This window comes from Aliiroseovarius sp. F20344, from assembly GCF_023016155.1.
Classification (GTDB): Bacteria; Pseudomonadota; Alphaproteobacteria; order Rhodobacterales; family Rhodobacteraceae; genus Aliiroseovarius.
The window spans coordinates 970,651-1,026,646 of record NZ_JALKBG010000008.1 but is presented as its reverse complement, the minus strand read 5'-3'; the positions used below and the strand labels follow the sequence as shown (position 1 = coordinate 1,026,646).

Below are 55,996 nucleotides of genomic sequence, written 5' to 3'. Positions count from 1 at the left end.
AGTTTGGGACAAGCGCGAATTTCGCAATCTGGACGATTCAGTTGAGCTGGGCACCCGCAACATCAAGGTCGCTTTGAAACGCCTGCGCAACTGGGCGCGCGACGGCGCTCATGATGAGCTGGATCTGGACGGCACCATCCGCGCCACGGCTGAACATGGCTATCTGGATGTAAAGACCAGGCCAGAACGAAGAAACGCCGTCAAGGTATTGTTATTCCTTGATGTTGGCGGATCCATGGACCCGTATATCAAACTGGTGGAAGAGCTTTTCTCAGCCGCCCGGGCCGAATTCAAACATCTAGAATACTACTATTTCCATAATTGCCTTTACGAAGGTGTTTGGCGCGACAATGCCCGCCGCTGGAATGACCAAACCCCCACATGGGAGGTTCTGCGCACCTATGGATCAGACTATAAGTGCATCTTCGTCGGTGATGCCTCGATGAGCCCGTATGAAATCGCCTATCGCGGTGGGGCCAACGAACACTGGAATGACGAAACCGGACAGGTTTGGTTGGAACGCGCCCGCGAACAATGGCCGGACAATATGTGGATCAATCCCCTGCCCGAGACACATTGGCGCTACACTCAATCAGTTCAGATGATCAACCAGATCTTCGAAAACCGCATGGTGCCAATGACCATCGACGGGATTGAACGCGGCATGAAAGAACTTGGGCGTTAAGGCGTCACATCAGCCAAACGCACAGCGTCTTCTTCCCGCTTTAGATAGGGATCATGTACGAAGGTCCCGAAGGGAAGCAGGCTTGCTAGGATCGCCCAGTTTGTGCGCACCAATGACAAACCGCCATAGGCTGATGCGTAGATCAAACTGCCGATATATGCAATGAACAGCCAGCCATGCGCCATGCCGACGATAGGAACAAGATCTGGCATATTGCCCCAATATTTCAGGGGCATCGCGATGAACAAGAGCAGCAGATAGCTCCAGCCCTCGACCGAAGCGATCTTGCGAAACAACCAGATTGAGCGGGCTTTTGACATGGAGCGTTTCCTTTTGCGATCTTGTCGGCATATCCGCAAAATACCGCGCGCGCGTCACCCGGCGAAATGTCGCAGAGATTGGCGACGGAAAAATCAGCGCCCTTCGTTTAATATGGCATAAGGAGCGTGACGATGATCTCTAATATCCGCCGCATGTGGGCCGCAGCGCCTGTTGCGACAGTGGTTCTGGCCCTAGCCCTGTCCGCTGGCGTTTTCTTTGGTGCGCGCTCGATCACTAGCTGGATTTATTGGAACGATCCTGCCCATATCGATCAACCTATCGCAGGATGGATGACACCGCGCTACGTTGCCTATTCTTGGCAGGTGCCCCGCGATGTGATGCTCGAAGCACTGGCGCTTGGTGACAATGACCCTAAAGGCCGCAATCTGAAACGCTTGGCTGAGATCAAAGGGATGTCCGTCGAATATCTGATCAAAGAGATCGAACTGGCCATTGCAAATCACCGGACAAACTCGCCCGACAGGGACCAATCACAATGATCTCGACCGAGTTGGTATTCACGCTGCTATCCGACTATGGCCCGTGGGTTGTGTTTGCCTCGGCCTTTCTATCCTGTCTCGCCCTGCCCATCCCAACATCGCTCATGATGTTGGCAGGCGGGGCATTTGCCGCCGCGGGTGACCTTGCCCTTCTCAACGTCGTATCCGCTGCGTTTGCAGGGGCTGTGATCGGGGATCAAACGGGCTTTGCGATCGGGCGGATCGGCGGCGCGCCTGCACTAGAAAAAATCACCCAAACGCCCGCCCGAAAGGCTGTTTTAAGTAAGGCCCACTCCCTTGTCGAACGCCGGGGCGGCATAGGTGTTTTTCTGTCCACATGGGCCGTAGCGCCTTTGGGGCCATGGGTGAACTTCGCGGCAGGTGCAACCGGCCTGGGCTGGGTTCGCTTCGCCATCTGGGATGTCTTGGGCGAGGTTGTCTGGGTCACGCTTTACGTCGGGCTTGGGTTCATGTTCGCCTCGCGGATTGAAAGCCTTGCCAGCCTCATGGGCAATTTAGCGGGGCTTTTGGCCGCCCTCGCAGTCGCGGCGGGCGCAGTCCTGTGGATCCGCGCGATGATAAGGGCCAAGGAAAAACATGGGACCGATGCGGCGGCATAATCACGGCTGAGCATCTAACCCTTTTCCAGCCAGCGTTTTGTGCCCATATAGGCGACATGACAAAGCTTCTGCCCATCCTCCTGCCCTTAATCTATGGATTGATCCTCTATCGTTTCTCAGTTTGGCGCACCCATCGCGAACTGGATTCGAAATCCACCCGGTTGGCAGATCCGGTGCTGAAAGCCAAAACCGACCAGATGGCAAAGACCTTGGATCTGGCGGACATCCCCGTTCACATCTATGAAATTCAGCCCGTAAACGGCTTGGCCGCCCCTGATGGGCGGATTTTCATCACGCGTGGGTTTTATGATGAATACCGGCAAGGCCGCGTCACAGCGGATGAGATAGCGAGCGTGATTGCGCATGAGCTAGGGCATGTCGCACTGGGCCACGCGCGAAAGCGTATGATCGACTTTTCAGGTCAGAATGCGTTGCGGACCGTCCTAACCATGATGATCTCGCGCTTTCTGCCCGGCGCGGGTGTGTATGTCGCGCGGATCCTCACCAAGATGGTGGCGGCAGGTCTAAGTCGGGGCGACGAATACGAAGCGGACGCCTATGCAACCGCCCTGCTGATCAAGTCAGGTATCGGGTCGGATGGACAGAAAAGCCTGTTTGATAAGCTTGATACTCTGACCCAATCGCGGGCGGGCGTCATGCCTGCATGGCTGATGAGCCACCCGAAATCTGCGGACCGGATTGCTGCGATCGAGAAAAACGAGGCGAAGTGGGGCTAACTAGCGCTCCAACGCTTTTCCAAGTCGCGGCAAGCGCGCCTTTTTCATCAAACGGCGCATGGTCCAATCTTCCCCGGAAAGCGTAATTGCTTGTGACAGAACCTTGTCGGCAACCTCTTGGATTTGCTCTGGGTGCGTGTCCAAGAGGTTGCGCAAAAACAAGTCAGGCCCGTCGCGGCGCAGGTCTTCTTCGGCCAGTGTATGGCGCGGGAAATCGGCGTTGTTCATCGTCAAAAGCACGTCCGCCCCACCCGTGATCGCTGCCGCAAGTACGTGAATGTCATTGGGGTCGGGCAACCAAAGTCGTGCGGTCACACCTTCGTTCGGGGTGATGCTGGATTTGGGCCAGTTCGCGTTTAAAAGCGCAATTTCACCGCGTGCAAAGGCTTCTTGCTCTGGGCCAAGCTTGGCTGCGGCACGGGCCCATTCCTCTAGAATACGTGGGGACCAAAGCGGGGTGAACATCCCCTGCCCGGCGGCCCCCATCACCATCTCGCGCATGACGGTTGGGTAGAGAACGCAGGCGTCGATCAGGACTTTCACGGAAGGATCCGGAAGAAGATCGATTTCAGATATCCACTTTCGGCCAATTGCGGATGCATCGGGTGATCCGCCCCAGCAAAGCCCGTATGGATCAGCTGAGAACTGCAACCCGCACGCCCAATCCCCCGGATCGAGGCATTTCGAAACTTCTCGATCGTGGCGGCATGTGAACAGGAACACAGGCCAAGATAGCCTCCGGGGGCGACCAGCGTCGCAGCCAACCGCGCCACGCGCTCATAGGCGCGAAGACCGGTCTCCAACGACCTTTTGGACGGCGCAAATGCGGGCGGATCGCAGATGACCACGTCGAATTGCGCGCCCTCTTCATTCAGAGCAGCCAGCTCATCAAACGCATCGCCCTGACGGGTTGCGAAACGATCCGAGGCACCCATAGCTTTTGCGCCGCCTTCTGCCAGCGCCAAGGCGGGCGCTGAGCCATCCACAGCCAAAGCCGATGACGCACCACTTGCAAGCGCCGCCAAAGAGAACCCACCAACATGAGAGAACACGTCCAGCACACGGGCATCCTTTGACAGATTTGCGGCGAATGCATGGTTGGGGCGTTGATCATAGAAAAGGCCGGTTTTCTGGCCCCCGGTCAGGTCCGCCAGATACGTGGCCCCGTTCATGGACACATGTATCGGAGCCTCCGGCACATCCCCAAGAAGCACCGTATTCTCAGCGTCCAGCCCTTCCAATTGCCGCGCGCGGCCTGAGGCATTCTTCAAAATGGTTGTGACGCCGGTGATCTTCGCCAAAGCATTGGTCAAAAGATCAAGATGGGTTTCGGCCCATGCAGCATTGGGCTGAATGACCGCCGCATCCCCAAACCGATCAATGATCACCCCTGGCAGCCCGTCAGCTTCGGCATGGACAAGACGGTAGAAAGGTTTGTCATACAATCGGGTCCGGTGATCCAGCGCCGCTTGGAGCTTTTGCTCAAACCACGCGCTGTCGATCTGAACATCGGGCGCACGATCCAGAATACGCGCGAAAATGCGAGACCCCGGCGTGACCGCGACAGTTCCAATCACTTCGCGGCCTGCATCCTCAAGCGTTGCGATGCTACCCGCGGCGATTTTCTTGGTTCGGCGATCTGTGACCAACTCGTTGTCATACACCCACGGGGCACCATGACGAATGGCACGCGCATTGGCTTTGGGTTTCAGCCGAATGACCGGGCGGTCTGTGTGGTCTTCAGGTGTCTCGGACATCAGAGGGTCTGCCATGTTTGATTGGACGTTGGCCCCTCCCTACCTTGTGGCGACGGTAACGGAAAGCGGATTTGCGACCGGACACCGGTCCGTCACCCTTTGTTTCGATAGTCACGGCGAAACTCGACCAATTTCCGATTGCGGCAATTCTGACTATTGTTAGCGCTACCATTTGCTGTTATCAGAGGCGCAAAGACGATAACCTGATCGCATCGCGCAATCGTATGCACTTGGAAAGGCACCACATGGCCACCCATCCGACCCTTACTGCCATCACCGATCGCATCGCCGAACGTTCACACGACAGTCGCGCCACGTATCTTAAAAAGATCTCGCGCGCGATCGACGAAGGCCCGCGCCGCGCACATCTAAGCTGTTCGGGACAAGCCCATGCTTATGCAGGTGCTGGTGTGGACCAAGCGACACTGGCGAAAGGGCGTGCCCCAAATCTGGGCATCGTCACCGCGTATAATGACATGCTGTCTGCCCACGCGCCTTTTGCGACCTACCCGGACCTGATCAAACGCATCGCCCGCGAAGAAGGGGCCACCGCACAAGTAGCGGGCGGCGTGCCCGCCATGTGTGACGGCGTCACCCAAGGCGAAACCGGGATGGAGCTGAGCCTGTTTTCACGCGACGTGATTGCCATGGCTGCTGCGGTCGCGATGAGCCACAACACCTTTGACGCCGCCCTTTATCTGGGCGTGTGCGACAAGATCGTCCCGGGACTTGTGATCGCTGCGGCCAGCTTTGGCCATATCCCGACGGTGTTTTTGCCTGCCGGTCCGATGGTGTCGGGTATCTCGAACGATGAAAAGGCTGAAACGCGAAAGAAGTTCGCAACCGGCGACGCCACGCGGGAAGAGCTTATGGCGTCTGAAATGGCTGCCTATCACGGCCCCGGCACCTGCACATTTTACGGCACCGCGAACACCAATCAGATGCTGATGGAATTCATGGGGCTTCACCTGCCAGGATCGTCCTTTGTCACGCCGCATACGCCGTTGCGCGACGCGCTTACGGCCGAAGGCACACGGCGCGCCCTCGCGATTGCGCCCGGTACCGATCAATTCACACCAGTAGGTCATGTTCTGGATGAAAAAGCCTTTGTGAACGGGCTGGTCGGGTTGATGGCGACGGGGGGGTCGACAAATCTTGTGCTGCACCTGCCAGCAATGGCGCGTGCCGCAGGGGTCATCCTGACGCTTGAAGATTTTGCAGACATCTCTGCTCTGGTGCCGCTGATGGCGCGCGTCTATCCAAACGGATTGGCGGATGTGAACCATTTCCATGCCGCAGGCGGTCTGGGTTACATGATCGGCAACCTTCTGGAAGAGGGCTTGCTGCATCCCGATGCGACCACCAATGCAGGCGATCTGACAGCTTATGCTCAAGAAGCCAAGCTGGATGGTGACCGTGTGCGCTGGGAACCTGCGCCCCGCGAAAGCCTGAACGACAAAATCCTGCGCCCAACCAGTGACCCCTTCCAGAAAACCGGAGGCTTGGTGCAGCTGTCAGGCAATCTTGGTCAAGGCGTGATCAAGATATCCGCAGTGGACCCCGATCGGCATATCATCGAAGCCCCCGCGCGGATCTTTCACGATCAGGAAAGCGTCAAAACAGCCTTCAAAGCAGGCGAACTGACCGGCGACATCATTTTTGTTCTGCGCTTCCAAGGCCCCCGCGCCAATGGAATGCCAGAGCTGCATGGCCTGACACCGACCCTGTCCGTTCTGCAATCACGCGGCCAGCGCGTCGCGCTTGTCACTGATGGGCGCATGTCCGGCGCGTCCGGAAAGGTGCCTGCTGCCATTCACGTGGCCCCGGAAGCAGCTGATGGCGGACCCATCGCACGCATTCAAGATGGCGACATAATTCGCCTTGATGCCTCCAATGGCACGCTGGAAGTCCTGTCCGAGGGCGCAACTGATCGACCAGCCGTTCAGGTTGATCTCAGCGACAATAACGATGGTTGCGGCCGCGAATTGTTTGAAACCTTCCGCCGTGCCGCGCGCCCGGCCACCGAAGGCGCTTCGTCGATCTCATAAGGAACTGATTGATATGACACCCGAAATGGCAAGTGACGCCGCCGAAAAAATCTGCCGTCTGGCCCCCGTTGTGCCTGTGCTGGTGGTCAAGCAAGTGGCCCACGCAGCGCCTCTGGCAGACGCTTTGGTTGCAGGTGGCCTACCCGCGCTGGAAGTGACTTTGCGCACACCAGCCGCGCTTGATGTGATTGCTGAAATGGCGCAGATCGACGGGGGCGTGGTTGGGGCTGGCACGTTGCTGACATCCGATGACGTCGAGCGCGCCAAGAAAGCTGGCGCAACCTTTGGCGTCTCCCCCGGCGCAACAGACCGGTTGCTGGATGCCTGCGAAGCCAACGATCTGCCACTTCTGCCCGGCGCGACCTCGGCCAGCGAAAGCATGAGGCTGTTGGAGCGTGGATATACCGTTCAAAAGTTCTTTCCAGCAGAAGCCGCGGGCGGCGTGCCCTTCCTGAAGTCCTTATCCTCGCCCCTGCCCCAAATCCGTTTTTGCCCAACTGGCGGCGTGAGCTTGAAGAATGCAATGGACTATCTGTCTTTGCCCAACACGCTCTGTGTCGGAGGATCATGGGTTGCACCAGGAAATCTGGTCGAAGCCGGAGATTGGGACGGAATCCGCAAATTGGCAGCTGAGGCCGCAACCCTAACCGCGTAGTCAATTCCCGAAAGGCAAGAACACATGATTTTGCACTGCGGTTTTTGCCGATTTCGCCCTGACGCAGATCCAGCCGAAACAGTAAAGGTCCTTCAGGGCCTCGCTGATCTATGTGCCGATTTTCCGGGCGTGATAAGCTTCCAACACGGTCCCAACCGCGATTTCGAACAGAAATCTCAGGCGTTCAAGGCAGGATTCGTCATTCGTTTCACAGATCAGTCCGCGCTTCAGCACTATGCAGATCATCCGAAACATCAGGCACTGGGTCAGCGCCTATGTGAGCTGTGCGTCGGAGGTGCGGACGGCATCATCGTGTTTGACCTTGAGTGTTGATCCAGCCGCAACGTGCAACCACCGAAACTACCCAAGATCATATGTATGGACGGTTCCTGGGTCGTGCCAAGGAACTTTGTTGGTGCTGTTGGTTGGGACGAGATCTGCACAATGGCGGCTGAGGCAGCAGTGCTGGCTTAATCACATACTTCTAACATAGAAGGCTCAAACCTCTTCCTGTTACCAATAGGGGCGCAGGAAAAGATATGAACGAACTGACCATGGGAACACGATCCAGAACAGCAAAATGGTTACCGCAGGCGGAATGGTGAGCGTGGCGATGATGAAAAACGCATTTGCCTGAATCAATCCAAACCACGCGCCACTTAGGATGATGAACAGATAGAAGATAGTAGTACATGAAACTGCTAGCGCGAGAGTATATGACCTCACCTCTCTGGTCGTCGCCACGCGATCTTTCATTCGATAAAACGCATAACCCGCTCCCACAGCCCCAAAAACAGAAGGAAGCAAACCGAGGATAACCCAAAGAAATATTCCATGAACCCCAAGTTTGGCGAGGCTATGCCCCATACCAAGATCAAACCATCCGTGCAGAACTCCTGAAAGAAAACGCGACGAAAAAACACCTATCACTGTCCCGATCACATAACCGAAAACGACCCACATCTATCTTTGCCCTTAGTCTAATTCATATCGCAGACTATAGGATAAGAGGCAAAGGCATCCACCCTCTACCTGTGGTGGATTTCCTGACCACCCTGCGAAACAAAGAAAATACAAAACCTCATCCGAAAGAACGATACGATTGGCACAACAATACCAAACTGTGCCTTGTTGACTCGTTTCAATCGCCAGCATGTAATTGCACATACAGACTGGCCTCGGCTTGCTAATTCGCAACCTCAGCCCCTTTGCGCCGCAGCCATTTTCGAAAGATCTCGGCGTTCTCGGTTAAGCCGCCCGGTCTTGTGACAATGTAGTAGCCCAACTCGCATTGTGTGAACCGGTGAAGCGATACGACATTTCCCGCTGCGATCTGCGCTTCCACCAAGGATTTCGGCTGTACGGAAACGCCAAGCCCTGCGGTCACAGCTGACATGACCAATCCGCTGGTCTGCATGGTTGTCAAAGCGACTTCGCTTAGATCTATGCCTTCCTTCTCCACAATACGGCGGCGTTCCATCATATGGGTTTCCATGACCCATGGCAGATCAACCAAATCCGACAGCTTACCGACTTGCCGCCCTTGCACTAGATCGGGATGCGCCACGACGACAAACTCTCCATCCGTCAAAAGCTCGGCCTCAAGCCCCGGCCAGTTTCCATCGCCATAGCGCACCGCAAGGTCGACCCCATCCCGGCGCAGATCAATCAATTCCATACTGGGATTTATGTTGATCTTGACCTCAGGAAATTCAGCCCAAAACGCGCCGATCCGTGGCATCAGCCAATGGGATGCAAATGCAGGCGTCACCGAGATCTGGACCGCCCTGTCCAAACCACGTTGCCTGACTTGATCGACCCCATCTTGGATTGTTGCAAACCCGGTGCTGAGGGTTTCAGCCAATAAACGCCCTGCATCTGTCAACGCCATGCCGCGCCCTTGTCGCGTTAAAAGTGCTTCGCCAAGCTCCTCCTCTAACCGACGCACGTGCTGGCTGATCGCGGCATGGGTGACGTTTAGCTCGCGCGCCGCCCCACTTAGGTTTTGATGACGGGCTGCGGCTTCGAAAGCGCGCAACGTGGCCAAGGATGGCAGAGACCTCCAATCCATTATGTAACCTCTACTTACAATATGAAAATCATACTGCTTTGCCTGAACGAGAATTTCAACCTTATTTTACGAACATCAACACCTTGAGAAGGAGACCGCAAATGCTTTCAATACTATCATCTTCCTTCCGAACGGCGACTCGGATGGACCATCACACCGAAGGTCAGAAACCTACGATCCGCACTGGCAAACAACGGGAATGCGACCGGATTCGGGACGCCAAGACTGAGCTGCGTCGGTGGAACCAACGGTGGCATGTCGGGTGACCACAAGCGGGCTTACCAACGACGGGTTAGACCCAACCACAGCATATGGCCGCGCCGGGTGAACTCGGCGCTGCCAAGCGCGCCTTCTGCCACCAAGGATGGCTGCTTGGCCGCTTGCGCCAAAATCGCCCGCGCCCGCCAAGCGCTGCGCAGCGCGGGGTTTCCTTGCCGCCCAAGGGCTTTGCGCGCGGATTTGAACTGCTTCAACCCAGCATCACACAGCTGGCGGATCGTATCATCACTCGGTGGCATATGGCCCCGACCGGACTTGTTCAATGCAGGTTGCGCCAAAAGCCAATTGGCCGCCCCCGTGGCTTCGCCCAAATTTTCCAAGGCGGTATCAATTTCATAATCCCCGGCAAATTCGGTCATCCCGCAAAGCTGACCACCTGCCAGCATCAATGCCCCAGATGTTGCGCGAAGATATGCGCGGATATCATCCAAATTTTGCGGGCGATCCCCCTGTACTTCCCCCTCGCGCGCTTCGATGATCCGCAGCAAAGGCGCGGCCCGCATATCCCCCCAGATGATCAACTGCGACAGAGGCGTTGCCACATCGTGGCGCGGTGCCTCTGTGCCATCCACGGCTGCGGTCACGACATCGCGCCAAAACTGCAAACGGATCATCGAAACCATCGGCTCTTGCGACATGTAGGGCGCGCGCGCGACTTCAAGGTTGAACGCGTAGAGCGGAAACAGGCGTTTACGCTCTTCCACCGTGCCGCTCATCGTCGCCAGAAACCGATCCGGGTCGCCTTTGTAGACTTGTTCAGCACAGGAAGCGATGGGATCATAGGCGTCGCTCATACCGGGGTGGCCCCGTCGCGCAAAAGTTTCCAGTGGATCGCATCCAGAAGTGCCTCAAACGACGCATCGACGATGTTTGGGCTGACGCCGACCGTGGACCAGCGGTGGCCCGCTGCATCTTCGCTGTCGATGATGACGCGGGTCTGTGCTTCGGTCCCGCCTTGGGTGATACGCACTTTAAAATCAACCAGTTGCATGTCTTCGATGATCGCTTGATAGGGGCCGAGATCCTTGGCCAGCGCCTTGGCCAGCGCGTTCACCGGGCCACGATCGGTGCCGGATGCGTCCATGCTTTCCGAGACCGACAGCTTCTTGTCATCGCCGATTTTCACGACAACGATGGCCTCGGACAGGCTTATCATTTGGTTGCGCTTATTCTTGCGGCGCTCAACGGTGACCTTGTAGCGTTTCACTTCAAAGAACTGCGGCAGTTGACCCAGAACGTCACGTGCAACCAACTCGAACGAGGCTTGTGCCCCGTCATAGGCATAACCCTGGTCTTCCAGCTCTTTCACGCGATTCAGGATGTCACCAAGGCGCGGATCGCCCTTTTCGACCTCGATCCCAGCCTCGGCCAAACGCGCGCGTAGATTTGACTGCCCTGCTTGGTTTGACATGGGCACGATACGCGTGTTGCCCACAGTTTCGGGTGGGATGTGTTCGTAGGTGGTCGGGTCCTTCAAGATCGCGGACGCGTGCAACCCGGCCTTATGTGCAAAGGCCGACGCGCCGACAAAAGGCGCGGATTTGTTCGGGACACGGTTCAGGATGTCGTCCAACTGGCGCGAGATTATGGTGATCCGTTCAAGAGCGTCCTTTGAAACACCGGTTTCAAATTGGCTCGCATAGGGTTCTTTCAACAAAAGCGTCGGGATCAACGTCACCAGATTGGCGTTGCCGCAGCGTTCCCCCAGCCCGTTCAGCGTGCCTTGGATCTGGCGCGCTCCCGCATCGACAGCCGCCAGAGAACACGCCACGGCATTGCCAGTGTCGTCATGGGTGTGGATGCCCAGATGGTCACCCGGGATACCTGCCGCGATCACCGCCTTGGTGATCTCGTGCACTTCATGGGGAAGCGTTCCGCCATTGGTGTCGCACAGCACAACCCAGCGCGCGCCTGCGTCATAGGCGGCTTTCACACAGGTCAGTGCATAGTCAGGGTTGGCCTTGTAGCCATCAAAGAAATGCTCGGCATCATAGAGTGCCTCGCGACCCTCCTTGACCATGTAAGCCATTGTTGCGCGGATGTTTTCCACGTTCTCATCCAACGTGATGCCAAGCGCGGTTGTGACGTGGAAATCGTGACTTTTGCCCACCAGACAGACCGCAGAGGTGCCCGCATTCATCACGCCTGCCAGCACGTCGTCGTTTTCTGCCGAGTACCCTGCCCGCTTGGTCATACCAAAGGCAGTGAAGGTCGCGCGCGTCTTGGGCGCGGCGTCGAAAAAGTCGCTGTCCGTGGGGTTCGCGCCGGGCCAGCCGCCCTCGATATAGTCCACGCCAAGCACGTCCAGCGCCTCGGCAATCTGCTGTTTTTCTGTGAGCGAGAACTGCACGCCCTGCGTTTGCTGCCCGTCGCGCAGGGTTGTGTCGTAGAGATAGAGGCGTTCGGTCATTGCAGCCCCTCCAATTTGGACCTCAGAAGTTCCAACTTCTCCAAGATGAATTCCGCATCAGGTTTCCCTCTCCATGCCGGTGCGACACTTGGGTCTTGGGTTTCTGAAAAAATTACGCCCGCGCGTTTTGCGATCTGAAGCTGCTCTTCGTAGGCAACTTTATCACCGCTTGAATATGCAGACCTGACAGCGTGAAAGTACGGCTGCGAATCCAACTCATCGCGCTCGATGGACCACTTTGGTCCATCAGGTGTATCAACAATACGGATTCCCGCATTCTTGAAACCATCACGCAGGATATCAGCTCGCGACCAATCTTTAGCTGCACGTGCAGCTGTTCGTATTACTAAAAGGTTTTCGAGGATGTCCTCATAACCTGCATCTCTTGAGCTCGAACCAACCCAATCGCCCATTTCATCCGTCAGCAAGCCCATCACCTGAGCTGAAGCCAAGAAGTTTGCAAGCACACCTTTGTGCAAATCTATTGGTTCATTTGGCACTGCTTGTTGCCGGTTAACGATCCTCTCTAACTTATAGAGTTCTGAGATTGCGCCAGCCGTATTCAGATCGTCCCCTAGAGCGGCAAGCACATCTGGATTTACAAGACCGGGTTCAATTCCGGCAGTGAGCTTGCGCCAACGTTTTAGGGTCGCTTCCGCCTCGGCCCGTTTCTTCTCGGTCCAATCCATCGGCTTGCGATAATGGGTGCCAAGGAAGACAAAGCGGATCACTTCGCCAGGCACACCTTGCTCCAGCAGATCATGTACGGTGAAGAAATTCCCCAGAGACTTGGACATCTTCTTGCCCTCGACCTGTAGCATCTCGTTGTGAAGCCAGTAATTCGCGAAGCCTGCATCGGGATGGCTGCATTTCGACTGGGCAATCTCGTTTTCATGGTGCGGGAACTGAAGGTCATTGCCGCCACCGTGTATGTCAAAAGACGCGCCCAGCAGGTCGTGGCTCATCGCCGAGCATTCGATATGCCAACCGGGGCGGCCTCGGCCCCACGGGCTGTCCCAGCCGGGCAGATCATCGGTGGACGGCTTCCACAGCACGAAGTCCATCGGGTCGCGCTTGTTATCCGCGACCTCGACACGTGCGCCGGCGATCATGTCATCGACCGAGCGACCGGACAGTTGGCCGTAATCCTCGTAGCTTTTGACCGAGAACAGCACATGCCCTGCCCCATCTGGGTAGGCGTGGCCCTTAGCGATCAGATCCTCGATCATGTCGATCATCGGCCCGATAAACTCGGTCGCGCGGGGCATTTGATCCGGGTCCATCGCCCCAAGCGCGCGCATGTCGTTCAGATACCAGTCGATCGTCTCGTTCGAGCGTTCGTGAACCAGTTCCTCAAGCGTGCCCGCCGCGCCCGCTTCCTTACGCGCCAACGCGGTTGCGTTGATCTTGTCATCCACGTCGGTGAAGTTGCGCACATAGGTCACGTGATCCGGCCCATAGACATGGCGCAGCAGGCGATAAAGCACATCAAACACCACAACCGGGCGCGCGTTACCCAGATGGGCGCGGTCATAGACCGTCGGCCCACAGACATACATGCGCACGTTATTGGGGTCGATCGGGATGAAGTCCTGCTTCGCCCGCGCCATCGTGTTGTAAAGCTTGATGTCCGTCATGTTATCCTCGTGCGTCCGCGCATAGGTGTTCCCGCGGCGGGCTTAGCAAGTTCCTGACATGTATGGAATAGAAGAACGGCCCGCCTGAGTATCTCAGCAGGTAATGCAGCAAATAATGATGATGCTTTTCCGTTTCATGTCGCGCACGCTAGCACCCTTCCCTGCCTCTGCCAAGCCTGTTAGCGTGATCCCATGACACGTGACCAAGTGAAAACGATTTGTAACGCGCTTCCGGGCGCAGAATGGTCCGAGCCTTTTGGCCCCGGTCATGATGTGTGGAAGATTGGCGGTAAGATTTTTGCGGCCATTGGCGCAAAGACACCCGGGATTTCTGTGAAAACCCCGGATATCGAGACTGCCACGATGTTAATCGAAGCGGGCGTCGGCGTAAAAGCCCCCTATTTCCACCGCTCATGGGTGAACCTACCCTTTGATGCGGATGAAGCGGAGCTAACCCACCGCATTCATCGCTCCTACGCGTTGATCCGGGGCAGCCTGACCAAAAAGGCGCAAGCCGCCCTGCCCCCTTTTGAGGATCAGGCCAACGGCTAGGCCTGAGCGGCGTTGGTTTTCACCGCCAACACGCCCTTGGACCACATCATGAGCACCTTGTAGGCAATGGGTGGGATGATCAGCGTGGCGGCCACAAGCACAAGGCCTGATAGGATGCGCAAAAGGTCCGACGCCACCACAAGGTTCAGCATCTGAAGCAGTGTCGCAAAGGCAGCGAGCGGGAAGGTAAACGCCCCCCAGAGTGGGCTGAAGCCAGCTTCTGCTAGCCAGCGCGCGCGCAGGATCAGAACCGAGGCAATCAACACAGCCAGAAGCCCCAGGATAATCCCCATCAGCGGCTGTCCAATAAGAAAGGCGACCGTTCCCAGAACGCTTGCCGGGGCCAGATGGATGGCAAGAAGCGGACGCAAGGGCGCGGGTACACTTGCCCGCACGAACTGCGCAAGGCTGGCGCCCCAGATCGCGACCGCGATGGCAAGGCTGACCCAAAACACGGTGGTCGAATAGGCGTAAAGCCCCAAAGACAGTGCCGCCAGCGGGCTAATGATGAAACCTACAAAGAGCAGATGCCAGACCGGGGTGACCGATCGTGCCTCAATCGGGCCGGTGATCAAAGTGTAGGCGACGCGCAGGGCGACAACCACATGCACGGCCAGCGCCAAGCCGAAAATCACGCCTGCCAAAGTCGTTGAAAAGGGAACCACCGTGGTCGCCATAAGGTATCCTGAAAGCGCCAGGGCGACGATGCCTGCACGTCCCGGCAGGATTTTCAGATCCTCAAAGAATGTGGCGGGTCTTTGCATAAACTTTGCCACGTAAGCTACGAGGCAAAATAGATAAAGAAGCGTGACAGCCCCAAGGATCATATCCCCAAAGGCCGCTGGAACGCCAAAGCCTTCAGCGGCGCGGCGCCATGCCAGACCCAGCCCGAACAGCCCCATGATCGGCGGGAAGATTGCCGGAGGGGTTCGTTGGAACAGGCGGGTCTTCTCGGGGATTGGAGGCGGAGGCGGAAAATGCGGCGTTTTGCTCATATCATATCCTTTCGGCTTGCCCCGATGTAGCGCGCGCGCTGGCAAAACGAAAGCCTCCCCCTCAGCGCAGAATTGTCGCACGCGGTCACATAGGTGTCAGTCCGAGACTGCCCGCCTCGCATCTTTCAGCGTTTCTTGAACGGCTGCCCGCAACAATGAGGCCTCGGAGCCCACTCCAAGGAAGGTCACACCCAGATCACGATAGTAGGCAAAGTTTGCACTGTCGTAGTGCAAGATGCCCGCAGCCTTCCCAGCAGCCAGAATACGCGCGATGCCGTCGGCAATGGCCTCTTTCACCTCTGGGTGGCCGGGATTGCCGCGATGGCCCATATCGGCAGAAAGATCAGCCGGCCCAATAAAGACGCAATCTACACCTTCGACTGCTGCAATCTGGTCGATATTTTGCATCGCCAAACGGGTTTCGGCCTGCACGATCAGGCAGATCTCATCATTGATGTTGGTGCCGTAATCCGCAACGCGGCCCCAGCCAGACGCCCGCGCCACAGCCGCCCCCATACCGCGCCGTCCTTCAGGAGCATATCGGGTCGCCGCAACCATTTGCTTTGCGTGCTCCGGTGTATCCACCATCGGCACCAGCAGGCTTTGCGCCCCGATATCAAGCACTTGTTTGATGATCCAATCTTCACCAATGGGAACACGGACAACAGGTACGCTGTCAAACGCCGCCATTGCGCGCAACTGGTTTTGGATTGTGACGGGATCATAAGGGGCGTGCTCGCCATCAATCAGGCACCAGTCGAACCCGGCAGAGGCCGCAATTTCAGTTGCGGACACATCGCCCAGGTTCAGCCAAAGACCAATCTGAAGGTTCTTCCCAGCCAAATGCCGTTTAAGCTTGTTCGGTGATGCTGGCATTCCGCCCTCCATTGCTTAACATCGCAATGATTAGCGTAAACGATCCAGCATCCCTCTTCAAGTCGGGCCGCATCTGCGCCTTAGCTTAGATAGTCAGAGCGCTGCAGTCCGTATTTGGCCATCTTCTCGTTCAGCGTACGGCGTGGCAGGCAAAGCTCCTCCATCACACCAACGATCGATCCCTTGTGGCGACGCATCGTGTTGTCGATCAACATCCGCTCAAACGCCTCCACATATTCCTTCAAGGGCTTGCCTTCGGTTGTCATCACTGGTTGAACCTCGTCGTGATCCGACATCAACAAGGATGAGATCGTGCCAGACCCGCGGCGTGACTGGAGCACCGCGCGTTCGGCGATGTTTTCAAGCTGACGAATATTGCCCGGCCACGGAGCCTGCAAAAGCTGTGCGGCTTCTTGCGCGCTGACCCCGGGCGCAGCACAGCCATATTCATCGGCGAACTGATCCGCGAAAACCGTGAACAGCATCAGGATATCTTCGCCTCGCTGACGCAACGGTGGCAGAGTGATTTTCATTGCAGCAAGGCGATAGAACAGATCCGGGCGCAGGCAATCCTCGCATGTCTTGCCTTGCTCTTGCAGGTTACAGATCGCAACAACGCGGGTTTCAGCGGGTGAACCTTGATCATTCATCCAAGTTAGAAGCCGTGCTTGAAGATCCATTGGCATGCCTTCGATGTCTTCCAACACCAAGGTGCCGCCGCGGGCTTCTTCGACCAGCGGGATCGCCCCGCCTTCGTCAATTGGACCGAAAAGACGGCGCGTAAGCTCGTCTTCTTCCATACCGGCACAAGATGTCACGACAAAGCGCTTACCTGCCTTGGCCCCTACCGCGTGAAGTGCATGGGCCACCAAGGTCTTACCCGTGCCCGTTTCGCCTTCTATCAGCACGTGGCCATCCGATTGGCCAATATCCAGAATATCCTCGCGCAGGCGGGACATGACTGGCGAAGCGCCGATCAGTTTTTTCATGATCGTATTGCCATCCCCCAGCTCGCGCCGCAAGGCACGCGCATCCATCGCCATGCGTCGCTTGTGTGACGCTGTTTTCACCAGTTTGGTCAGCTGATCGGGGTTGAAGGGCTTTTCAAGGAAATCATAGGCCCCAACGCGCATGGCTTCGACCGCCATCGGCACGTCGCCGTGGCCCGTGATCATGATCACTGGCAAGCTGCTGTCCTGGCTCATAAGCTTTTTCAGGAAGCCCATCCCGTCCATACCGGGCATACGAATGTCCGAGATTACAATGCCGGAATAGTCGGGTCCAATGGCTTTCAGCGCGTCTTCTGCCGACGGGAACGTGTCGGTCTCAAACCCTGACAGGGACAACCACTGAGAAATGGATTGCCGCATATCCTGTTCGTCATCGACGATCGCGATTTTAATTGCCTGTGCCATGTCGCTCTCCTGTGCGATTCTTGTTTTGGCCGCTACTCGGCGGCTTCAATATTGGCGTCTTCCTCTTTCAAGATAGGAAGCTCAACTTCAAATACAGCCCCTCCGTCCTGACCATTTCGTGCGGTCAGACGACCACCAAGGTCGGACACGATACCGGACGAGATCGCCAGCCCCAGCCCAACCCCATCACCCGGAGCCTTGGTTGTGTAGAAGGGTTCAAATAGACTGTCCAAATCGTTCACGCCGTCTCCGTTATCACGCACCGTGATCAGCGCGTAGTCGCCCAGACTGACGATGATATCGACCTGAGGCAGATCGACAGATTTGGTCGCGTCCAGTGCATTGCGAAGCAAATTGATCAGGACTTGTTCCAAACGCAACCGATCGCCCATCACCATCACCGGATCGCGCGGAATATTGCGCGTTATGCGGATTTCGCGCCGTTTTAGCTGCGGCTCCATCATGGATAAAGCCGAGGAAACACAATCACGTACGTCCATGGGTTCAAATGTATCACCGCCCTTGCGCGCGTAGGATTTTAATTGGCGGGTAATCGCCCCCATTCGTCCGATCAGGTCATCAATCCGCTGAAAACTGGACAGCGCTTCGTTCGGACGGTCGCGTTGAAGTAGCAGCCGCGCACCCGCCAGATAGGTCTTCATCGCAGCAAGCGGTTGGTTCAGCTCATGACTGACAGCCGCCGACATTTCGCCCAAGGCGGCCAGTTTTGAGCTTTGCGCCAAGGTCTGCTCTGCAACCTGCAAGTTTTCTTCGGCGCGCTTACGTTCCGAAATCTCGCGCTGAAGGGCAACGTTCAGCTGACGAAGCTCCGCTGATTCCTGTGCAAACTCAGCGCTGCGCCATTGGGCACGGCGGCTGATCAGATAGAACAGGAAGGACAGGATCATGGCGAAGGCCATGATTTCCAAGGACAAAACCGTATTCACCTTCTCACGCACCGACGCGTACGAGGTGAACGACGTCATGCGCCACCCCTGAAACGGCACGCGTGTTTCGTGACGCATAACTGCTTCGCCAAGATAGAGCACTTCGGCGGGAAGCCCGGACCAGTCGATGGCCTGCCGGGCAGATCGGCGGATGGCTTCGGTGGCGGAAATGGTGGCCAAAGCCTCACCTTCCGGTTTGCCCCGCCAGCGCGGTTCGGTGGACAGGATGACATTGCCTTCGCTGTCCGTGACCAGCACTGCGTCCGAGATCCCCGCCCAGCTTGTTTCAAACTTGCGCAGATCCACGCCCACCACGATCACGCCAAGCGTATTCCCGGCCTGTTCGATCTTGCGTGAATAAGTGAAAACATATTGCCCGGCTTCGGTCTGAACCGTTGTGAACACAGTGTCGTTGCTTCGAAGCGCTTCGATGAAATACGGGTCTGAACGGTGTTGCGATCCAAGAATTTCACGGTTTGTCGTCGCAACCGCGCGCCCATCGCGGTCCAATAGCAACAGGGACGCTGCCTCGATCTCATCCAGATAGGAGATCAATCGCGCGGTACTTTGCGAGAAGTCCGAGCTGTTGAGCGCAGAAATAAAGGCCGGATCGCGCGACAAAAGCAGCGGAACAACCGAATTTCGCTGCAATTCGCTGATCAGGTTACCGGAATAGAGCGCCACACGCAGTTCGGCGCGATTTCGGGTCGTCTCGGTATACCGCTCGGTCAGAAGCTTGTTGGAGAAAAAGACAACCGCCACGGCCAGCGTGATCAGCGCGATCAGCACCAGCCGCGCTCTCATGCTCACCCCCGGCCGCGGAGGCCGCGGGCTGGGTGGTCTGTGTGTGGTTTCGTCCCCCATAGGGGAAAGATAGGGCGCTTCAGGCCCCATCACAATCAGGCCGCAACGACGCTATCCACCAACGAGCGGAACATTGCCACCCCGTCAGTCCCGCCATGCATTTCATCCACACAGCGTTCCGGGTGCGGCATCATGCCAAGAACGCGTCGGTTCTTCGAGATCACGCCTGCAATATCACCGGTCGAACCGTTAGGATTGTCGGTATAGGTAAACGCAATCCGGCCTTCCGCGCGCAGCTGGGCAAGCTTTTCATCCGTCACGTTGTAATTACCGTCATGGTGCGCCACGGGAACGGTGATTTCTTGCCCCTGCTCATAGCCGGAAAGGAAAGCACAGTCGGTGGTTTCCACTTTCAAACCAACGGGTTTGCAGATGAACTTCAGGTTCGCATTGCGCATCAAGGCACCGGGCAGGATGCCGGTTTCGGTCAGCACCTGAAAGCCGTTGCAGATACCAATGGCATAGCCACCACGTTCAGTGTGTTTGATCAACGAACGGGTGATCGGCGATTGGGCCGCGATGGCCCCGCAGCGCAGATAGTCCCCGAACGAGAACCCACCCGGTACACCCACGATGTCCAGATCGGTGGGCAGCTCGGTTTCTTTGTGCCAGATCATCTGGACCTGGGCACCCGCGCGTTCGAACGCTACCGCCAGATCGCGGTCACAGTTTGAGCCGGGAAAGACAATGACACCTGCCTTCATCACAGCACCTGAATGGCGTAGTTTTCGATCACGGTGTTGGCCAGAAGCTTCTCACACATCTCTTTGATCTTCTCTTCCGAGGTGCCTTCGGCCACGTCCAGCTCGATCACTTTGCCCTGACGGACCTTCTCGACACCGTCAAAGCCAAGGTTGCCAAGCGCGTGGCGCACGGCCTCGCCCTGAGGGTCCAGAACGCCGGTTTTCAGCATCACATCAACACGTACTTTCATGCGCACAATTCCTTAGTTGATCAGGGTCGGTTTGGTGGCTGCGTGCGTCACGTTCGAGGGCAAAACCCCCAACCGGCGCGCAACCTCGGTATAAGCATCATTCAGGCTGCCAAGGTCTTGGCGGAACACATCTTTATCCAGCTTCTGGCCAGTTTCGATGTCCCACAACCGGCAGCTGTCGGGGCTGATTTCGTCAGCGACGATCAAGCGTTGGAAATCCCCTTCGTATACACGGCCAAACTCGATCTTAAAGTCAATCAGCTTGATGCCAACGCCATACATGGTGCCAGACATGAAGTCGTTCACACGAAGCGCCATGGCAACGATGTCGTCCATGTCCTGCTGAGACGCCCAACCAAAGGCGACGATGTATTCTTCAGGCACCAGAGGATCACCCAAACTGTCGTCTTTATACGAAAATTCGACAATCGGACGCGGCAGTTGCATGCCTTCTTCAAGACCAAGACGCTTGGCCATCGACCCAGCCGCATAGTTGCGCACGATGACTTCCAGCGGCACAATCTCGGCGGCGCGGACAAGTTGTTCACGCATGTTCAAGCGTTTCAGGAAGTGGTTCGGCACGCCGATCTGAGTGAGGCCCTTCATGAAGAACTCGCTCAGGCGGTTGTTCAGAACACCTTTACCTTCAATGACGTCCTTCTTTTCCGCATTAAACGCGGTCGCATCATCCTTGAAATATTGAACAATCGTTCCGGGCTCGGGGCCCTCGTAAAGAACCTTTGCCTTGCCTTCGTAAAGCTTCTTGCGCCGTGCCATGGGGTCCCCCGCGTCAGGTTTGGCGGCCACCTTCGCCACGGGCCCCCTGCCCGGGTGAGTCTTCGCCGTTGCCCGCCCTATACGGGAAAGGCAGAAAAGGGGCAAGAATATCGCCCACTGAATCAAGAAATACAGGAAATCACCGCTGTGAGAGCGCTAGCGGGGTTGCGATACGCGCTTGTGATTGGCATATCAGACAGGAACGCGGCTGCGGGCCCCTAGCCTTGCCAGCTGCAAGACCAAGACAAGGGAATACCATGACCACCTTTGACGACCGCGAAAGCGCCTTTGAAGCCAAATTTGCCCATGACGAAGAAATGATCTTCAAGGCCGAGGCCCGTGCAAACAAGAAGCTTGGGCTTTGGGCCGCTGAGAAGATGGGCAAAACCGGTGATGATGCCGAAGCCTATGCCCGCGAAGTCATCGTTTCGGATTTTGAAGAAGCCGGCCACGAAGACGTCGTGCGCAAAGTAACCGGTGATCTGGGCAACGTCAGCGCTGACGAAGTTCGCGCCAAACGCGCCGAGCTTCTGGCCCAAACAAAACAAGAGATCATGAACGAAGGCTAATAAGCCCTTCTTTCTGTGATGTGAAAGGCGTGCCTGCTGGGTGCGCCTTTTTTCGATTATTGCGATCGACATCCACGCGTTCACTTCCAGCCAAAAATTTCCTTAAAATTGAAACTGTTAAGACTTCTTTCGTCGCATCACAGAATACTGTGCGAGGCCATAAGCCGTGATGCGTGAGATACGGGGAAGTGAAATAGTTGGATGACAGTTCGTTAAACGGTCGCAAGCGTGGCTTTGCCACAGCTTTGGCGCGCAGTGCTGAAAGCGGGCTGGATCTGCGGCGCATGGCTTTACGCCAGCTTCTTCCCTTCGGGCTGACCCTTGGACTTGTGATTTTGCTGTGGCAGCGCATCGAAGGGCTGGATGTGGCGTATATCTACGCCTCTCTCAAAACCGTTTCTCTGTCTCAGTGGTTTGGGGCCGCTGTCTTTTCTACGATCTCGTTTTGGGCACTTGGCCGCTATGATGGGGTTGTCCACCGCCTGATCGGAACGGGTGTGTCCATAAAAGCGGCAGAGCGCTCGGGAATCACTTCAATCGCCTTGTCCCAAACCGTTGGCCTTGGCGTTGTTTCTTCCGCCTTTGTGCGCTGGCGCATGCTGCCTGACCTGTCTTTGATTCAAGCGGTGCGCATTTCAGCCATTGTTGCAGTGTCTTTCCTGTCTGCATGGGCTGTGGTCGCAGCCCTCATTGTGTTGACGGTTCCTATGACAACGCCGTGGGCCGACTGGATTGCTTGGCTGGTCTTAGCTGTCGCTGGTATGTTTTCAGCGCTCTCGGTGCTGCGCCCTTCGTTCATGATGGCGCTGCATATCCCACCCCTAAAGGCGATGGGCGCATTCCTTGCTTTGGCACTAATTGACACGGCGGCGGCAGGGATCGCCTTGTGGATGGTCATGCCGGAAGGCTGCGACGTCGCCCTGTTGCCCTTGATCGCAGCGTATCTATTGGCCTTGGGCGCGGGCCTGATCAGCAGCGCCCCCGGTGGCATGGGGGCATTTGAACTGACCCTTCTGGCACTTCTTCCTACGCTCGAAGCAGAGCCTCTTTTGGCCGCCATTCTCGCGTTCCGTACCATCTATTATGCCGTTCCAGCCGTTCTCGCCGCGCTGGTTGTGATCCGCGGACCGAATAAGAGGCGCTTGGCAGCTGGCCCACATGAAGGAGCTAAGCTTCGGCCGATCAAATCAGCCCCAACCCTGCCACCGCATATTGCGAAAACCATCACGGACGCCCCACGGGCCGAGGCTGGGCTTCTACGCCAAGGTCGCTTGTCCTTGATCACCTCTGACCAGGGCGTGGCCGCTGCAATGGGCGCATCTTCGGGGCAAAGCCTATTGGTCCTGTCCGATCCACTAGCCCAAAAACTCGATCATACATCCCTGCTCAGATCGCTGAAGGCGCTGGCAAATCAAAGCTTCCTGTCCCCTTTCCTTTATAAGGCCGGGGGGCGATGGGCGGTGGCTGCGCGCCACGCGGGATGGCAGGTCTTGCCCATCGCGCGCGAGGGCTGGATTGATCCAACAGGTTTCACATTGTCGGGGTCCGACAAACGACAGCTACGCCGAAAACTGCGGCAGGCCGAAACGGCCGGTATCGAGATCCGCGAGGCGGGTGCCGACCTGCCATTGCCCCAAATGCAGAGGATTGCGGACAATTGGTGCAGCCTTCGAGGCGGAGAACGCGGGTTTTCCATGGGCCAATGGCACCCAGACCACCTGCCCCATGCCCGTGTGTATCTGGCCAGACAAAATCACGACGTGATTGGGTTTCTGACACTCCATGAAAACGCGTCAGAGCAAGCTTTGGACCTGATGCGCATGTGCGCCGATGCGCCCGACGGCACCATGCATGCCCTGCTGGTATTCGCGATTGCTCAGGCCGGGCGGGAAGGTTGTACCCGTCTGTCGCTGGCCGCCGTTCCCCTTGAAGGTCAAATGGACGAACCGTGGCTCTTTCACCGCGCACGCCTTAAACTGGATCAGATCACCGGCGCTGCGGGGCTACGCCAGTTCAAAACCTCATTCGCGCCGCGCTGGGAAACGCTTTATGCGGCAGCGCCCTCGCGGATCGCCCTTGCTCTTGGCGCATTGGACGTAACACGGGAGATCTGTCGCAAAGCAGAAGCAGGGGTACTTTCAAAACACCGCTAACGCCGCCACCAAGCTGCTCTATCAGCAAACCCCTCAAGTTTGTGTCGCTCGCATTGTGAATTCGGCTCAAAGCCAACATGAATGCATTGCATTTGCACCTGCGGGCGTTCCATGGCAGGTAGCGCGCAAACAAGCGGTGAACGGAGACACCCATGACAGATGCCCTAACAAAACTGATGAACGAACGCGATTGGCTGATGGCGGATGGTGCCACGGGCACGACCCTGTTCAACATGGGCCTGACATCGGGCGATGCGCCGGAATTGTGGAACGTCGACAAGCCGGAAAACATCCGCGAGCTCTATCGTGGACCGGTTGAAGCGGGATCAGACATCTTCCTGACCAACACGTTTGGCGGCAATGCCTCGCGCCTGAAACTGCACGACGCACAGGATCGCGTCCGCGAATTGAACCGTGTCGGCGCTGAACTCGGGCGTGAAGTCGCCGATGCATCGGGTCGGACTGTGATCGTTGCGGGCTCGGTCGGGCCGACCGGCGAAATCATGGAACCAATGGGATCGCTGACCTTTGATGGCGCGGTCGAGATGTTCCACGAACAAGCCGAGGGCCTGAAAGAAGGTGGTGCAGATGTGCTGTGGGTCGAAACCATTTCAGCGCCTGACGAATACAAAGCCGCCGCCCGCGCGGCCGAGTTGACCGGCATGCCCTGGTGCGGCACGATGAGCTTCGACACCGCCGGACGCACTATGATGGGGCTGACCTCAGCCGAACTGGCTAAATTGGTCGAAACCTTACCCAATCCACCCCTGGCCTTTGGGGCCAACTGTGGCGTTGGGGCGGCAGATTTGCTGCGGACCGTTCTTGGTTTCGCGGCACAAGGAACCGAGCGCCCGATCATCGCCAAAGGCAATGCTGGCATTCCGCAATATGTTGACGGCCATATCCACTATGACGGAACGCCAGAGCTGATGGCGGACTATGCCGTTCTGGCCCGTGATTGTGGCGCGAAGATCATCGGCGGCTGCTGCGGCACGACACCCGAACACCTGAAGGCCATGCGCGAGGCGCTTGAAACCCGCCCCGCACGCGGCTCGCGCCCGACGCTGGACGAAATCTCGGAAGCGATTGGTGGGTTTTCATCAGCATCGGATGGCACCGGGGATGATGCTGCGCAACCTGCGCGCCGCAATCGCCGCCGCCGCGGTTAACGGCACTTTCACATTAAAAGTGCGTTCGCAGGTCGCGCGCCCTTTTTTTGTGCCGTAGCATGTCCGGCACGAGATCAATTTCAAAACAGGCTTAACTGATCGCCCTGCGCGATTGGCGGTTCAAACAGATCGCAGCGCAGATCCGGCATAAGTTTGGTCAGCTCAAACCGCTGGCAGGCCTTTTGAAACCGCTGCTTCAGCAGTTCGGCAAACACGCCGCGCCCCACCATGCGTTGACCAAATTCTGATTGATAGTCTTGCCCACCCCGCATCTCGCGGACCCGGTTCATGACCTTCGCTGCGCGGTCGGGATAGTGTTCCTCTAACCATTCCTGAAACAGCTCCGCCACTTCACCGGGAAGACGCAAAAGAATGTAGCTGGCCGCCACTGCCCCTGCGTCGCGCCCGGCTTGCATGATCGGTTCTAGCTCGTGATCGGTCAGTCCCGGCACGACAGGAGACGCCATGACCCGCACGGGCACCCCTGCCCCGGACAAGCGTTCGATCATCTGAAGACGCCGCTTCGGGCTGGGAACACGCGGCTCCATCTTGCGGGACAAATCAGGCTGCAGGCTGGTGATCGATATGCCGACCTGCGCCAGACCTTTGGCCGCCATACGTGACAGAATATCCAAATCCCGCTCGATCAACGTGCCTTTGGTGATGATCATGACCGGGTTTTGAAATTGCTCGAGCACCTCAAGTACCTGCCGGGTGATCCGGTATCGTCCCTCGATCGGCTGATAGGGATCAGTGTTGGTGCCCAAAGCCAACGGCGCCACGCGATAGGACTTACGCCGCAATTCGGTTTCCAGCTGCTTGGCGGCATCGGGGCGCGCGATCAACTTCGTTTCAAAATCCAGCCCGGGTGAATAGCCCAACCATGCATGGGTCGGGCGCGCGTAACAATAGATGCACCCATGTTCGCAACCACGATACGGATTCAGGGATTGATCAAACCGCAAATCGGGCGAGCTGTTGCGCGAAACAACCGACTTCGGACGCTCGATTGAAACCTCGGTTCGGAACGGCGGAAGCGGTTCCTCGGCCCAGCCATCATCCACCCGAACCCGTTGAAATCCCTCGAATCGACCCGTGGAATTCGAGGCCGCCCCCCGCCCACGTCGACACTCGGCGTCAATTCTGTCGGAATGATCCTTTTCCATGGGATCAAAATAAGAACATTTGAAGAACAATCAAATGAAATTCACGTTTCTTGCGCATATTATTCATTTGCCAACAGGTCGGTGACAGGGCACTCCATGTCGCAAATTGCCCAGACCCAATGCGCCATCTTGCCGCATTAGGGAATAAGAAACAGACCTCTAGCCAGGGAAAGACGCACATGTCTGATCAAGAAGAAGATATCATCCTGAGCGAACTCAACGATGAAGAGTTGGTGCAGCAGATGCATGACGACCTTTACGACGGTCTTGCAGAAGAGATCGAAGAAGGTGTCAACATCCTGCTTGAACGTGGCTGGCAGCCCTATCAAGTTTTGACCGACGCGTTGGTTGGTGGCATGACAATTGTTGGCATCGATTTCCGTGACGGCATCTTGTTTGTGCCCGAAGTTCTTCTGGCCGCCAATGCCATGAAAACCGGAATGGCGATCCTGAAACCCCTGCTTGCCGAAACCGGCGCACCACGCATGGGCAAGATGGTCATCGGCACTGTAAAAGGCGACATCCACGACATCGGCAAGAACCTTGTGTCGATGATGATGGAAGGTGCCGGGTTCGAAGTGGTTGATCTGGGCATCAACAACGCGGTCGAAGCCTATCTTGAAGCGCTTGAAAAAGAAGAGCCCGATATCCTTGGCATGTCCGCTCTGCTGACCACCACAATGCCTTACATGAAAGTCGTGATCGACACGATGGTCGAAAAGGGCATTCGCGACGATTACACCGTTCTGGTTGGTGGCGCACCCTTGAACGAAGAGTTCGGCAAAGCCATCGGCGCAGACAGCTATTGCCGTGATGCAGCCGTCGCTGTGGAAACCGCGAAAGAGTACATGGCGCGCAAGCACAACCAGCTTGCCGCGGGCTAGGTCTTTGCGAAACACAAATTCAAAGGCCCTGCCCCGCGGCGGGGCCTTTTCTTTTGCGCACACAGCCCCCAGATTAATCGGATGAGCAAAACACGTTTCATATTCCTGATTGCCTTGGTGATCCTGTCTGCTGGCCTGACGGTACTCGTCGCGGGTTGGGCTGCTGCATCTGGAAAGCTGGATGGGCAGGTTGCGATGGCGCTGCTGCCCTTGGTCATGCTTGCCTCGATCGCATGGCGCGCCCTGTCAGGAAGGACTGAAAAATGAACGTGAATGACGACGCTCTGACACAAGACGGGTTGGCACCGACGCAATCGAAGGCATCAGTTTTGATCCTCGCCTGCGGCGCGCTGGCGAATGAGATTTTGGCGCTGATCCGCATGAATGGCTGGGATCACATGAGCCTGACCTGCCTGCCTGCGATCTTGCACAACACGCCCGAGAAAATCCCAGAGGCCGTGCGCGACGCTGTCGCCAAGCACAGAGCAGATTTTGACCAGATATTTCTGGCCTATGCCGATTGCGGAACCGGAGGCCAGCTTGATGCGATCTGCGATGAGATGGGCATCACGATGATCCGCGGGCCGCATTGTTATTCATTTTTCGAAGGCAACGACGCGTTCGAGAAGCGCACAGACGGCGAAATTGACGTCTTCTATCTGACCGATTTTCTGGCCCGTGGGTTTGAGAACTTCGTGATCAAGCCCTTGGGTTTGGACAAGCACCCCCAGCTTCGGGATATGTATTTCGGCCACTACACCAAGCTGATGTATCTGGCTCAATCGGACAATCCGGAATTGAACCAAATGGCCGAAGACGCGGCCGAGCGTCTTGGGCTGACCTATGAGCGCAGGTTTACCGGCTATGGGGATCTGGCGACGTCGTTAGAGACGCTGAACCGCAGTTAGGCCGCTTCCGACGCATAGTGGCGGATACGTTCGACCATCGCGCGCACGCCGTTTGAGCGCTGAGAAGACAGATGTTCATTCAAGCCAAGACGCGCCAGTTCCGCTGGTGCATCGACTTTGGCAATCTCAGACAGCGGCAAGCCTGTGTAGAGCGCCGACAGAACCGCGATCAGCCCTTTTACGATCATTGCATCGCTATCGCCCGAAAAATGAAAAGTTCCGTCCGCGATTTCGGGATGCAACCAGACCTGACTGGCACAGCCTTCCACCTTGGTGGCCGGAACCTTCAGGGCCGGGTCCATATCTGGCAGCGACTTGCCCATGTCGATCACAGTCGCATAACGATCTTCCCAGTCATCCAGGAACTCGAAATCCTCAACAATCTCTTCAAATGCCGGGCTTGCCATGGGGGGTCCTTTCGTCTTTCTTCCCTGACCTATGACGATCACGCAAAAAGGTCCAGTCTCAGATCGGATTGCTGTCTTTTCAAAACCCCCGACATGGGCTAACCCTTTGGGCAGAGAAAGAGGAGCCGACATGAATTTCCGCCGACTTGCTGCCCCTGCCCTGATGTCCGCGCTTATTGTGACGCTGACCGCATGTGGCGGAAATACGAATCTCAATCCGCTCAGCTGGTTCAACTCCAATCGTGTTGAAGAGGTCGCCATCATTCCAGAAGGTGGATTTCTGGAAGATCAGGAAAATCGCGGGCTGGTTACGCAGGTTGTTGACCTGCAAATCCTACGCACTCAAGGTGGCGCGATCATTCGTGCAAAAGGCCTGCCGCCGCGACTTGGATACTGGGATGCCGAACTGGTTCCAGAAAACTTCGAACGCGCCGAAAATGGCGTACTGACCTACATGTTCCGCATCACTGAACCCTACTACCGCACCCAAACTGGTCGCCCAAAACAGCGCGAGGTTTATGTCGGGCATTTCGTGTCAGACATTAAGCTGCAAGGGGTTCGGACAATTCGCGTGGTCGGTGAACAGAACAGCCGCGCAGCCAGCCGTTAACTGGGTCTCAGACTTCGAAAACTTCCACGCGTTGCCCTTTGGCAGCAAGCGCAAGCTTTCCGTCACACAACCGCTGCGCGTCGTCTCCAAAGACTTCGGCGCGCCAGCCGGTCAGCGCCTTCATGTCGCGCTTGCCAGCGGCCAGAGCGTCCAGATCAGCCGCTGATGCAATCAGCTTTTGTGCGACCTTTTCTTGCTCGCAACGGGCTTTCAGAAGAACACGCAACAGATCCGCCAATGCCGGGTTCACCTGAAGCTTCTCTTTCGAGCGGTCCGAGACTTTCGGCAGTTTATCTTGTGGAAGCTCTAGGCCCACGGTGATCGCTTTCAAAATCCCATCGGCGATATCGCCCTTACGCGCTTCACGCAGCAAAAGCCGCGAGCGGTTCAGTTCTTGCATATTGCGCGGCTTGGTCGAGGCAAGCTCTAGCAACGCATCGTCCTTCATCACGCGGTTTCGCGGGACATTCCGGGCTTGGGCATACCCTTCCCGGAACCGGGCGAGTTCTTTCGCAACACCAAGGAAACGGCCAGAATTCGTGCGCGTTTTCAAACGCTTCCACGCATCTTCGGGATGAATGGTGTAGGTAGCGGGATCGGTCAAACCGGACAGCTCTTCCTGAACCCAGTGGGCACGGCCTGTTTTCTCCAACTCATCCGCCAGATGTTCGTAGATGCCGCGCAAATGGGTCACATCCCCCTGCGCGTATTTCTTTTGCGCATCGGTCAGTGGGCGGCGCGACCAATCCGTAAATCGGCTGGATTTGTCCAACTGTGCCCGCGATATCTTACGCACGAGTGTTTCATACCCAACCTGATCCCCAAAACCGCAGACCATCGCCGCGACCTGCGTGTCAAACAAGGGGCGCGGGAAAACACCGGCTTCTACAAAAAAGATTTCAAGATCCTGTCGCGCGGCGTGAAACACTTTGACCACACGTTCATCGCGGAAAAGCTCATAAAGCGGCTCAAGCGACAGACCATCGACGAGCGGGTCTACAAGCACGGCGTCATTGTCGTCATCCCCCGGAACGGCCAACTGGATCAGGCACAGTTTCGAGTAATAGGTGCGTTCACGCAAAAACTCGGTATCGACGGTCACATAAGGGTGCGAAGTGGCGCGGATACAGAATTCTTCCAGCGCTTCGGTCGTCGTGATCGTGATCATAAAAAGTCTACCTGCTCTTTACCGCACCAAACTAGGGCTTCGCACGGGTTTACGAGGATTTCCTGCGAAAGGGAAGCCTGCGTCGCGCAAGTTCCAAACAGCCAGCTTCACGGCAACAAAATGGGCGTTCTGTCCCCGTCAGCAAACCGTCGTAGTACAGCAGGATAAAGGATGTGTTCCTGCACCAGCACGCGCGCGGCCAAACTGTCTGCGGTATCGCCTGCCTCGACAGGTACACGCGCTTGACCAAGGATCGGGCCGCCATCCAGTTCAGCCGTGACTTCATGCACGGAACAGCCTGCCTCGGCATCTTGTGCATCCAGCGCGCGTTGATGTGTGTGCAGGCCTTTGTATTTCGGCAAAAGCGACGGATGGATATTCAGGCAGCGCCCAGCCCAATGACCGGTGAAAGTGGGCGTCAGAATACGCATGAACCCTGCAAGGCACAGAATATCGGGTTGCGCAGCTTCTAGATTGGAATTCAGTGCCTTTTCAAAGCCTTCTCGATCACCTTTAAAGTCGCGATGATCGACGACAGCAGTGGGAATTCCTATGGCTTCGGCTTTGCTCAAACCACCCGCGTCTGGGACGTTCGACAGCACCAAACAAGGCCGTGCCGGGTGATCGTCGGTCATCGAGTTAACCAACGTCACCATGTTTGAGCCGCCCCCCGAGATCAGGATGGCAACCCGTTTCTTCGGGGTATCGCTCACGCGAGCGTTCCCAGATAGCTCACGCCCTCGCCCTTCTGGATGCGGCCAAGGCGAGTCACGCGCTCGCCTGCTTTGGTCAGCAGCTCGGCTACGTCATTGGCCGCTTTGGCGTCCACCACCAAAACCATGCCTTGTCCTGCATTGAAAGTCTTCAGTATCTCTGACTGTGACATACTGCCGGTCGCGGCCAACCATTTGAAGACAGGGGGCAATTCCCATTCATCCAGATCCACCAGCGCAGCAAGACCCTTTGGCAACACGCGCGGCAGGTTTTCGGTCAAGCCACCACCCGTTATGTGGGCCAGAGCATGCACGCCCCCTGCGCGCACAGCGTCCAGCGCCTGACGAACATAAAGGCGGGTTGGCGCCAACAGCGCCTCGCCCAGCGTGATTTTTGCGTCCCACGGACATTCCGCATCCCAACCAAGGCCCGAGACTTCGACCAATTTACGCACCAGCGAATAGCCGTTTGAGTGAACGCCATCTGACGCCAGCCCCAACAGCACATCGCCTTCGCGCACGCCTTTGGGCAGGTCTTCGCCGCGCTCCATCGCGCCGACCGAGAAGCCCGCAAGGTCAAAATCGCCGTCTTCATACATGCCCGGCATCTCAGCCGTTTCGCCACCGATCAGCGCACAGCCCGACAGCTCGCAGCCCTTGGCAATACCTTCGATGATCCGCGCGGCCTTGTCTGTCTCCAGACGACCCGTTGCGAAATAATCCAAGAAGAACAATGGCTCAGCACCCTGGCACACAAGGTCGTTCACGCACATAGCCACGAGATCGATACCGATTGTGTCCACATTGCCGGTGTCAATTGCGATGCGCAGTTTGGTGCCAACGCCGTCCGTGGCCGAAACCAGAACCGGATCGTTGAAACCAGCCCCTTTCAGATCGAAAAGTGCGCCGAAGCCGCCCAGACCTGCCATCACACCGGGACGGTTGGTGCGTTTTGCGGCGGGTTTGATCCGCTCGACAAGTTCGTTGCCCGCGTCGATGTCCACGCCTGCATCCGCATAGGTGATACCGTTCTTGCCGTCGCTCATGTCTATCCCCCGGATGGCGCCTAAAGAAATCTGCGCATCCGATAACTTAAGGCAGGCTAAGAGTCCACGCCCCGCTTGACGCTGCGCACCAGTTTGCTAGCTATGGCGCACCGAGAGAAACAGTGGGCCTGTAGCTCAACGGTTAGAGCAGAGCGCTCATAACGCTTTGGTTGGGGGTTCAAATCCCTCCGGGCCTACCATCTTTTCCTAAAGTTTATCTGCTATGCACGTTTCGCGAGCCATTTTCCGCAGTTGGGGCAAATGCATAGATGACAATCCGCTCGTAGTGATGGCCCATAACGGCTAACACTACAGGCACACAGACAGGAGCATTTCATGCCACAAACCGCATCCAGCAACCGCCGCATCGTCTTGGCAGAGCGCCCCAATGGGCTTCCGGATAAAAACACGCTTCGCCTTGAGGAAACCCCCGTTCCCACCCCGAAGGATGGTGAGATGCTGTTGCGCACGGTTTTCCTGTCGCTCGACCCATATATGCGCGGACGTATGAACGATGCGAAATCCTATGCTGAGCCTGTGAAAATTGATGAAGTGATGACCGGTCAGGTCGTTGCAGAAGTGATTTCTTCAAATCTTGATGGTTTTTCTGCTGGTGACTTCGTTCTGGCGGGAAGCGGTTGGCAAGATTACGCAATTTCTGATGGGACTGAAGTGATCAACCTTGGCGCGTCACCCGCTAACCCCTCATGGTCATTGGGTATTCTGGGCATGCCCGGCTACACTGCTTACGCTGGATTATTGAAGATTGGCGAACCAAAGCCCGGCGAAACCGTAGTGGTTGCTGCGGCATCAGGCCCAGTTGGCGCCACGGTCGGCCAGATTGCAAAAATCAAAGGCTGCCGGACGGTGGGAATCGCGGGCGGCGCAGAGAAATGCGCGCATGTGGTGAACAATCTGGGCTTTGACGCCTGTATCGATCATAAGGCCGATGACTTCGCTGAACAGCTTGCCGCCGCCTGCCCTGATGGCATCGATGTCTATTTCGAAAATGTGGGTGGCAAGGTTCTTTATGGTGTGTTGCCTCTTTTGAACCCCTTCGCACGCATGCCCGTTTGCGGTGTGGTGTCATGGTACAACCTAACCGGTCTTCCCGATGGTCCCGATATGGGCCCCGCCATCATGGGCACGATTCTAAGGATGAAAGTGAAGGTGCAAGGCTTCATCATTTTCGACAGCTTCCCCCTGAGCACGTACCAAGAGTTTGCTAAGGACATGACGGGGTGGCTGGCCGAGGGAAAGGTCAAATACAAAGAACAGGTTGTCGATGGGCTTGAGAATGCACCCCAGGCGCTTAACGAGCTGCTTCTTGGTCAGAGTTTCGGGAAAATGGTGGTTAAGGTCGATTAGGACTGGGTCACCTTATAATTAAAGCAAACGGCGAAGGCCATAAGCACACGCTTAGCTCGCGTAGTTGCTGCCTTCGTCGTCCAGAATAGCTCTCAGTTCCGACAGATGGCGATCCCCCTGTTCGGGGTATTCTTCCAGCTCTTTCGCGGTTTTCTCCGCAATCTCGTCCGATAGCACGCGTAAGGGCTGGCCGGTTTGCAGCGCACGGATGTAGGTCTCGGCCGCGCGTTCAAAATAGTAAAGCCGGTTGAAGGTATCCGCGACGCTGTCTCCGATCACCAGCACGCCGTGATTGCCCATGATCATCACCTTGACCTTCGGATCCGTCAGCATCTCGGCACAGCGCGCGCCTTCATCTTCGAACGCCAGCCCGCCATAGCCATCGTCGATCACATAGCGATTGTAGAACGTCGCGCAATTCTGATCGATTGGTGGCAGATTGCTATCCGCCAAAGACGCCAAAACCGTTGCGTGGATCGAATGTACATGCATCACGCAGCGCGCGTGTGGGCAATGCCGATGCACCCCCCCATGTAACCCCCACGCAGTGGGGTCCGGCGAGTCAGGGCGATCCATAGTAGTGGGATCGTCCGCGTCGATTTCCAAGAGGTCTGATGCCCGGATGCGGGCAAAATGCATCTGGTTGGGGTTCATCAGAAACTTGGTGCCGCTGTCATTCACGGCAAGGCTGAAGTGGTTCGCCACCCCTTCGTGCATATTCAGACGCACGGTCCAGCGAAAGGCGGCCGCCATATCAACGCGGTCATTCCAATGGGCGATGTTGGGCACGGGCGTGGTCAGCGTCATAGGAAACTCCTGTAATTTAGCCGTAGGAGACAATGCACGGGGCACAGTTTCTTGCCTGTTTGCGACCAGTACGGATTAAAGCGGAAGAACAAGCTCGACCTTCAAACCGCCCAGATCGGCGCTTTCACCCAGTCGCAAATGCCCGCCATGGCCGCGGGCGATGTCATTGGCAATGGCAAGCCCAAGACCCACACCTGAGCCCTTGTTCTGGTTGCGGGATTTATCCAGCCGGGCGAAAGGTTTTAAGGCCTCTTCCCGATCCTCAGGCGCTATCCCGGGGCCATCATCCTCGATCACAAACCGCAGATCCCCGCGTCCCGTGACCAAAGAAAACCGCGCCTGTGAACCATATCTCGTTGCATTGCCCAGAAGGTTTTCCAACGCACGCTCAAGCGATGCACGCCGAAGGGGACGCTCACCAGGGTTCGCCAGTTCCCCCAGCGCGACCGTCATGCCTGCACGCTGCGCATTCTCAACCAGGTGATGCACCAGTGCGATCGGATCGACAGACTCTGGCGCGTCCTCCAGCGCTTCAGCCTGAGCAAAACCCAGAAATCGATCGACGAGCCGCTCCATATCATCAACGTCGCGCTCCAGATCTTCACGCGCATCGTCTTCGACCATCGACAGGCCCAGTTTGAGCCGCGTTAAGGGTGTTCGTAGATCATGGCTGACGCCTGACAGCATCAGCGTGCGTTGCTCGATCTGGCGATCAATTCGTGACCGCATGTCCAAAAACGCTTTCCCTGCCGCGCGCACTTCTGTTGCCCCTGCCAGCCTGTAAGGCACCACCTGCCCCTTCCCGAAGGCCTCGGCCGCACGGGCAAGGCGACGGATGGGACGCAGCTGATTTCGCAGAAACAGATAGGCAATCAGCGTCATCAGGAACCCGGTGACAACCATCAAGACGAGCAACTGGTGCGGGTTGGTCGCCGAGACACGTTGGCGTGGAAGATCAACCTGCATCACTCCAAACTGCGTGGGAAGTGACAGCGTCACCCGTTCCCGATCGGATTCCAAATCAACGCCCAACAGGCCCGGCAAGCCCGCCTGCATGGTTCGCAAAACCCGAGGACCGGTGAAATCCATCAACCTGACTTGCGTTGCAACTGGATCAGCCGGAAGCGTCACGCGCATAGACAGAGGCGCGGCAATGCGTCGGGCTTGTTCCACCGCAATCTCTTGCGACATGGCCGTGTTCACCTCGCCCTCAAGAAGCGCGATTTCGGCGACCACAGATTCGGTCATCTGAACGGTTATCCTGTTGAAATGCCGTTGAATAAACACCACGGACACCACAAGTTGCAGCGTGATAATCGGGGCCAGAAGAATCAGCGCCGCACGGCCATAAAGCCCGCGTGGCATAAACTGCTTCAGCCATTGAAAATCGCGCCAGTTTGCATTGTTCGAGCGGTTGTTTTGCGTCATGGCCTGACCCTATGACGCGGCGACGCGCTTGCCAAGCGAAGGGTGCGGCGTCAGGAATGACCAAACGGCAGCCAAGGAGCGTCTAACATGGCATCGGACCCCGCAAATCGCCCGCCTGCAGGCATTATGCAGCAAATGGAGCCCGGCATCCGCCGAATAATCGCTCCAAACCCCTCGCCGATGACCTATTGGGGCACCAATACCTTCGTTCTGGGTGAAGGTGACGTCGCGGTGATTGACCCCGGCCCGGCCGACAAGAACCATTTGGCATCAATCTTAAACGGACTTGGACCAAACGAGCGGATATCGCAGATTCTGGTGACACATGCCCATTTGGACCACTCCCCTCTTGCCTCTGTGCTGTCCAAAGAAACCGGCGCTCCGATCTTGGCCTACGGCGATGCTTTGTCCGGGCGCAGCAGTGTCATGCGCGATCTTGTGGCGCGCGGCTTGTCGTCAGGCGGTGAAGGTGTGGACGCTGAATTCACATGTGACATCTGTCTTGCCGACGGTGAAAAGTTCATGGCTGGCGGTATGGAGGTCGAGGCAATATGGACACCAGGCCACTTTGCTAATCACCTGAGCTTTGCAGCACAAGGCGTTGTATTTACTGGCGATCACATCATGGAATGGGCCAGCTCTCTGGTCTCTCCGCCGGATGGGGATCTGACCGCGTTCATGGCCTCTTGCCGAAAACTGGCCTCACGCTCAGACCGCGCCTACTACCCCGCACATGGTGACCCCATCGACCGCCCGAAAGAGCGTCTGGACTGGCTGATCAACCACCGCCTGACTCGCGAGGCAGAAATTCAAGCCACTCTGGCACAGCTGGACGAGGCAACAGTCCCGACCCTCACCAGCGCAATCTACAATGAAACACCGGATGCCCTCATCCCCGCCGCCGAGCGTAACGTCTTCGCACATCTGATAGACCTCGCCGCGCGCGGAATTGTCACCGCGACCCCAACGCTCGAGGCAAATGCCGTTTTTCGAATGACGGACGAAAAAAAGTAATTTCGCCTCTTGCGGCCCTGAATCGCCCTTGCTATATCGCCCCACATGTTCCGGCGTAGCTCAGCGGTAGAGCAGTTGACTGTTAATCAATTGGTCGTAGGTTCGATCCCTACCGCCGGAGCCATAAATCCCCTAAGGGATTGATAAAACAAGAAAAGCGCTCCTTCTGGAGCGCTTTTCTTGTTTTTGGCGGCTACTTATGCAGATTCAGACCTTCTGAACCGAAGAGTTTCCTTGAAATCTGCCGTTGGTCGTTTCTTCCTCAAATTTGCACGCGGACTCACAGAACGTCCAAAGAGCTTTTCACCCGATCCATGACGATCGAAGTTTTGAACCGGCTGATGTTCGATTCGTCAAAGAAATAGGCTTGCGTGAACGCCTCATATTCTTTGATGTCGCACACGTTCAGGATCAGAAGAAAATCTGCTTCGCCGGTCGTATAATAACATTGCTGCACCGATGGGGCGTTGCGCATTTTGCGCTTGAACGCATCCAGTTGCTGGCGGTTTTCTCGTTCCAGAATGACTTCGACAACCACCGTTAATTCCCGCCCCAGTTTGGTGGCGGACAGGACTGCAATTTCTCGTTCGATCACGCCTGTCTCACGCAGCTTCTTCAGCCTTTTTTGAACCGCTGCGGGGGAAAGGCCCACCGCTTCACTGATCGCTTCAGCAGTCAGGCGGGCATTGCCTTGCACCAAGCGCAGTATATGTAGGTCTTTGTCGTCCATGCTCTCAATTACCTCCTGCAAACGCGATTTTGCAATTTTTTTAGTAATGAGGCACGATTTTTTCGATGCGTGCCAGCCTGATTGACCTTCTAATATGTATTCAACACGAGTCAAAAGGATTGGAAAATTGGATCATTTGACCAAGATGCGGCAACGCTTCCATCGCGCGCCCGAGCTGGGGTTTCAGGAAGAGAACACGAAGACCCTTGTCGCCAAACATCTGCGTGATCTGGGGATCGAGGTGCATGAGGGCGTTGGCGTCGTTGGCATATTGCGAAAAGGCACCAGCAACCGCGCCATTGGGCTTCGGGCTGATATGGATGCGTTGCCGATCATCGAGGCCTCATCACACGATTATGTGTCGCAAAACCCGGGCGTCATGCACGCCTGTGGGCATGATGGGCATATGACGATGCTCCTTGGGGCAGCAGAAAAACTCGCCTCGGAAGGCGGCTTTGATGGCACTGTAGTCTTCCTCTTCCAACCCAACGAAGAACACGGGCTGGGTGCCCGGGCCATGATTGACGAAGGCGTTCTAGACCGGTTCCCGATGGAGGAAGTCTATGCCATCCACAACCTGCCCGGCGCTCCATTGGGCGAGGTGTCGACGCGTAAGGGCTTGGTTTGCAGCAGTGAAAGCCTGTTTGAAATTACGGTGCATGGTCAGGGCGGGCATGCTTCTATGCCACAGGTTGGGGTGGACGCGATCACCGTGGGGGCAGAACTGGTGTTGGCCCTGCAAACGATTGTGGCGCGCAAACTGGCCCCCGGCGCAGGTGTGGTCGTTTCAGTGACTGAATTCCTGACCGATGGGCAGCGCAATGTGCTGCCGGGGCAAGCCATCCTGAAAGGTGATGTCAGGGCTCGCGCGCCCGAGGATCGGGAAAAGGTCGAGATGCTGATGCAGCAAATCACCGATGGCATCGCCAAAGCACATGGGATCACCGCGACGGTATCGTTTCGGACCGAGTTCATTGAAACGATCAACGCAGATGCTCCGACCGAAGCCGTTGTGCGTGCGGCCACCGCCGCAAAGCTCGCCGTGATCCCGGATCGGCAACCGATGAGCTTCTCCGAAGACTTCGCCCATTTCACAGCTGCCATTCCCGGTTGTTTTCTGTTGATGGGCAACGGAACGGACGGGCCCCACGGCCAACCTCTGCATTCTTCGGATTACGACTTTAACGACGACCTTCTGCCCATTGGGGCTGAGTTTTGGACAAAACTGGTGCAGGATCGCCTGCCCCCGCGAAAGGACTAACCATGTACGACGTATTCACCGCGGCCAAACTGCGGCACACCGCTGGACGCCCAAAACCCGCCCAAGCGGCGTTTCGCGTGCTTTCGGAACAGGATTTCGACAATGCCTGCGCCGAGATCATGGCTTGGGAAGGCTATGCCCCTACCCCGCTTGTGTCACTGTCCGGTCTGGCGAAGGACCTGAACGTGGCGCGGATCGACTATAAGCATGAAGGCCCGCGTTTCGGGCTGGGCAGCTTCAAGGCGCTTGGCGGGTCCTATGCCGCGCTGCGGGTTTTGCAGCGTGAGCTGAGCGCCCAATTGGGTCGCACAGTTAGCTTGGAAGAAATCCGCAATGGCGAACATCGCGAGGCTTGCGCCGGGATCACATTGGTCTCAGCGACCGATGGCAATCACGGGCGATCCCTGGCTTGGGGTTGTCAGCGCTTTGGTGCCCCGTGCCGCATCTATATTCATGCCGAAGTCAGCGAAGGCCGAGCCAGCGCTATGCGGGATCTGGGGGCAGATGTCATCCGGATCGAAGGGGATTACGACGCGTCCGTTTTGCTGGCAAAGTCTGAAGCCGAAGAAAACGGCTGGTTTGTCGTCTCGGACACCTCGTGGGAGGGGTATACCGAGCCGCCGCGGGATGTGATGGCAGGGTACTGCGTGATGACACGCGAAGCCTGCAATACTCTGGATAAGCCGCCAACGCATGTCTTCTTGCAAGGTGGCGTTGGGGGGTTGGCGGCCTCGGTCGCGGCGGGTCTTCGGCAGTTTTACAAAGATGCTGCCCCGCGTGTTGTGATCGTGGAGCCCGAGTTGGCAGCGTGTTTGTTCGACAGCGCCAAGAAGGGGAAGCCCACAACATTCGAGATTGCGGAAGAGACCATTATGGCTGGACTGTCCTGCGGCGAACCCTCTGAAATGGCGTGGGAAATTCTGGCAGAGGAAAGCAGCGACTTTCTGACCATTCCGGACAGCATTGTCGCCCCCTCGGTGCGTCTTTTGGCCAATAGTGAGACTGGCGATATAGCCGTCGAAGCTGGCGAAAGCGCTGTCGCTGGATTGGCGGCGTTGATCGCAGCAAGGCAAGATCCTGTGCTGTCAGACGCATTGGGATTGGACGGAAACGCGCGCGTGTTGCTGATCGGATCAGAAGGCGTAACGGACCCAGATATCTTTAAGGCGATCATGGCTGGGGCAAATCATGTCTGAGGTGCTCCAAGCTCCAACACGCGGTTTCCCGGCGTCGGAGTTCAAAGCCCGCACGCGCAATGCGCAAGCCCTAATGGCGGATCAGGGATTGGACGGGATTCTGTTAATGACCGAGCCTGAGGTCCGGTATTTCAGCGGCTTCCACACGCTCTTTTGGCAAAGCCCCACGCGTCCGTGGTTCCTGTTTATCCCCACGCAGGGCAAACCCATCGCCGTGATCCCCGAAATCGGGGCGGCGCTTATGCGTCAGACTTGGATTGACGACGTCCGCACCTGGAGCGCCCCTGCCCCAACTGATGACGGCATTAGTTTGCTGACCGACCTCCTGTCACCGCTGGCCAGTTCCAGCGGGCGTCTGGGCGTTCTGAAAGGCCATGAAACCGGGCTGCGCATGCCGTTGGGGGATTATGAACGCCTGATGGAGGGGCTTCCCGGCCTTGAAGTTGAAGATGCCACCGGGCTGGTGCGCAGCTTGCGTATGGTGAAATCTGAGGCTGAAATCGAGAAGCTCTCTCATATCTGCGCCATCGGATCGCGCGTGTTTTCCGAAGTCCCGAAACTGGCGCGTGAAGGACTGCCCTTTGAAGAGCTCTTCCGGCTCTTTCGGCGTGAAGCGATGTATCACGGGGCGGATGATGTGCCCTATCTGGTTGGCGGCGCTGATCAGGGGGGATATCACGACGTGATCTCTCCGCCATCGCCGCGCCCTTTGCAGAAGGGGGATATCTTTATGCTGGACACGGGTGCCACGTGGGATGGCTATTACTGCGACTTTGATCGCAACTGGGCGATTGGTCTGGCGGATGATCTTTCGAAACGGGCTTATGACACTCTCTGGCGCGCCACCGAGGCTGGGATCGAAGCCGCCCGCCCGGGCAACACATGCGCCGAGCTGTTTCAGGCCATGCAATCTGTCATCGCCGAGATGGACGATCAGGGTGGCGATGTGGGTCGACTTGGGCATGGGCTGGGCATGCAGCTGACCGAATGGCCCTCTCATGCTGCATTTGATGATACTGTCATAGAAGAGAACATGGTGCTGACGCTTGAACCGTCGCTTTCTTATGGTGACGGGCGCATTATGGTCCACGAAGAAAACATTGTTGTGCGTGCATCTGGGGCGAAACTTCTGACTCGCCGCGCGCCTGCCGAGCTTCCGGTAATCTGAGGGAAAAATGCTAAAACTCGACTTCGATACAGACGGTGGCATTGGAACGCGGGCCAATCTGGGCATGATCGTTCTGGAAACGGATGAGACACTAGAGGCGGAGTTCGCCCAACTCACCGATATCGAGGGCGTCGCGCGCTATCACAGCCGCATTCCGATGGTTACGGAGATTCGTCCGGACACGCTTATCCAAATGCTCGATGATCTTCCTGCTTCAACCCGGCTTCTGCCCCCCGCGCTCGATTTTGACGTGATTGGCTATGGCTGCACGTCGGCCTCGACCGTGATCGGATCAGACAAGGTTGCCGAAGCCATTCAAAGCGTGCGCCCCGGAGTTAAGGTCTCAGATCCCTTGGCGGCCATGATCGCAGCGGGCCACAGTCTTGGCGCTGGAAACCTTGGCTTTGTCACCCCCTATGTGCCCGAGGTTTCGCACCGCATGCGCGAGAAGCTTGAAAGCGCCGGTTTCACGATCACTTCGGGCGGATCATTTGAGGAAAGCGATGATCGGGTGGTCGCCAGAATAACCAAGGACGCGATCTATGACGCCAGCATACGTGTGGCCAAAGCTGCACCCGAAAATGCCCCCTGTAAAGCACTGATCATCTCCTGCACAAATCTGCGCTGCATGTCAGTGATCCCAATGCTGGAAGCCCAACTGGGGATCCCGGTCTTGTCCAGCAACATCGCCCTGACATGGCACATGCTGCGACTGGCAGGAATTGACGATAGGATGCCGCAATTCGGTCGCTTGTTCGACGCCCCCTTGCGCACCTAACATAGGCTTAAGGCGGAAAGCTGCCGACTACGCGTTTCCGGTGGTGCCCAACCCAGCGACCGGGTAGGCTTTCATTGATTGTTAGAAGCTTTATTGCTCACAAGGAACCTGGGTGTGGGAAAGACAAGTTTGGCGCCGCATTGGCGACGGATTTACCTATCAACAGCACTGGCTGTGTGCGGTCAGACTGCGCTTGCGCTTGAGACTGTCGAGATCACCGTTCAAGGATTAAATGACGACCTGAAATCAGCCATTGAATCTGCGTCTTTGGTCCAAACCGCTAAAAATGACGGTGAAACGGACCCGCGCGACGTGATGGCAGCCGCCCTTGCCGAATATGGTCGCCTGACCGAGATTCTGTATGCGAACGGCTATTATGGTGGCGTGGTCAGCGTGAAGGTCGATGGGCGCGAGGCTGGATTGATCCCGGTTTTTAACCTGCCCAAGCAGATCAACACGGTCACTGTGTCGGTCGATCCGGGACCCGCTTTCACTTTTGGTCAAGCACGGGTCGCTCCTCTTGCGCCCGGCACCACCCTGCCGGACGGGTTCAAATCCGGTGCCGCAGCAAAAAGCACAGAAATCCAAGCAGCCGCAGATGCTGCACATCTTGCATGGCGACAAGCAGGGCACGCGAAAGCCAACTTAACCGGCCAAAAAATCACCGCAGACCACAATCGCCGCCAATTGTCCGCTGATTTGAAGTTTTCGCCCGGCCCAAAGGCGTTCTTTGGACGAATGACGCAAACTACGCCAAGCGCGGTGCGATCTGATCGTATTGCGCGGATCGCCGGCTTCCCCACTGGGACGACATTCTCGCCCGACGCGCTTGAGGTTGTCGCAAATCGTCTGCGTCGTACCGGAGCGTTTTCATCCGTTGCCCTGAAAGAGGCTGACGCGCTGAACCCGGACAACACACTTGATGTGGGGCTGGCACTTGCCGATGAAAAACCAAGACGGTTTGGCGTCGGCGCAGAGCTTTCATCGCTTGAAGGCGTCGGCGTATCTGCGTTCTGGATGCATCGCAACTTATTTGGAGGGGCCGAGCGTTTCCGTGTGGATGGCGAAGTAACGGGCATTGGCGGGCAACACGGTGGGATCGACTATCGTCTGGGCGCACGTTTGGAACAGCCAGCAACCTTCGGACCTGACACAACCGCCTTTGGCTTCGCCACAGCCGCTTATGAAGATGAACCGGCCTATATCTCGCGCAATGTGGATCTGGGCGTTGGGATGACCCGGATTTTTTCAGAAACACTGACCGGAGAGATTGGCGTGGGCGTTCATTACTCGGACACAACTGACGTGTTCGGAGACCGTGAGTTCTTTCATCTGACCCTGCCCCTTGGTCTGACGTGGGATCGGCGCAATGATCTGTTGGACGCGACCTCAGGCAGCTTTGTCCGCGCCGAGGTGACGCCGTTCTTATCTCTCAATGATGGTGGCAGCGGCGCGCGCGCATTTGTGGATGCACGCGCGTATGGCGCACTTGATACAGGTGATCGGTTTGTCGTTGCTGGACGGGTGCAGGCCGGAACTGTCTATTCCGACGATGTCAAAGACATCCCGCCGGAGTACCTGTTTTTTTCGGGTGGCGGGAACTCGGTACGTGGACAACCCTATCAATCCTTGGGCATTCCGGTTGGGAATGGTGATCTAAGGGGTGCGCAGTCCTATCTGGCGCTGTCGACAGAACTGCGGGCGACAATCACCGACACGATTGGCCTAGTTGCCTTTGCAGATGCAGGGCATGTCAGCGATGACAGCCTTTTTGCTGGTGAAGGGGGCTGGCATGCCGGGGCTGGGCTGGGGTTAAGGTACAAAACCCCGATTGGCCCACTGCGTTTGGATGTGGCCGGTCCGATTTCTGGTGACACGGGCGATGGAATACAGATCTACCTTGGTATCGGGCAGGCGTTCTGATCATGATTCAACGTGTATTCTTCGCGCTTATCGTGCTTGTTCTCCTTCCCGTCGCAACTTTGGCACAATCCGCAAGCCCCACATCCGAGGATGATCGCGGCTACTTGCAAGCTTTTCTTGAAGACAACCTGTCAGATACCGGGCGCGACATCCGGATCACAGGATTTCAGGGCGCGTTCAATTCGAAAGCAACCGTGGACGAAATCACCATTGCCGATGGTGAGGGCATTTGGCTGAGCATGCGGGGCCTGACGCTCACATGGACTCGCAGCGCGCTGTTAACCGGCAATGTGAAAATCGATGCGTTGGAAGCGGACGAGATCAATCTGCTGCGCCGCCCCATTCCAGAACCCGGCCTGCCCAGCCCGGAAGCGACCGAGTTTTCTCTGCCCGAACTTCCGGTCTCTTTGAATATCGGCGTCATTCGGGCCAAACGCGTTATCTTGGGCGAAACTGTCATCGGGGCGGCCGCCACCATATCGCTTGAAGGCTCTGCCTCTTTGGCCTCGGGCAAAGGGGAAGCGGATCTGCAAATCAAGCGGTTAGACGGTCCCAAAGGCGATCTGAGCATGTCGGGAAACTATGACAATGTCGAACGGGTCTTGTCGATGTCCTTGTCTTTGCAAGAGGCCGCTGACGGGATTGCCGCAAACCTGTTGGGCATCCCAGACAGACCTTCGATGGGGCTGACGGTCGAGGGCACAGGGCCCCTGTCAGACTTCACAGCTGACATCGCCTTAGCGACCGCAGGTCAGGATCGGCTGACCGGTAAAGTCGCACTTCTTGAACGCACAGAAACTGAAGGCACGACACCCACAACAGCTACCGAACGGCAATACGCGCTCGATCTATCGGGCGATATCACCGCCCTGCTCCACCCCGACTATCACGGTTTCTTTGGCGAGACCGTCGATCTGACTGCGCGTGCAGTTCAACAGGCTGATGGGTCCACCCGGATCGATGCTCTCTCGCTGCAGTCTGCCTCCATGGATATTCAGGGCAATCTGGTCCTGTCCCCTGCGGGTTGGCCTGAACGTGTCGCCGTTGAAGGGAAGATTGCGTCCCAGGATGGCGGGCTGGTACATCTGCCAATCGCTGGTGATCGCACGCAAGTGTCATCCGTTGATCTGAAAGTTGATTTTGACGCCAGCACTGGCGATCAGTGGATCGCAACCGCCAATTTGAAAGACCTAACGCGCGAGGATCTTACAGTTCAGGCTGCCAATCTGAATGGCTCGGGCGTGCTGCGCGCCGGAAAAGCTGGGGCACCTGCGCAGATTGATGGCCGTGTCGGGTTTGATGTGGCTGGGGTGCTCCCCCAAAGCCCGGAGCTGGCCGCAGCGGTTGGATCTGACGTGTTGGGACAGGTTCAGTTTGATTGGCAAGATAATGAAAAGCTCGCCCTGTCAGATCTGAAACTTACTGGTACGGACTATGACCTAACTGGCGCGCTCAGCCTGTCTGATTTCGCCGACGGGATCATCGCGCGCAGCGATGGATTGCGCCTGTCTGCCCGTGACCTGTCGCGGTTCTCCGGCGTAATCGGCGCCGCTTTGACCGGCGAAGTGGGTTTGGATGTAGAAGGCGAAAGCAACCTCTTGGGTGGGGCGTTTGACATCCGCCTGAACGGTGACGGCTCAGGTATCGGTGTGAACCAACCCGAGCTTGATCAGCTGATCGGCGGGCAAAGCAAGCTGGCCGTTGAAGCGATCAGAGACACCAACGGCACGCGGATCGCGCTGTTTGATCTAAGCACCGAGAAGGCAAAGCTTTCAGCAACCGCGGACCTGAAAACCGATGCCTCGGTCGCCAAGATTACTTTGGACCTTCCCGACGCAAGTGCGGTCGATGCGTCCTTGCGCGGGCCTGCTAAACTGATCGCGACAGCCCGGCAGACAGGCGATGACTGGCAGTTGGATGCGGATATGACCGCCCCCGGAGACGCCAACATCAACGCTGCGGCACTGATCAAATTGGCCGACGGACAGGTCAATCACGTTGAGGGATCGGCCCAAGGGCAAATCGGATCGCTTGCCCCATATCGTGGACTTGCCAAACGCCCAGTTTCGGGGGCTCTAACCTTTGAGGCAAAGGGCCAGATGCAGCCTGAACACGGCGCGTTCACGATGGACGTAAACGGCTCTGGACAGTCTATTGGCACCGGCATCGCCCAAGTTGACGCGATACTGCGTGGCGCCAGCACCTATTCGCTGGCTGCTCATCGTGAGGAGGACAAAGCGCCCGTGCTTCTGGATCGTTTGTCCTTCCGTAGCACTGCATTGGACTTAAATGCCGAAGGTCTGCCTTCGAACGGCAGCACGCGCATTGCATTCCAATCACGCCTTACTGATGTTGGGCTACTTGCAGAGGGCATGTCGGGTCCGGCCCAAGCCGAGGGTGAAGCACAGCTGGACGGTGACGATTGGCGTCTGTCGCTTAACGCAACGGGCCCGGCAGGCGTGAACGCGCGGGTAACCGGGTCTGTGAAATCCGATGCATCGCAGGCGGATCTTGACTTGTCAGGCTCAGCCCCATTGGCGCTTGCGAACACGGCCATCAAACCGCGTCTCGCCACCGGAACGGCAAGCTACGACCTTACACTCCGTGGGCCTTTGGCCCTGGCTTCGGTGAGCGGGACAATCGCCACGCAGAATGCGCGCGTCGCGCTGCCGCGTTTGAAGCAATCCATCGACATCAACAGCGGACAAGTGTCGCTGTCAGGCGGCCAAGCCACGCTGGACATCCAAAGCTCGATCGCGGCGGGTGGGCGTGTCTCAACCACAGGTACGATCGGGCTGGCCCCACCGATGCAGGCAAATCTGGACATCCTTCTGGATCAGCTTCGCCTAACGGATGGAGAGCTGTTTGAAACCACCATGAACGGCACCGCTGGGTTACAAGGCCCCCTACAAGGCGGCGCAACACTGCGCGCGGCGTTAAACCTTGGTCGCACCGAAATTCGCGTCCCGGAAACCACCGCAGGCACCCTGCCCGTGATGGAAGGGCTGGCCCATGTGGGGGAACCTGCATCGGTGCGTCAAACACGGAAGTTCGCAGGGCTTATCGTCCCACCTGCCTCGGCAGCGCCCGGGCGCCCCTACCCGCTCGACATCACGCTCAGCGCACCCGGACAGATCTTCGTGCGGGGCCGTGGTCTGGACGCAGAGCTTGGCGGTGCACTGCGCGTCACTGGCAACAGTGCAAACGTGATCCCTCAGGGCGAGTTTAACCTGATCCGGGGCCGTTTGGACATTCTGGGCAAGCGCCTGACCCTGACCGAGGGGGATGTAAGCCTGCAGGGCAACTTCAATCCGTATCTGCATTTCTTGGCCGAGGCCCGCGCTGAAGACGCCGATGTGTATATCGGCGTAGATGGTCCAGCCTCATCGCCCGAGATCAGCTTCACCTCATCCCCGGCCTTGCCAGAGGACGAGGTGCTGGCACGTTTGCTGTTTGGCAAAGACATCACCCAGATCTCAGCCATTCAGGCTTTACGCCTTGCAGCGGCGGTCCGCACCTTGGCGGGCAAAGGCGGCGAAGGCGTACTGGGCAAACTGCGCAACAATTTTGCGTTGGATGATTTGGATGTGACGACGGATGAAACCGGTGCTGCGTCGGTTCGGGCGGGCAAATACATCTCGGAAAACATCTACACGGACGTCACTGTTGGGGCTGAAGGCAAAGCCGAGGTTAATTTGAACCTGACAATCACGCCGTCCCTGACTGCGCGGGGCACTTTGGGGTCAGATGGGGATACCGGGATCGGGATCTACTATGAACGCGACTACTAAGCCGTGTTAATACATTCCAATCAGTGACTTATAGCCGAATCTTTCCGCGTCGATGAAATTCTCACGCCTCACAACACGTGCGCTCCGTGACAACCGGCTTGTCGCAACCCGGCCACACCTTTTCACTTTGGAAACAATTTGTGTTCAAATTTTTACGATTATTGCGCGGCGATATGTTAACATGTAAAGGCCGAAAGGCTCCTGTGGGGAAACTGGTGCATTTATTTTTACGCACCCCTAATGAGTAACGGAGCAAGGATATGGCTGGGGAAAAGACCGAAGAAAAGCATAAACCACCGTCTGGCGGCACGCGTTACGTGCATGTCAAGGCACCGCCCAAGCGGGATCGCACCCGCACGGACGAGCCGAAAGAGCCGGCGGTTCTATTTACCGATTGGGCCAGCATTTAAGATTTGGGCTTGAGACGGGTTTAAGAATTTTATTGTACCGATTAACCTCGGCGCATGAGCGATCCTGTATCATCCATTCGAAATCTTGGCGAAGCCTCGGACGCGGTCTACGCCCGCGCTGGCATTCATACGGCCGAAGAGCTGCGCATCTTAGGGCCGGACGAGGCCTATCGCCGCCTTCTGGCCACAGGCTCCCGCCCGCATTTCATCGCCTATTACGCCATGGTTATGGGCTTGCAGGGCCGTCCTTGGAATGACTGCAAGGGCAAGGAAAAAGACGCCCTACGCGCACGGTTTGATGCGTTGAAAGCCGAGGCCTCTAAGAACAAGCCCCCCGAAGACACGATGGAAGCGATTTTGAATGAGATTGGGATACGAGCCACTTAGAGTTAGTCCCATACTATTGAAAAGCGCCTCACTCACCTCTATGTTAATAGCATGAACATTAACAGGGACGAAAAGCTTAAATCACTTGAAAAACTAGCCTACCGGCTGGAAAACCTTATCCCCATTCCGGGAACAGAGCTCAGATTTGGGCTGGACGCAGTCATGGGGCTTGCGCCCGTGGTAGGAGATTTTATGTCTCTGATCCCCGGCGGCTACATCATGTACGAAGCCCGTAAACTGGGGGCGCCGAACCTTGTACTGGCGCGCATGGGGCTCAATCTGGCCGCCGACGTGGTGATTGGGCTTACTCCAGTCATCGGCGATGCATTTGACATGGCGTGGAACGCCAACACACGTAATGTGCGCCTATTGCGCGACCACCTTGAAACGCAAACCGCCCATGCTGATCACAGTACGGGCGGCTCAATACTCATAAAAGCGACTTAGGCTTAGCCAACCAGTTCCAGACCCGAGAAGAAGAATGCGATTTCTTCTGCTGCGGTTTCCGGGGCGTCCGAACCGTGAACCGAGTTTTCGCCGATCGACAGCGCAAACTCTTTACGGATGGTGCCTTCGGCAGCTTCGGCCGGGTTGGTCGCGCCCATAACTTCGCGGTTTTTCGCGATGGCGTCTTCACCTTCCAGAACCTGAACAACGATCGGCTCGGAGATCATGAACTCACACAGTTCGCCAAAGAACGGGCGTTCCGCGTGTACACCGTAGAACTGCTGGGCTTGAGCCAAAGTCAGTTGGATGCGCTTGGACGCGACGATGCGCAGGCCAGCTTCTTCGAACTTGGCGGCGATTTGGCCGGTCAGATTGCGTTTGGTGGCATCGGGTTTGATGATCGAGAAAGTGCGTTGAATGGCCATGATGGTCCTCTTTGCGTTTGTGGCACCAAGACCCCTGCCCTGATGCGCGTGTGATTTGCCGCCCCCGTACCATGGGCGGATCATTTTGAAAAGCCGCGATTGACGCCCCCGCAATGCTCAGGCATGTGGGTTCCTATGCTTAAAATCTCAGACATCACATATTCCATCTCTGGACGCACCTTGGTTGAAAACGCCTCGGTCACCATTCCGACGGGTCACAAGGTGGGCCTTGTGGGGCGCAATGGCTCGGGCAAGACCACCTTGTTCAAGGTCATTCGCGGCGAGATGGTGCTGGACACGGGCAGTGTTTCGCTGCCGAAGGGCTGGAAAATCGGCGGTGTCAGCCAGGAAGTTCCCGGCAATGAAGTGTCCCTGATCGACACGGTTCTGCGCGCGGATACGGAACGCGATGCGCTGATGAAAGAGGCCGAAACGGCCACCGACCCAACCCGCATCGCCGAGGTTCAGACCCGTCTGTCTGATATTGATGCCTGGTCGGCTGAGGCGCGTGCCGCCTCGATCCTGAAGGGTCTTGGATTTACCCATGACGAACAGCAAATGCCGTGCTCTGCCTTTTCGGGCGGGTGGCGTATGCGCGTGGCGCTTGCGGCGGTGCTGTTTTCCGAGCCTGACTTGTTGCTGCTCGATGAGCCGACCAACTATCTGGATCTTGAAGGCGCGCTGTGGCTTGAGGCCTATCTGGTCAAATACCCGCACACGGTTCTGATCGTTTCGCACGACCGCGAGCTTTTGAACCGCTCGGTCGGGGGCATTCTGCACCTCGAAGACAAGGGGCTGATTTACTACACCGGCACCTATGACATGTTTGCCAAGCAGCGCGCCCAAAAGCGGGCACTGTTGGCATCAGCAGCCAAGAAGCAAGACGCGCAGCGGGCGCATTTGCAGGCCTTTGTGGATCGTTTCAAGGCCAAGGCCTCAAAGGCGAAACAGGCGCAATCGCGTGTGAAAGCGCTGGAGCGTATGGAAACCATCCGTGCGCCCGAAGATGCCGCGCGCACCGTCTTCACCTTCCCCAAACCAGAAGAACTGTCGCCCCCTATTATCGCCACCGAAAAGGCAGCTGTCGGCTATGGCGATACCGTTGTTCTGCGCAATCTGAACCTGCGTATCGACCAAGATGACCGCATTGCGCTGCTTGGGCGCAATGGCGAGGGGAAATCCACGCTGTCAAAACTCCTGTCAGGTCGTTTGGACCTGATGGAGGGCAATATGGTGTCCTCGAACAAGCTGCGCATCGGCTTCTTTGCCCAGCATCAGGTGGACGAGCTTTATGTGGATGAAACGCCCCTGCAGCACTTGATGCGGGAACGGGCCTCTGAAGGGCAAGCCAAGCTGCGTGCAAGGCTCGCCAGTTTTGGGTTGGGGCCAGATCAAGCAGACACAGAAGTTGGACGTCTGTCGGGCGGCCAGAAAGCGCGCCTGTCGCTGCTTCTGGCCACTCTGCCTGCCCCGCATTTGCTAATCCTTGATGAACCGACCAACCACTTGGACATTGAAAGCCGCGAAGCGCTGGTGGATGCGCTGACCGCATATAGCGGCGCGGTGATTTTGGTGAGCCACGATATGCATTTGCTGTCCATGGTGGCGGACCGTCTGTGGTTGGTGAAAAACGGACATGTCGCCCCGTACGAAGAAGACCTTCAAACCTATCGCAAGATGCTTTTGTCATCGGACGAGGATAAGAAACCTGCAAAGGCGAAGCCTGCCAAGCCCAAAGCCAAAAGGGCGGATCGCGACACAATTCTGGCCCTGCGGGCCGATCTGCGCAAAGCTGAATCCCGAGTGACCAAGCTGGAAGAAATGCGTGATAAGCTTGACGCCAAGTTGGCAGATCCCGAGCTTTACGAGCCAGAGCGCAAGGATGAAGTCATTGTCTGGCAAAAGAAGCATGCCGAAGTGCATGAAGCACTGGACCGCGCCGAGGAACTCTGGCTTCGCGCACAAGATAAACTTGAAAAGGCAGAGGCTTAGACGTGGAATTTGAACTATTTATCCCGTCATTCGTGACCTTGTTTGTGGTCATGGACCCGATCGGAATTGCGCCGCTTTTCATGGCTTTGACGCGGGGGATGAGCACGGCGAAACGACGGGGCGTGGCCATTCGAGCCTGTGCCATTGCAGGGGTACTTCTGACGCTCTTCGCCTTTTTGGGTGAAGGCGTGTTGAACTTTCTTGGCATCTCAATGCCCGCCTTCAGAATTGCAGGCGGCATTCTGTTGCTGCTGACCGCGCTGGACATGCTGTTCGAACGCCGCACCCAACGACGCAAAGACCAGTCGGAAGAGGCGGATAGCGACGACGATCCATCTGTCTTCCCCCTTGCCATGCCACTGATCGCAGGACCGGGTGCAATTGCCACCGTGATCTTACTAGCTGGCCAAGGCGATGGGATTGCAGGTATCGGGCTGGCCTTGGTTGTAATGTCGCTGGTTCTGCTGATCGCATTCGTTCTATTCAACGCAGCCCCTCTGCTGGAGCGCCTCTTGCGCGAAACCGGCATCAAGGTTGTCACGCGTCTTCTGGGTATGCTTCTGGCCGCTCTTGCGGTGCAGTTTGTCCTGGAAGGTCTGCGGGATTTCGGCCTAATGGGGTGACTTGGCACCCTGCCCCGGTGACATTCTGATAACGGGTACTTATATCTATCCCATGACCGGAGACGACTACGCCAGAATTGCCTATCTCGTCCTATTGCTGACCGCAGTGGGCGGCTATTTCGTGGCTGAACAGCGCGCCAATTTGGGCCAGAACCTGCGTCACGCCCTGATCTGGGGATTGATATTTATTGGCGTTTTGGCGGGCGTTGGATTGTGGAATGATGTGCGTGACGACATCGCCCCACGGCAAAGCCTTGTGCAGGACACCGGCGAAATCGTCTTGCCCCGCGCGTTTGACGGGCATTTCTACGTAACCCTTAAGATGAACGGGCAACCCGTTGATTTTGTTGTAGATACGGGTGCCAGTAACATTGTCCTGACCAAAGAAGATGCCGCCCGAATTGGCATCGAAATGAACGCGTTGCGGTTCTACGGCCGCGCGATGAGCGCAAATGGAGAGGTTCGCACCGCTCCTGCAAACATCGCCAAGGTCGAGCTTTTGGGCATTCAGGATTTCGGCGTCGAGGTTTGGGTGAACGAAGGGGAAATGCCGGGATCTCTTTTGGGCAATGACTACCTTCAACGCTTTGAAAAGATTGAGATCCGTCGCGACAAACTTGTCCTGACGCGTTAAGAGCTCGCGTCCGGCTCTGTGCTGGCTTTCATTTCCCAGCGACCGCTTTCTTGGCTCCAGTATTTCGCTGTGACGCCCGCCTGTTTCACAGCCATCCACTGAGTCCGCGCATGGGCCACCGCGTCCGGATCATTCCCGTCAAAGACTACAAAGACACGTTTATGCTGCCGCATCTCAGGTTCCGAGATTTCGGCCCCTTCAATGGACATCAGCGCATCGGCATCATTTGGAATGTCGTCAGACCCTGTCAAAAGGATCGGCTGTGATGCCTCCTGCGCATTCCCCGCCCTACCATGTGGCAAAAAGCTGTCCTCGGGATGAAGCCAAAGACGCTCGTCCAACCAGTTCAGGCGATCCTCGTTTGGACCACGCACGCAAACGCGCCACCCTGCCTGCAAGCTTCGGTCAAGCAGCATTGGCAAGGCAGCTTCAAGCGGTGCCCGAGTTAAGTGATAGAAAAAGACTTCGCCTTTTCCCTTTTCCTCAACCTCGGTCTCCGCAGCGTCGTTCATCGCATTATCCTTCGTACTGGTCTTTCACCATGCGGTTCAGGGCCAAAACGCCCCAGCCTGTTGCCCCTTTTGGCGCCAGCGGGCTTTCGGCGGACAGCTGCGCTGTTCCGGCGATGTCCAGATGAATCCAAGGCTGGTCCTCTTTCACGAAACGGCCCAGAAACTGCGCCGCCGTAATCGAACCGGCAGCACGGCCACCGACATTCTTGATATCCGCCTTATGCGACTTGATCAGCTTGTCATAGCCAGGTCCCATTGGCAGCCGCCAAGCACCTTCACCTTCGGCGTTGGCTGCTTTCAGGAAACCGTTGCAGAACTTGTCATCATTCGAGAAAACGCCAGTGTTTTCATGCCCTAGGCCGATGATGACAGCCCCTGTTAGCGTGGCCAAATCCACCATTGCAGCGGGTTTATACGCTTCTTGCGCATGCCACATCACGTCACACAGAACCAGCCGACCTTCGGCGTCCGTGTTGATCACCTCGATCGTGTCGCCCTTCATAGATTTCACGATATCGCCGGGACGTTGCGCACGCCCATCTGGCATGTTTTCAACCAGTCCAACCAGACCGACAACGTTGGCTTTGGCCCCACGCAAGGCGAGCGTTTTCATAACACCCGACACGGTGCCCGCGCCGCCCATATCCATGGTCATGTCTTCCATGCCCGCGCCCGGCTTCAGGCTGATGCCACCAGTATCAAAGACGACACCCTTGCCAACCAACGCCAGCGGAGCCGCACCTTTTTCGCCTTTCAGCCACTCCATAACGACCACTTTCGAAGGGCTTTCCGATCCTTGCCCAACAGCAAGAAGTGCGCGCATGCCAAGGGCTTCAAGCTCGTCTTCTTCCAGAACTTTTACTTTCACCCCAAGATCGCCAAGTGCAATCAAACGCTCGGCGAATTCCGTGGTGGTAAGAACATTGGCTGGCTCGTTCACCAGATCACGTGTGAAGAACACACCTTCCGAAAGCGCTTTGATGTTGTCTGGGGTCGTCTCAAAGTTTTCTGGTTTCGAGACCATCACCGTCAAGCTGCCGCCCTCTGGCGCATCTTCATTCGTCTGATGATCATCAAAAGCATAGGCGCGAAGCGTGGCACCCAACGCCAGTTCATCTGCTGATTTCAATGCCCCAGCCAGAACCAAAACATCTTTTCCCAACAAGGCCTTGCCGATCGTTCCACCCGCCTTACGCGCAACATCGTCGTCGGCACGCGGCGACAAGCGAACAACTTGAACAGCCTCTGCCTGAAGCCCAGTGGGCCAAGCGATGTCCTGCGTGTCGCCATCCTTCATTTTTTCAAAGGCGTCGCTTTCGGCGAAGCGTACAAGGGCACCGCGCATCAGCTTGTTTACACGCCGGGCTGCTGGGTGCAGCTTTCCGGGCTCTGACAAAACCACAACAACGCGGCCCGAATGCGTACCGATCGCATCAAGGTTGATATCGGTGAAACTCGGAAGGATCGGAGAGGTCATAATTGGTCCTTTTTCTGGCGGGTTTCTGCCATTGGTAGCGGCCTGCTGCGACTTTGACCAGATAGCAGTTTTCCCCGTCCCTCGGATGGTTTAGAAACCAGACCACAAGATGTTGGGTTTTCAGGGGGAAACGTGGCCAGATTCGACCGGTATATGCTGTCACAGCTTGTGGTGCTGTTCGGCTTTTACGGGCTTGTGCTGGTTATGCTCTTCTGGGTGAACCGGGCCGTGCGCTTGTTTGACCAGCTGATCGCCAATGGTCAAACCGCGCTCGTGTTCCTTGAATTTTCGGCCATGATCTTGCCCGGTGTGATTGTGTTCATCATCCCGATCGCCTCGTTCGCGGCAGCTGTTTCGGTCACCAATCGTTTGAATTCCGAAAGCGAACTGGTTGTCGCACAGGCAGCAGGATATGGACCATTTCGGCTGGCCCGCCCCGTATTGGTCTTTGGTGTCCTGACCGCCCTTTTCATGCTGGTGCTGACGCATATCCTTGTTCCGATGAGCCAACTGCGCTTTGCAGAACGTCAGGCCGAGATTGCCGAGAACGTCACCGCGCGTTTCTTGACTGAAGGATCATTTGTTCACCCGGCGGATGGCATCACGCTCTACATCCGCGAAATTAGCCCGGCGGGCGAGCTTTTTGACATCTTCCTGTCAGATGAGCGCGATGAGGAGCAGCACTATACCTATACCGCACGCCGTGCCTTGATCGTGAAGACAGAACTTGGTCCGCGCCTTGTGATGTTTGACGGGTTGGCTCAGGTCATCAACACCGAAAGCCAGCGCCTAACCACCACCGGTTTCGAGGATTTCACTTATAACATCGCAACCCTATTGTCGGGCACAGCCGAAGGGGCTCGTAGTCTAAGTCAGGTCTACACGCCAGAACTACTTGATCCCCCGGCCGCCACTTTGAAAGAGCTTGGCGAAACGCGTGGCGCTCTGCGGGCAGAAGGACACTTCCGGAATGCGCAGGCACTCTATTCCATTGTCACGGCGATGGCGGGGTATTCCATGCTAATCGTGGCTGGCTTCAGTCGGTTTGGCTTGTGGCGCCAGGTTGTGCTGGCCCTTGCGTCCGTCGCATTGCTGCAATCCTTGGACAACACCATGCTCGATTTGGCACGACGCACAGAAGGTGGCGTCTGGCTGGTTTATGTCGCCACAGCTTTGGGCGTCGTGTTTAATCTTGTGGTGCTGTTTCTTGCCACAAGACCGTCCTTTTCAGACCTGCGCCGGCGACGCCGTACCTTGCGGGAACGCTCTCGCCAAATGACCGAGGCCAACGCATGAGGCTGCATCTCTATATCGCCCGCCGCTTCCTGCGCGCCTTTCTCAGCATGCTATTCGTGCTTGCGATGATTTTTGTTCTGCTGGACATGGTCGAAGGCATGCGCAAGTTTGACGCCGCATCGGTTGGGTTCACGAATGTGCTTGGCCTGACCCTTTTGAACGCTCCGGTCTGGATGTACCGCATTCTGCCCCTGATCGTGATCTTATCCACCGTCTGGATGTTCCTCAGCCTCGCGCGCAGCTCGGAAATGGTGGTGACACGTGCGGCAGGCAGATCAGCGCTGATGACACTGATTTCGCCTGTTTTAACAGTGTTCCTGTTTGGCATTCTGGCGGTGGCGATTGGCAACCCGATTGCAGCCGGAACCACCAAGAAATACGAGCGTATCGCAGCTCAATACGAAGGTGGTGGTGCCTCTGTCTTGTCGATTGCATCAGATGGCGTGTGGTTGCGTC

57 protein-coding genes and 2 tRNA genes (2 of these 59 running past the window's edge) are annotated in these 55,996 nt (G+C 56.9%); 33 read left to right on the top strand and 26 right to left on the bottom strand.

From position 1 onward, the window contains the following. On the top strand, positions 1–685 hold the 3' portion of the coding sequence (locus MWU55_RS14005) for a VWA domain-containing protein (protein ID WP_246937049.1). 500 nt of this gene lie to the left of the window's left edge; only the last 685 of its 1,185 coding nucleotides appear in the window; its start codon lies off the left edge, out of view; it ends in the stop codon at positions 683–685. On the opposite strand, the gene MWU55_RS14000 is transcribed toward MWU55_RS14005, so the two are convergent. Continuing rightward, a complete protein-coding gene (locus tag MWU55_RS14000; protein WP_246937047.1) occupies positions 682–1,005 on the bottom strand; it encodes a DUF3817 domain-containing protein in 324 nt (107 codons plus the stop codon). The genes MWU55_RS14005 and MWU55_RS14000 overlap by 4 nt on opposite strands. Positions 1,006–1,137: 132 nt before the next feature. On the opposite strand from MWU55_RS14000, the gene MWU55_RS13995 reads away from it, so the two are divergent. Genes MWU55_RS13995 through MWU55_RS13985 form a run of 3 tightly spaced genes read left to right on the top strand, consistent with a single transcriptional unit; the run spans position 1,138 to position 2,863 of the window. Then, positions 1,138–1,506 (top strand): hypothetical protein, encoded by a 369-nt coding sequence (locus tag MWU55_RS13995; protein ID WP_246937045.1) that lies wholly within the window; start codon positions 1,138–1,140, stop codon positions 1,504–1,506. Next, the gene (locus MWU55_RS13990) at positions 1,503–2,126 is read left to right on the top strand and encodes a VTT domain-containing protein (RefSeq protein WP_246937042.1); all 624 of its coding nucleotides are present in this window, start codon (positions 1,503–1,505) and stop codon (positions 2,124–2,126) included. The genes MWU55_RS13995 and MWU55_RS13990 overlap by 4 nt, the downstream gene beginning before the upstream one ends. A 56-nt stretch (positions 2,127–2,182) precedes the next feature. Beyond that, on the top strand, positions 2,183–2,863 hold the full coding sequence (locus MWU55_RS13985; RefSeq protein ID WP_246937040.1) for a M48 family metallopeptidase: 681 nt from the start codon (positions 2,183–2,185) through the stop codon (positions 2,861–2,863). Here MWU55_RS13985 and MWU55_RS13980 read toward each other — a convergent pair whose 3' ends face one another. Both MWU55_RS13980 and MWU55_RS13975 read right to left on the bottom strand, forming a co-directional pair. Then, a complete protein-coding gene (locus MWU55_RS13980; RefSeq protein ID WP_246937038.1) occupies positions 2,864–3,406 on the bottom strand; it encodes a PIN domain-containing protein in 543 nt (180 codons plus the stop codon). Beyond that, positions 3,403–4,620: a class I SAM-dependent rRNA methyltransferase gene (locus MWU55_RS13975; protein ID WP_246937036.1), complete on the bottom strand. Its 1,218-nt coding sequence runs from the start codon at positions 4,618–4,620 to the stop codon at positions 3,403–3,405. Before MWU55_RS13975 ends, MWU55_RS13980 begins: the two co-directional genes overlap by 4 nt. 245 nt (positions 4,621–4,865) lie before the next feature. Here MWU55_RS13975 and edd point away from each other — a divergent pair, with 245 nt between their 5' ends. Genes edd through MWU55_RS13960 form a run of 3 tightly spaced genes read left to right on the top strand, consistent with a single transcriptional unit; the run spans position 4,866 to position 7,656 of the window. Next, positions 4,866–6,668: a phosphogluconate dehydratase gene (gene edd / locus MWU55_RS13970; protein ID WP_246937034.1), complete on the top strand. Its 1,803-nt coding sequence runs from the start codon at positions 4,866–4,868 to the stop codon at positions 6,666–6,668. 13 nt (positions 6,669–6,681) lie between these two features. Continuing rightward, positions 6,682–7,323, top strand: a complete 642-nt coding sequence (eda, locus tag MWU55_RS13965) for a bifunctional 4-hydroxy-2-oxoglutarate aldolase/2-dehydro-3-deoxy-phosphogluconate aldolase (RefSeq protein WP_246937032.1) — start codon at positions 6,682–6,684, stop codon at positions 7,321–7,323. Between the two features lie 24 nt (positions 7,324–7,347). Beyond that, a complete protein-coding gene (locus tag MWU55_RS13960) occupies positions 7,348–7,656 on the top strand; it encodes a Dabb family protein (protein WP_246937030.1) in 309 nt (102 codons plus the stop codon). A 180-nt stretch (positions 7,657–7,836) separates the two neighbouring features. Here MWU55_RS13960 and MWU55_RS13955 read toward each other — a convergent pair whose 3' ends face one another. The 5 genes from MWU55_RS13955 to cysS form a co-directional block, all read right to left on the bottom strand. Next, a complete protein-coding gene (locus MWU55_RS13955; RefSeq protein ID WP_246937028.1) occupies positions 7,837–8,286 on the bottom strand; it encodes a hypothetical protein in 450 nt (149 codons plus the stop codon). 223 nt (positions 8,287–8,509) lie between these two features. Beyond that, positions 8,510–9,394 (bottom strand): LysR family transcriptional regulator, encoded by an 885-nt coding sequence (locus MWU55_RS13950; RefSeq protein WP_246937026.1) that lies wholly within the window; start codon positions 9,392–9,394, stop codon positions 8,510–8,512. A gap of 278 nt (positions 9,395–9,672) precedes the next feature. Next, the gene (locus MWU55_RS13945; protein ID WP_246937024.1) at positions 9,673–10,467 is read right to left on the bottom strand and encodes a squalene/phytoene synthase family protein; all 795 of its coding nucleotides are present in this window, start codon (positions 10,465–10,467) and stop codon (positions 9,673–9,675) included. Further along, the gene (gene cimA / locus MWU55_RS13940) at positions 10,464–12,083 is read right to left on the bottom strand and encodes a citramalate synthase (RefSeq protein ID WP_246937022.1); all 1,620 of its coding nucleotides are present in this window, start codon (positions 12,081–12,083) and stop codon (positions 10,464–10,466) included. The genes MWU55_RS13945 and cimA overlap by 4 nt, the downstream gene beginning before the upstream one ends. Then, a complete protein-coding gene (cysS, locus tag MWU55_RS13935; protein ID WP_246937020.1) occupies positions 12,080–13,720 on the bottom strand; it encodes a cysteine--tRNA ligase in 1,641 nt (546 codons plus the stop codon). Before cysS ends, cimA begins: the two co-directional genes overlap by 4 nt. A gap of 192 nt (positions 13,721–13,912) precedes the next feature. Here cysS and MWU55_RS13930 point away from each other — a divergent pair, with 192 nt between their 5' ends. After that, positions 13,913–14,272: an MmcQ/YjbR family DNA-binding protein gene (locus tag MWU55_RS13930; RefSeq protein WP_246937018.1), complete on the top strand. Its 360-nt coding sequence runs from the start codon at positions 13,913–13,915 to the stop codon at positions 14,270–14,272. On the opposite strand, the gene MWU55_RS13925 is transcribed toward MWU55_RS13930, so the two are convergent. The 7 genes from MWU55_RS13925 to purC all read right to left on the bottom strand — a co-directional run bounded on the left by MWU55_RS13925 (position 14,269) and on the right by purC (position 21,080). Then, positions 14,269–15,267: a tellurium resistance protein gene (locus tag MWU55_RS13925; protein ID WP_246937016.1), complete on the bottom strand. Its 999-nt coding sequence runs from the start codon at positions 15,265–15,267 to the stop codon at positions 14,269–14,271. The genes MWU55_RS13930 and MWU55_RS13925 overlap by 4 nt on opposite strands. Before the next feature lie 96 nt (positions 15,268–15,363). After that, positions 15,364–16,143, bottom strand: a complete 780-nt coding sequence (locus MWU55_RS13920; RefSeq protein ID WP_246937014.1) for an HpcH/HpaI aldolase/citrate lyase family protein — start codon at positions 16,141–16,143, stop codon at positions 15,364–15,366. Positions 16,144–16,223: 80 nt separating this feature from the next. Next, complete coding sequence (locus tag MWU55_RS13915; RefSeq protein WP_246937012.1) at positions 16,224–17,558, bottom strand: sigma-54 dependent transcriptional regulator; 1,335 nt, start codon at positions 17,556–17,558, stop codon at positions 16,224–16,226. A 32-nt stretch (positions 17,559–17,590) separates the two neighbouring features. Next, on the bottom strand, positions 17,591–19,309 hold the full coding sequence (locus MWU55_RS13910; protein WP_246937010.1) for an ATP-binding protein: 1,719 nt from the start codon (positions 19,307–19,309) through the stop codon (positions 17,591–17,593). A 95-nt stretch (positions 19,310–19,404) separates the two neighbouring features. Next, positions 19,405–20,073, bottom strand: a complete 669-nt coding sequence (purQ, locus tag MWU55_RS13905) for a phosphoribosylformylglycinamidine synthase subunit PurQ (RefSeq protein ID WP_246937008.1) — start codon at positions 20,071–20,073, stop codon at positions 19,405–19,407. Further along, positions 20,073–20,303, bottom strand: a complete 231-nt coding sequence (gene purS / locus MWU55_RS13900; protein WP_246937006.1) for a phosphoribosylformylglycinamidine synthase subunit PurS — start codon at positions 20,301–20,303, stop codon at positions 20,073–20,075. The genes purQ and purS overlap by 1 nt, the downstream gene beginning before the upstream one ends. Positions 20,304–20,315: 12 nt before the next feature. Continuing rightward, complete coding sequence (gene purC / locus MWU55_RS13895) at positions 20,316–21,080, bottom strand: phosphoribosylaminoimidazolesuccinocarboxamide synthase (protein ID WP_246937004.1); 765 nt, start codon at positions 21,078–21,080, stop codon at positions 20,316–20,318. 257 nt (positions 21,081–21,337) lie between these two features. Here purC and MWU55_RS13890 point away from each other — a divergent pair, with 257 nt between their 5' ends. The 3 genes from MWU55_RS13890 (at position 21,338) to bmt (ending at position 24,971) form a co-directional block, all read left to right on the top strand. Further along, complete coding sequence (locus MWU55_RS13890; RefSeq protein ID WP_246937001.1) at positions 21,338–21,649, top strand: DUF1476 domain-containing protein; 312 nt, start codon at positions 21,338–21,340, stop codon at positions 21,647–21,649. 197 nt (positions 21,650–21,846) lie between these two features. Beyond that, complete coding sequence (locus MWU55_RS13885; protein WP_246936998.1) at positions 21,847–23,802, top strand: phosphatidylglycerol lysyltransferase domain-containing protein; 1,956 nt, start codon at positions 21,847–21,849, stop codon at positions 23,800–23,802. A 152-nt stretch (positions 23,803–23,954) separates the two neighbouring features. Then, on the top strand, positions 23,955–24,971 hold the full coding sequence (bmt, locus tag MWU55_RS13880) for a betaine--homocysteine S-methyltransferase (protein ID WP_246936996.1): 1,017 nt from the start codon (positions 23,955–23,957) through the stop codon (positions 24,969–24,971). A gap of 80 nt (positions 24,972–25,051) precedes the next feature. Here bmt and MWU55_RS13875 read toward each other — a convergent pair whose 3' ends face one another. Beyond that, positions 25,052–26,137, bottom strand: a complete 1,086-nt coding sequence (locus MWU55_RS13875) for a PA0069 family radical SAM protein (RefSeq protein WP_246936994.1) — start codon at positions 26,135–26,137, stop codon at positions 25,052–25,054. A 179-nt stretch (positions 26,138–26,316) separates the two neighbouring features. Here MWU55_RS13875 and MWU55_RS13870 point away from each other — a divergent pair, with 179 nt between their 5' ends. From MWU55_RS13870 to MWU55_RS13860, 3 genes are all read left to right on the top strand, one after another. Further along, the gene (locus MWU55_RS13870; protein WP_246936991.1) at positions 26,317–27,021 is read left to right on the top strand and encodes a B12-binding domain-containing protein; all 705 of its coding nucleotides are present in this window, start codon (positions 26,317–26,319) and stop codon (positions 27,019–27,021) included. Positions 27,022–27,102: 81 nt separating this feature from the next. Next, positions 27,103–27,288: a hypothetical protein gene (locus tag MWU55_RS13865; protein WP_246936989.1), complete on the top strand. Its 186-nt coding sequence runs from the start codon at positions 27,103–27,105 to the stop codon at positions 27,286–27,288. Continuing rightward, positions 27,285–27,929 carry a DUF1638 domain-containing protein gene (locus tag MWU55_RS13860; protein WP_246936984.1) on the top strand — a complete coding sequence of 215 codons (645 nt, stop codon included), beginning with the start codon at positions 27,285–27,287 and terminating at the stop codon, positions 27,927–27,929. The genes MWU55_RS13865 and MWU55_RS13860 overlap by 4 nt, the downstream gene beginning before the upstream one ends. On the opposite strand, the gene MWU55_RS13855 is transcribed toward MWU55_RS13860, so the two are convergent. After that, entirely contained in the window at positions 27,926–28,336 is a 411-nt protein-coding gene (locus MWU55_RS13855; RefSeq protein WP_246936982.1) for a SufE family protein, read from the bottom strand. The two genes, MWU55_RS13860 and MWU55_RS13855, sit on opposite strands and share 4 nt — an antisense overlap. A gap of 130 nt (positions 28,337–28,466) precedes the next feature. Here MWU55_RS13855 and MWU55_RS13850 point away from each other — a divergent pair, with 130 nt between their 5' ends. Beyond that, complete coding sequence (locus MWU55_RS13850; protein WP_246936980.1) at positions 28,467–28,946, top strand: hypothetical protein; 480 nt, start codon at positions 28,467–28,469, stop codon at positions 28,944–28,946. A 7-nt stretch (positions 28,947–28,953) separates the two neighbouring features. Here MWU55_RS13850 and rnd read toward each other — a convergent pair whose 3' ends face one another. The 3 genes from rnd to purM form a co-directional block, all read right to left on the bottom strand. Beyond that, positions 28,954–30,114: a ribonuclease D gene (gene rnd / locus MWU55_RS13845; RefSeq protein ID WP_246936977.1), complete on the bottom strand. Its 1,161-nt coding sequence runs from the start codon at positions 30,112–30,114 to the stop codon at positions 28,954–28,956. Positions 30,115–30,221: 107 nt separating this feature from the next. Then, positions 30,222–30,827, bottom strand: coding sequence for a phosphoribosylglycinamide formyltransferase (gene purN, locus MWU55_RS13840; protein ID WP_348646237.1), 606 nt, complete (start codon positions 30,825–30,827; stop codon positions 30,222–30,224). Continuing rightward, positions 30,824–31,873: a phosphoribosylformylglycinamidine cyclo-ligase gene (gene purM / locus MWU55_RS13835; protein WP_246936973.1), complete on the bottom strand. Its 1,050-nt coding sequence runs from the start codon at positions 31,871–31,873 to the stop codon at positions 30,824–30,826. Before purM ends, purN begins: the two co-directional genes overlap by 4 nt. Positions 31,874–31,997: 124 nt before the next feature. On the opposite strand from purM, the gene MWU55_RS13830 reads away from it, so the two are divergent. Then, positions 31,998–32,073 (top strand) — tRNA-Ile (locus MWU55_RS13830). A 136-nt stretch (positions 32,074–32,209) separates the two neighbouring features. Next, positions 32,210–33,241, top strand: coding sequence for an NADP-dependent oxidoreductase (locus tag MWU55_RS13825; RefSeq protein ID WP_246936970.1), 1,032 nt, complete (start codon positions 32,210–32,212; stop codon positions 33,239–33,241). Between the two features lie 51 nt (positions 33,242–33,292). Here MWU55_RS13825 and MWU55_RS13820 read toward each other — a convergent pair whose 3' ends face one another. After that, the gene (locus MWU55_RS13820) at positions 33,293–34,048 is read right to left on the bottom strand and encodes a class II aldolase and adducin N-terminal domain-containing protein (RefSeq protein ID WP_246936967.1); all 756 of its coding nucleotides are present in this window, start codon (positions 34,046–34,048) and stop codon (positions 33,293–33,295) included. A 75-nt stretch (positions 34,049–34,123) separates the two neighbouring features. Continuing rightward, positions 34,124–35,476 (bottom strand): ATP-binding protein, encoded by a 1,353-nt coding sequence (locus tag MWU55_RS13815; RefSeq protein WP_246936965.1) that lies wholly within the window; start codon positions 35,474–35,476, stop codon positions 34,124–34,126. Positions 35,477–35,563: 87 nt separating this feature from the next. On the opposite strand from MWU55_RS13815, the gene MWU55_RS13810 reads away from it, so the two are divergent. Both MWU55_RS13810 and MWU55_RS13805 read left to right on the top strand, forming a co-directional pair. Then, the gene (locus MWU55_RS13810; protein WP_246936963.1) at positions 35,564–36,490 is read left to right on the top strand and encodes an MBL fold metallo-hydrolase; all 927 of its coding nucleotides are present in this window, start codon (positions 35,564–35,566) and stop codon (positions 36,488–36,490) included. A 49-nt stretch (positions 36,491–36,539) separates the two neighbouring features. Beyond that, positions 36,540–36,614, top strand: a tRNA-Asn gene (locus tag MWU55_RS13805). Between the two features lie 156 nt (positions 36,615–36,770). Here the strand turns inward: MWU55_RS13805 and MWU55_RS13800 are convergent. Continuing rightward, the gene (locus tag MWU55_RS13800) at positions 36,771–37,220 is read right to left on the bottom strand and encodes an Lrp/AsnC family transcriptional regulator (RefSeq protein WP_246936961.1); all 450 of its coding nucleotides are present in this window, start codon (positions 37,218–37,220) and stop codon (positions 36,771–36,773) included. Positions 37,221–37,365: 145 nt separating this feature from the next. On the opposite strand from MWU55_RS13800, the gene MWU55_RS13795 reads away from it, so the two are divergent. The 9 genes from MWU55_RS13795 to MWU55_RS13755 all read left to right on the top strand — a co-directional run bounded on the left by MWU55_RS13795 (position 37,366) and on the right by MWU55_RS13755 (position 48,581). Beyond that, entirely contained in the window at positions 37,366–38,481 is a 1,116-nt protein-coding gene (locus tag MWU55_RS13795; protein ID WP_246936958.1) for an amidohydrolase, read from the top strand. Positions 38,482–38,483: 2 nt separating this feature from the next. Then, positions 38,484–39,677, top strand: coding sequence for a diaminopropionate ammonia-lyase (locus MWU55_RS13790; RefSeq protein WP_246936954.1), 1,194 nt, complete (start codon positions 38,484–38,486; stop codon positions 39,675–39,677). After that, complete coding sequence (locus tag MWU55_RS13785) at positions 39,670–40,845, top strand: Xaa-Pro peptidase family protein (protein ID WP_246936952.1); 1,176 nt, start codon at positions 39,670–39,672, stop codon at positions 40,843–40,845. Before MWU55_RS13790 ends, MWU55_RS13785 begins: the two co-directional genes overlap by 8 nt. A gap of 7 nt (positions 40,846–40,852) precedes the next feature. After that, positions 40,853–41,623: an Asp/Glu racemase gene (locus MWU55_RS13780; RefSeq protein ID WP_246936949.1), complete on the top strand. Its 771-nt coding sequence runs from the start codon at positions 40,853–40,855 to the stop codon at positions 41,621–41,623. Positions 41,624–41,737: 114 nt separating this feature from the next. Beyond that, positions 41,738–43,546, top strand: coding sequence for an autotransporter assembly complex family protein (locus tag MWU55_RS13775; RefSeq protein WP_246936947.1), 1,809 nt, complete (start codon positions 41,738–41,740; stop codon positions 43,544–43,546). A gap of 2 nt (positions 43,547–43,548) precedes the next feature. Then, entirely contained in the window at positions 43,549–47,337 is a 3,789-nt protein-coding gene (locus MWU55_RS13770) for a translocation/assembly module TamB domain-containing protein (protein WP_246936945.1), read from the top strand. Positions 47,338–47,597: 260 nt separating this feature from the next. Beyond that, positions 47,598–47,747 (top strand): hypothetical protein, encoded by a 150-nt coding sequence (locus tag MWU55_RS13765; protein ID WP_246936943.1) that lies wholly within the window; start codon positions 47,598–47,600, stop codon positions 47,745–47,747. 54 nt (positions 47,748–47,801) lie between these two features. Further along, positions 47,802–48,134 carry a TfoX/Sxy family DNA transformation protein gene (locus MWU55_RS13760; protein ID WP_246936941.1) on the top strand — a complete coding sequence of 111 codons (333 nt, stop codon included), beginning with the start codon at positions 47,802–47,804 and terminating at the stop codon, positions 48,132–48,134. Positions 48,135–48,185: 51 nt separating this feature from the next. Beyond that, a complete protein-coding gene (locus tag MWU55_RS13755) occupies positions 48,186–48,581 on the top strand; it encodes a DUF4112 domain-containing protein (RefSeq protein WP_246936938.1) in 396 nt (131 codons plus the stop codon). 2 nt (positions 48,582–48,583) lie between these two features. Here MWU55_RS13755 and ndk read toward each other — a convergent pair whose 3' ends face one another. Then, complete coding sequence (ndk, locus tag MWU55_RS13750; protein WP_108856499.1) at positions 48,584–49,006, bottom strand: nucleoside-diphosphate kinase; 423 nt, start codon at positions 49,004–49,006, stop codon at positions 48,584–48,586. A gap of 135 nt (positions 49,007–49,141) precedes the next feature. Between ndk and MWU55_RS13745 the strand changes: the two genes are divergently transcribed. The 3 genes from MWU55_RS13745 to MWU55_RS13735 are packed head-to-tail and all read left to right on the top strand — an operon-like array spanning position 49,142 to position 52,255. Then, complete coding sequence (locus MWU55_RS13745; protein ID WP_246936935.1) at positions 49,142–50,998, top strand: ABC-F family ATP-binding cassette domain-containing protein; 1,857 nt, start codon at positions 49,142–49,144, stop codon at positions 50,996–50,998. Between the two features lie 2 nt (positions 50,999–51,000). Next, complete coding sequence (locus tag MWU55_RS13740) at positions 51,001–51,621, top strand: MarC family protein (protein ID WP_348646236.1); 621 nt, start codon at positions 51,001–51,003, stop codon at positions 51,619–51,621. A 52-nt stretch (positions 51,622–51,673) separates the two neighbouring features. Beyond that, the gene (locus tag MWU55_RS13735; RefSeq protein ID WP_246936933.1) at positions 51,674–52,255 is read left to right on the top strand and encodes a TIGR02281 family clan AA aspartic protease; all 582 of its coding nucleotides are present in this window, start codon (positions 51,674–51,676) and stop codon (positions 52,253–52,255) included. Here the strand turns inward: MWU55_RS13735 and MWU55_RS13730 are convergent. Continuing rightward, the gene (locus MWU55_RS13730) at positions 52,252–52,767 is read right to left on the bottom strand and encodes a DNA polymerase III subunit chi (protein ID WP_246936931.1); all 516 of its coding nucleotides are present in this window, start codon (positions 52,765–52,767) and stop codon (positions 52,252–52,254) included. The two genes, MWU55_RS13735 and MWU55_RS13730, sit on opposite strands and share 4 nt — an antisense overlap. A 4-nt stretch (positions 52,768–52,771) precedes the next feature. After that, positions 52,772–54,244 (bottom strand): leucyl aminopeptidase, encoded by a 1,473-nt coding sequence (locus MWU55_RS13725; protein WP_246936928.1) that lies wholly within the window; start codon positions 54,242–54,244, stop codon positions 52,772–52,774. Between the two features lie 132 nt (positions 54,245–54,376). On the opposite strand from MWU55_RS13725, the gene lptF reads away from it, so the two are divergent. Continuing rightward, positions 54,377–55,540, top strand: coding sequence for an LPS export ABC transporter permease LptF (gene lptF, locus MWU55_RS13720; RefSeq protein ID WP_246936925.1), 1,164 nt, complete (start codon positions 54,377–54,379; stop codon positions 55,538–55,540). After that, on the top strand, positions 55,537–55,996 hold the start of the coding sequence (gene lptG / locus MWU55_RS13715; protein WP_246936921.1) for an LPS export ABC transporter permease LptG. It continues 638 nt past the right edge of the window; 460 of the gene's 1,098 nt are visible here — the first part of the coding sequence; the start codon lies at positions 55,537–55,539; the stop codon falls past the right edge of the window. The genes lptF and lptG overlap by 4 nt, the downstream gene beginning before the upstream one ends.

Excerpts from the sequence above, each read along its gene's own strand:
- MWU55_RS14000 (WP_246937047.1), bottom strand. The coding sequence starts at position 1,005 with ATGTCAAAAGCCCGCTCAATCTGGTTGTTTCGCAAGATCGCTTCGGTC.
- MWU55_RS13995 (WP_246937045.1), top strand. The coding sequence starts at position 1,138 with ATGATCTCTAATATCCGCCGCATGTGGGCCGCAGCGCCTGTTGCGACA.
- MWU55_RS13990 (WP_246937042.1), top strand. The coding sequence starts at position 1,503 with ATGATCTCGACCGAGTTGGTATTCACGCTGCTATCCGACTATGGCCCG.
- MWU55_RS13985 (WP_246937040.1), top strand. The coding sequence starts at position 2,183 with ATGACAAAGCTTCTGCCCATCCTCCTGCCCTTAATCTATGGATTGATC.
- MWU55_RS13975 (WP_246937036.1), bottom strand. The coding sequence starts at position 4,620 with ATGTCCGAGACACCTGAAGACCACACAGACCGCCCGGTCATTCGGCTG.
- edd (WP_246937034.1), top strand. The coding sequence starts at position 4,866 with ATGGCCACCCATCCGACCCTTACTGCCATCACCGATCGCATCGCCGAA.
- eda (WP_246937032.1), top strand. The coding sequence starts at position 6,682 with ATGACACCCGAAATGGCAAGTGACGCCGCCGAAAAAATCTGCCGTCTG.
- MWU55_RS13960 (WP_246937030.1), top strand. The coding sequence starts at position 7,348 with ATGATTTTGCACTGCGGTTTTTGCCGATTTCGCCCTGACGCAGATCCA.
- MWU55_RS13955 (WP_246937028.1), bottom strand. The coding sequence starts at position 8,286 with ATGTGGGTCGTTTTCGGTTATGTGATCGGGACAGTGATAGGTGTTTTT.
- MWU55_RS13950 (WP_246937026.1), bottom strand. The coding sequence starts at position 9,394 with ATGGATTGGAGGTCTCTGCCATCCTTGGCCACGTTGCGCGCTTTCGAA.
- MWU55_RS13945 (WP_246937024.1), bottom strand. The coding sequence starts at position 10,467 with ATGAGCGACGCCTATGATCCCATCGCTTCCTGTGCTGAACAAGTCTAC.
- cimA (WP_246937022.1), bottom strand. The coding sequence starts at position 12,083 with ATGACCGAACGCCTCTATCTCTACGACACAACCCTGCGCGACGGGCAG.
- cysS (WP_246937020.1), bottom strand. The coding sequence starts at position 13,720 with ATGACGGACATCAAGCTTTACAACACGATGGCGCGGGCGAAGCAGGAC.
- MWU55_RS13930 (WP_246937018.1), top strand. The coding sequence starts at position 13,913 with ATGACACGTGACCAAGTGAAAACGATTTGTAACGCGCTTCCGGGCGCA.
- MWU55_RS13925 (WP_246937016.1), bottom strand. The coding sequence starts at position 15,267 with ATGAGCAAAACGCCGCATTTTCCGCCTCCGCCTCCAATCCCCGAGAAG.
- MWU55_RS13920 (WP_246937014.1), bottom strand. The coding sequence starts at position 16,143 with ATGCCAGCATCACCGAACAAGCTTAAACGGCATTTGGCTGGGAAGAAC.
- MWU55_RS13915 (WP_246937012.1), bottom strand. The coding sequence starts at position 17,558 with ATGGCACAGGCAATTAAAATCGCGATCGTCGATGACGAACAGGATATG.
- MWU55_RS13910 (WP_246937010.1), bottom strand. The coding sequence starts at position 19,309 with ATGAGAGCGCGGCTGGTGCTGATCGCGCTGATCACGCTGGCCGTGGCG.
- purQ (WP_246937008.1), bottom strand. The coding sequence starts at position 20,073 with ATGAAGGCAGGTGTCATTGTCTTTCCCGGCTCAAACTGTGACCGCGAT.
- purS (WP_246937006.1), bottom strand. The coding sequence starts at position 20,303 with ATGAAAGTACGTGTTGATGTGATGCTGAAAACCGGCGTTCTGGACCCT.
- purC (WP_246937004.1), bottom strand. The coding sequence starts at position 21,080 with ATGGCACGGCGCAAGAAGCTTTACGAAGGCAAGGCAAAGGTTCTTTAC.
- MWU55_RS13890 (WP_246937001.1), top strand. The coding sequence starts at position 21,338 with ATGACCACCTTTGACGACCGCGAAAGCGCCTTTGAAGCCAAATTTGCC.
- bmt (WP_246936996.1), top strand. The coding sequence starts at position 23,955 with ATGACAGATGCCCTAACAAAACTGATGAACGAACGCGATTGGCTGATG.
- MWU55_RS13875 (WP_246936994.1), bottom strand. The coding sequence starts at position 26,137 with ATGGAAAAGGATCATTCCGACAGAATTGACGCCGAGTGTCGACGTGGG.
- MWU55_RS13870 (WP_246936991.1), top strand. The coding sequence starts at position 26,317 with ATGTCTGATCAAGAAGAAGATATCATCCTGAGCGAACTCAACGATGAA.
- MWU55_RS13865 (WP_246936989.1), top strand. The coding sequence starts at position 27,103 with ATGAGCAAAACACGTTTCATATTCCTGATTGCCTTGGTGATCCTGTCT.
- MWU55_RS13860 (WP_246936984.1), top strand. The coding sequence starts at position 27,285 with ATGAACGTGAATGACGACGCTCTGACACAAGACGGGTTGGCACCGACG.
- MWU55_RS13855 (WP_246936982.1), bottom strand. The coding sequence starts at position 28,336 with ATGGCAAGCCCGGCATTTGAAGAGATTGTTGAGGATTTCGAGTTCCTG.
- MWU55_RS13850 (WP_246936980.1), top strand. The coding sequence starts at position 28,467 with ATGAATTTCCGCCGACTTGCTGCCCCTGCCCTGATGTCCGCGCTTATT.
- rnd (WP_246936977.1), bottom strand. The coding sequence starts at position 30,114 with ATGATCACGATCACGACGACCGAAGCGCTGGAAGAATTCTGTATCCGC.
- purM (WP_246936973.1), bottom strand. The coding sequence starts at position 31,873 with ATGAGCGACGGCAAGAACGGTATCACCTATGCGGATGCAGGCGTGGAC.
- MWU55_RS13825 (WP_246936970.1), top strand. The coding sequence starts at position 32,210 with ATGCCACAAACCGCATCCAGCAACCGCCGCATCGTCTTGGCAGAGCGC.
- MWU55_RS13820 (WP_246936967.1), bottom strand. The coding sequence starts at position 34,048 with ATGACGCTGACCACGCCCGTGCCCAACATCGCCCATTGGAATGACCGC.
- MWU55_RS13815 (WP_246936965.1), bottom strand. The coding sequence starts at position 35,476 with ATGACGCAAAACAACCGCTCGAACAATGCAAACTGGCGCGATTTTCAA.
- MWU55_RS13810 (WP_246936963.1), top strand. The coding sequence starts at position 35,564 with ATGGCATCGGACCCCGCAAATCGCCCGCCTGCAGGCATTATGCAGCAA.
- MWU55_RS13800 (WP_246936961.1), bottom strand. The coding sequence starts at position 37,220 with ATGGACGACAAAGACCTACATATACTGCGCTTGGTGCAAGGCAATGCC.
- MWU55_RS13795 (WP_246936958.1), top strand. The coding sequence starts at position 37,366 with ATGCGGCAACGCTTCCATCGCGCGCCCGAGCTGGGGTTTCAGGAAGAG.
- MWU55_RS13790 (WP_246936954.1), top strand. The coding sequence starts at position 38,484 with ATGTACGACGTATTCACCGCGGCCAAACTGCGGCACACCGCTGGACGC.
- MWU55_RS13785 (WP_246936952.1), top strand. The coding sequence starts at position 39,670 with ATGTCTGAGGTGCTCCAAGCTCCAACACGCGGTTTCCCGGCGTCGGAG.
- MWU55_RS13780 (WP_246936949.1), top strand. The coding sequence starts at position 40,853 with ATGCTAAAACTCGACTTCGATACAGACGGTGGCATTGGAACGCGGGCC.
- MWU55_RS13770 (WP_246936945.1), top strand. The coding sequence starts at position 43,549 with ATGATTCAACGTGTATTCTTCGCGCTTATCGTGCTTGTTCTCCTTCCC.
- MWU55_RS13765 (WP_246936943.1), top strand. The coding sequence starts at position 47,598 with ATGGCTGGGGAAAAGACCGAAGAAAAGCATAAACCACCGTCTGGCGGC.
- MWU55_RS13760 (WP_246936941.1), top strand. The coding sequence starts at position 47,802 with ATGAGCGATCCTGTATCATCCATTCGAAATCTTGGCGAAGCCTCGGAC.
- MWU55_RS13755 (WP_246936938.1), top strand. The coding sequence starts at position 48,186 with ATGAACATTAACAGGGACGAAAAGCTTAAATCACTTGAAAAACTAGCC.
- ndk (WP_108856499.1), bottom strand. The coding sequence starts at position 49,006 with ATGGCCATTCAACGCACTTTCTCGATCATCAAACCCGATGCCACCAAA.
- MWU55_RS13745 (WP_246936935.1), top strand. The coding sequence starts at position 49,142 with ATGCTTAAAATCTCAGACATCACATATTCCATCTCTGGACGCACCTTG.
- MWU55_RS13735 (WP_246936933.1), top strand. The coding sequence starts at position 51,674 with ATGACCGGAGACGACTACGCCAGAATTGCCTATCTCGTCCTATTGCTG.
- MWU55_RS13730 (WP_246936931.1), bottom strand. The coding sequence starts at position 52,767 with ATGAACGACGCTGCGGAGACCGAGGTTGAGGAAAAGGGAAAAGGCGAA.
- MWU55_RS13725 (WP_246936928.1), bottom strand. The coding sequence starts at position 54,244 with ATGACCTCTCCGATCCTTCCGAGTTTCACCGATATCAACCTTGATGCG.